Source organism: Symbiobacterium ostreiconchae (assembly GCF_055396975.1).
Genome location: NZ_AP042454.1, coordinates 2,734,101 through 2,790,918, shown reverse-complemented (window position 1 = coordinate 2,790,918; position 56,818 = coordinate 2,734,101). Strand labels below are relative to the sequence as shown.

53 protein-coding genes and 1 pseudogene (2 of these 54 only partly in view) are annotated in these 56,818 nt (G+C 70.2%); 15 read left to right on the top strand and 39 right to left on the bottom strand.

All coding sequences use genetic code 11. From position 1 onward, the window contains the following. The 10 genes from ACZ5UM_RS13510 to thpR all read right to left on the bottom strand — a co-directional run. A protein-coding gene (locus ACZ5UM_RS13510) for a carboxylesterase family protein (protein ID WP_464844821.1) crosses the window boundary here: on the bottom strand, positions 1-346 show its 5' portion. It extends 5 nt beyond the left edge of the window; the window shows 346 of its 351 coding nt (coding positions 1-346); it begins with the start codon at positions 344-346; the stop codon falls past the left edge of the window. 106 nt (positions 347-452) lie between these two features. Further along, positions 453-1,556, bottom strand: a complete 1,104-nt coding sequence (fni, locus tag ACZ5UM_RS13505; RefSeq protein ID WP_464844820.1) for a type 2 isopentenyl-diphosphate Delta-isomerase — start codon at positions 1,554-1,556, stop codon at positions 453-455. Positions 1,557-1,582: 26 nt separating this feature from the next. Beyond that, positions 1,583-3,859 (bottom strand): type IA DNA topoisomerase, encoded by a 2,277-nt coding sequence (locus tag ACZ5UM_RS13500; protein ID WP_464844819.1) that lies wholly within the window; start codon positions 3,857-3,859, stop codon positions 1,583-1,585. 139 nt (positions 3,860-3,998) lie between these two features. After that, complete coding sequence (rpsA, locus tag ACZ5UM_RS13495) at positions 3,999-5,279, bottom strand: 30S ribosomal protein S1 (RefSeq protein ID WP_464844818.1); 1,281 nt, start codon at positions 5,277-5,279, stop codon at positions 3,999-4,001. 105 nt (positions 5,280-5,384) lie between these two features. Next, a complete protein-coding gene (locus ACZ5UM_RS13490; protein WP_464844817.1) occupies positions 5,385-6,029 on the bottom strand; it encodes a lysophospholipid acyltransferase family protein in 645 nt (214 codons plus the stop codon). A gap of 2 nt (positions 6,030-6,031) precedes the next feature. Then, positions 6,032-6,712 (bottom strand): (d)CMP kinase, encoded by a 681-nt coding sequence (gene cmk / locus ACZ5UM_RS13485; protein ID WP_464848381.1) that lies wholly within the window; start codon positions 6,710-6,712, stop codon positions 6,032-6,034. Positions 6,713-6,907: 195 nt separating this feature from the next. Further along, positions 6,908-7,171, bottom strand: a complete 264-nt coding sequence (locus ACZ5UM_RS13480; protein ID WP_464844816.1) for a hypothetical protein — start codon at positions 7,169-7,171, stop codon at positions 6,908-6,910. A 64-nt stretch (positions 7,172-7,235) separates the two neighbouring features. After that, a complete protein-coding gene (locus ACZ5UM_RS13475; protein ID WP_464844815.1) occupies positions 7,236-8,075 on the bottom strand; it encodes a regulatory protein RecX in 840 nt (279 codons plus the stop codon). After that, positions 8,068-9,120 carry a recombinase RecA gene (gene recA / locus ACZ5UM_RS13470; protein WP_464844814.1) on the bottom strand — a complete coding sequence of 351 codons (1,053 nt, stop codon included), beginning with the start codon at positions 9,118-9,120 and terminating at the stop codon, positions 8,068-8,070. The genes ACZ5UM_RS13475 and recA overlap by 8 nt, the downstream gene beginning before the upstream one ends. Positions 9,121-9,206: 86 nt before the next feature. Next, entirely contained in the window at positions 9,207-9,788 is a 582-nt protein-coding gene (gene thpR / locus ACZ5UM_RS13465) for an RNA 2',3'-cyclic phosphodiesterase (RefSeq protein WP_464844813.1), read from the bottom strand. A gap of 187 nt (positions 9,789-9,975) precedes the next feature. On the opposite strand from thpR, the gene ACZ5UM_RS13460 reads away from it, so the two are divergent. Together ACZ5UM_RS13460 and ACZ5UM_RS13455 are read left to right on the top strand one after the other, a co-directional pair. Next, positions 9,976-10,410 (top strand): hypothetical protein, encoded by a 435-nt coding sequence (locus ACZ5UM_RS13460; protein ID WP_464844812.1) that lies wholly within the window; start codon positions 9,976-9,978, stop codon positions 10,408-10,410. Beyond that, positions 10,410-10,847, top strand: coding sequence for a hypothetical protein (locus ACZ5UM_RS13455; RefSeq protein ID WP_464844811.1), 438 nt, complete (start codon positions 10,410-10,412; stop codon positions 10,845-10,847). Before ACZ5UM_RS13460 ends, ACZ5UM_RS13455 begins: the two co-directional genes overlap by 1 nt. A 56-nt stretch (positions 10,848-10,903) precedes the next feature. Here the strand turns inward: ACZ5UM_RS13455 and ACZ5UM_RS13450 are convergent, their stop codons facing one another. Genes ACZ5UM_RS13450 through mbhE form a run of 7 tightly spaced genes read right to left on the bottom strand, consistent with a single transcriptional unit; the run spans position 10,904 to position 16,705 of the window. Continuing rightward, a complete protein-coding gene (locus ACZ5UM_RS13450; protein ID WP_464844810.1) occupies positions 10,904-11,173 on the bottom strand; it encodes a cation:proton antiporter in 270 nt (89 codons plus the stop codon). Continuing rightward, complete coding sequence (locus tag ACZ5UM_RS13445; RefSeq protein WP_464848380.1) at positions 11,166-11,516, bottom strand: MrpF/PhaF family protein; 351 nt, start codon at positions 11,514-11,516, stop codon at positions 11,166-11,168. The genes ACZ5UM_RS13450 and ACZ5UM_RS13445 overlap by 8 nt, the downstream gene beginning before the upstream one ends. After that, entirely contained in the window at positions 11,516-12,028 is a 513-nt protein-coding gene (locus ACZ5UM_RS13440; protein WP_464844809.1) for a Na+/H+ antiporter subunit E, read from the bottom strand. Before ACZ5UM_RS13440 ends, ACZ5UM_RS13445 begins: the two co-directional genes overlap by 1 nt. A gap of 5 nt (positions 12,029-12,033) precedes the next feature. After that, on the bottom strand, positions 12,034-13,518 hold the full coding sequence (locus tag ACZ5UM_RS13435; protein ID WP_011195787.1) for a proton-conducting transporter transmembrane domain-containing protein: 1,485 nt from the start codon (positions 13,516-13,518) through the stop codon (positions 12,034-12,036). Continuing rightward, complete coding sequence (locus tag ACZ5UM_RS13430; RefSeq protein WP_464844808.1) at positions 13,511-13,894, bottom strand: sodium:proton antiporter; 384 nt, start codon at positions 13,892-13,894, stop codon at positions 13,511-13,513. Before ACZ5UM_RS13430 ends, ACZ5UM_RS13435 begins: the two co-directional genes overlap by 8 nt. Before the next feature lie 3 nt (positions 13,895-13,897). Next, a complete protein-coding gene (locus ACZ5UM_RS13425) occupies positions 13,898-14,392 on the bottom strand; it encodes an MnhB domain-containing protein (protein WP_273377369.1) in 495 nt (164 codons plus the stop codon). After that, a complete protein-coding gene (gene mbhE / locus ACZ5UM_RS13420; protein WP_464844807.1) occupies positions 14,393-16,705 on the bottom strand; it encodes a hydrogen gas-evolving membrane-bound hydrogenase subunit E in 2,313 nt (770 codons plus the stop codon). 384 nt (positions 16,706-17,089) lie between these two features. Between mbhE and ACZ5UM_RS13415 the strand changes: the two genes are divergently transcribed. Then, positions 17,090-17,614: a helix-turn-helix domain-containing protein gene (locus ACZ5UM_RS13415; protein ID WP_464844806.1), complete on the top strand. Its 525-nt coding sequence runs from the start codon at positions 17,090-17,092 to the stop codon at positions 17,612-17,614. 1,098 nt (positions 17,615-18,712) lie between these two features. Here the strand turns inward: ACZ5UM_RS13415 and ACZ5UM_RS13410 are convergent. The 6 genes from ACZ5UM_RS13410 to ACZ5UM_RS13385 form a co-directional block, all read right to left on the bottom strand. After that, positions 18,713-19,006 carry a YciI family protein gene (locus ACZ5UM_RS13410; RefSeq protein ID WP_464844805.1) on the bottom strand — a complete coding sequence of 98 codons (294 nt, stop codon included), beginning with the start codon at positions 19,004-19,006 and terminating at the stop codon, positions 18,713-18,715. 104 nt (positions 19,007-19,110) lie between these two features. Then, complete coding sequence (locus ACZ5UM_RS13405) at positions 19,111-20,691, bottom strand: DEAD/DEAH box helicase (protein ID WP_464844804.1); 1,581 nt, start codon at positions 20,689-20,691, stop codon at positions 19,111-19,113. Positions 20,692-20,906: 215 nt separating this feature from the next. Then, the gene (locus ACZ5UM_RS13400; protein ID WP_464844803.1) at positions 20,907-21,326 is read right to left on the bottom strand and encodes a methylglyoxal synthase; all 420 of its coding nucleotides are present in this window, start codon (positions 21,324-21,326) and stop codon (positions 20,907-20,909) included. A gap of 63 nt (positions 21,327-21,389) precedes the next feature. After that, positions 21,390-22,400 (bottom strand): type I glyceraldehyde-3-phosphate dehydrogenase, encoded by a 1,011-nt coding sequence (gene gap, locus ACZ5UM_RS13395; RefSeq protein WP_464844802.1) that lies wholly within the window; start codon positions 22,398-22,400, stop codon positions 21,390-21,392. Positions 22,401-22,430: 30 nt separating this feature from the next. Next, on the bottom strand, positions 22,431-23,642 hold the full coding sequence (locus ACZ5UM_RS13390; protein WP_464844801.1) for an ROK family transcriptional regulator: 1,212 nt from the start codon (positions 23,640-23,642) through the stop codon (positions 22,431-22,433). A 175-nt stretch (positions 23,643-23,817) separates the two neighbouring features. Beyond that, a complete protein-coding gene (locus tag ACZ5UM_RS13385; protein ID WP_464844800.1) occupies positions 23,818-25,110 on the bottom strand; it encodes a competence/damage-inducible protein A in 1,293 nt (430 codons plus the stop codon). Positions 25,111-25,247: 137 nt separating this feature from the next. Between ACZ5UM_RS13385 and ACZ5UM_RS13380 the strand changes: the two genes are divergently transcribed. Genes ACZ5UM_RS13380 through ACZ5UM_RS13365 form a run of 4 tightly spaced genes read left to right on the top strand, consistent with a single transcriptional unit; the run spans position 25,248 to position 30,273 of the window. Then, complete coding sequence (locus tag ACZ5UM_RS13380) at positions 25,248-26,963, top strand: spore germination protein (RefSeq protein ID WP_464844799.1); 1,716 nt, start codon at positions 25,248-25,250, stop codon at positions 26,961-26,963. Next, complete coding sequence (locus tag ACZ5UM_RS13375) at positions 26,960-28,120, top strand: Ger(x)C family spore germination protein (RefSeq protein WP_464844798.1); 1,161 nt, start codon at positions 26,960-26,962, stop codon at positions 28,118-28,120. The genes ACZ5UM_RS13380 and ACZ5UM_RS13375 overlap by 4 nt, the downstream gene beginning before the upstream one ends. A 12-nt stretch (positions 28,121-28,132) precedes the next feature. Beyond that, positions 28,133-29,242: a GerAB/ArcD/ProY family transporter gene (locus ACZ5UM_RS13370; RefSeq protein ID WP_464844797.1), complete on the top strand. Its 1,110-nt coding sequence runs from the start codon at positions 28,133-28,135 to the stop codon at positions 29,240-29,242. 32 nt (positions 29,243-29,274) lie between these two features. Continuing rightward, on the top strand, positions 29,275-30,273 hold the full coding sequence (locus tag ACZ5UM_RS13365) for a hypothetical protein (RefSeq protein ID WP_464844796.1): 999 nt from the start codon (positions 29,275-29,277) through the stop codon (positions 30,271-30,273). A 51-nt stretch (positions 30,274-30,324) separates the two neighbouring features. On the opposite strand, the gene ACZ5UM_RS13360 is transcribed toward ACZ5UM_RS13365, so the two are convergent. Both ACZ5UM_RS13360 and ACZ5UM_RS13355 read right to left on the bottom strand, forming a co-directional pair. Then, on the bottom strand, positions 30,325-31,869 hold the full coding sequence (locus ACZ5UM_RS13360) for an AAA family ATPase (RefSeq protein ID WP_464844795.1): 1,545 nt from the start codon (positions 31,867-31,869) through the stop codon (positions 30,325-30,327). Next, entirely contained in the window at positions 31,866-32,417 is a 552-nt protein-coding gene (locus tag ACZ5UM_RS13355) for a hypothetical protein (RefSeq protein ID WP_464844794.1), read from the bottom strand. The genes ACZ5UM_RS13360 and ACZ5UM_RS13355 overlap by 4 nt, the downstream gene beginning before the upstream one ends. A gap of 406 nt (positions 32,418-32,823) precedes the next feature. On the opposite strand from ACZ5UM_RS13355, the gene ACZ5UM_RS13350 reads away from it, so the two are divergent. Beyond that, positions 32,824-33,912 carry a GTP pyrophosphokinase gene (locus ACZ5UM_RS13350; protein ID WP_464844793.1) on the top strand — a complete coding sequence of 363 codons (1,089 nt, stop codon included), beginning with the start codon at positions 32,824-32,826 and terminating at the stop codon, positions 33,910-33,912. Positions 33,913-33,993: 81 nt separating this feature from the next. Here the strand turns inward: ACZ5UM_RS13350 and ACZ5UM_RS13345 are convergent, their stop codons facing one another. From ACZ5UM_RS13345 to ACZ5UM_RS13300, 10 genes are all read right to left on the bottom strand, one after another. Further along, complete coding sequence (locus ACZ5UM_RS13345; protein ID WP_464844792.1) at positions 33,994-35,157, bottom strand: M28 family metallopeptidase; 1,164 nt, start codon at positions 35,155-35,157, stop codon at positions 33,994-33,996. Between the two features lie 143 nt (positions 35,158-35,300). Beyond that, positions 35,301-35,768, bottom strand: a complete 468-nt coding sequence (gene ybaK, locus ACZ5UM_RS13340; protein WP_464844791.1) for a Cys-tRNA(Pro) deacylase — start codon at positions 35,766-35,768, stop codon at positions 35,301-35,303. 69 nt (positions 35,769-35,837) lie between these two features. Further along, complete coding sequence (rimO, locus tag ACZ5UM_RS13335; RefSeq protein ID WP_464844790.1) at positions 35,838-37,295, bottom strand: 30S ribosomal protein S12 methylthiotransferase RimO; 1,458 nt, start codon at positions 37,293-37,295, stop codon at positions 35,838-35,840. 340 nt (positions 37,296-37,635) lie between these two features. Further along, entirely contained in the window at positions 37,636-38,172 is a 537-nt protein-coding gene (locus ACZ5UM_RS13330) for a histidine phosphatase family protein (RefSeq protein WP_464844789.1), read from the bottom strand. 14 nt (positions 38,173-38,186) lie between these two features. Continuing rightward, positions 38,187-38,654 (bottom strand): NUDIX domain-containing protein, encoded by a 468-nt coding sequence (locus tag ACZ5UM_RS13325; protein WP_464844788.1) that lies wholly within the window; start codon positions 38,652-38,654, stop codon positions 38,187-38,189. Positions 38,655-38,749: 95 nt separating this feature from the next. Next, entirely contained in the window at positions 38,750-40,369 is a 1,620-nt protein-coding gene (locus tag ACZ5UM_RS13320; protein ID WP_464844787.1) for a hypothetical protein, read from the bottom strand. Between the two features lie 118 nt (positions 40,370-40,487). Then, complete coding sequence (locus ACZ5UM_RS13315) at positions 40,488-42,053, bottom strand: hypothetical protein (protein WP_464844786.1); 1,566 nt, start codon at positions 42,051-42,053, stop codon at positions 40,488-40,490. After that, positions 42,050-43,411: an ABC transporter ATP-binding protein gene (locus ACZ5UM_RS13310; RefSeq protein WP_464844785.1), complete on the bottom strand. Its 1,362-nt coding sequence runs from the start codon at positions 43,409-43,411 to the stop codon at positions 42,050-42,052. The genes ACZ5UM_RS13315 and ACZ5UM_RS13310 overlap by 4 nt, the downstream gene beginning before the upstream one ends. Positions 43,412-43,464: 53 nt before the next feature. Continuing rightward, on the bottom strand, positions 43,465-44,406 hold the full coding sequence (locus ACZ5UM_RS13305; RefSeq protein WP_464844784.1) for a M56 family metallopeptidase: 942 nt from the start codon (positions 44,404-44,406) through the stop codon (positions 43,465-43,467). Next, positions 44,406-44,798, bottom strand: a complete 393-nt coding sequence (locus ACZ5UM_RS13300) for a BlaI/MecI/CopY family transcriptional regulator (protein WP_464844783.1) — start codon at positions 44,796-44,798, stop codon at positions 44,406-44,408. Before ACZ5UM_RS13300 ends, ACZ5UM_RS13305 begins: the two co-directional genes overlap by 1 nt. A 206-nt stretch (positions 44,799-45,004) precedes the next feature. On the opposite strand from ACZ5UM_RS13300, the gene ACZ5UM_RS13295 reads away from it, so the two are divergent. From ACZ5UM_RS13295 to ACZ5UM_RS13285, 3 genes are all read left to right on the top strand, one after another. Then, a complete protein-coding gene (locus ACZ5UM_RS13295; protein ID WP_464844781.1) occupies positions 45,005-45,565 on the top strand; it encodes a UbiX family flavin prenyltransferase in 561 nt (186 codons plus the stop codon). A 135-nt stretch (positions 45,566-45,700) separates the two neighbouring features. Beyond that, on the top strand, positions 45,701-46,045 hold the full coding sequence (locus ACZ5UM_RS13290; RefSeq protein ID WP_464844780.1) for an ArsR/SmtB family transcription factor: 345 nt from the start codon (positions 45,701-45,703) through the stop codon (positions 46,043-46,045). A 5-nt stretch (positions 46,046-46,050) separates the two neighbouring features. Beyond that, positions 46,051-48,198 carry a heavy metal translocating P-type ATPase gene (locus tag ACZ5UM_RS13285; RefSeq protein ID WP_464844778.1) on the top strand — a complete coding sequence of 716 codons (2,148 nt, stop codon included), beginning with the start codon at positions 46,051-46,053 and terminating at the stop codon, positions 48,196-48,198. 277 nt (positions 48,199-48,475) lie between these two features. On the opposite strand, the gene bshA is transcribed toward ACZ5UM_RS13285, so the two are convergent. After that, positions 48,476-49,594 (bottom strand): N-acetyl-alpha-D-glucosaminyl L-malate synthase BshA, encoded by a 1,119-nt coding sequence (gene bshA / locus ACZ5UM_RS13280; RefSeq protein ID WP_464844777.1) that lies wholly within the window; start codon positions 49,592-49,594, stop codon positions 48,476-48,478. Positions 49,595-49,701: 107 nt separating this feature from the next. Here bshA and ACZ5UM_RS13275 point away from each other — a divergent pair, with 107 nt between their 5' ends. From ACZ5UM_RS13275 to ACZ5UM_RS13260, 4 genes and pseudogenes are all read left to right on the top strand, one after another. Then, positions 49,702-51,978, top strand: a complete 2,277-nt coding sequence (locus ACZ5UM_RS13275) for a DEAD/DEAH box helicase (RefSeq protein ID WP_464844775.1) — start codon at positions 49,702-49,704, stop codon at positions 51,976-51,978. Positions 51,979-52,134: 156 nt separating this feature from the next. Beyond that, positions 52,135-52,311 (top strand): annotated as a pseudogene (locus tag ACZ5UM_RS13270) (SelT/SelW/SelH family protein); the annotation flags it as partial. Between the two features lie 18 nt (positions 52,312-52,329). Beyond that, positions 52,330-53,616: a ribonuclease H-like domain-containing protein gene (locus tag ACZ5UM_RS13265; RefSeq protein ID WP_464844774.1), complete on the top strand. Its 1,287-nt coding sequence runs from the start codon at positions 52,330-52,332 to the stop codon at positions 53,614-53,616. A 42-nt stretch (positions 53,617-53,658) separates the two neighbouring features. Then, complete coding sequence (locus tag ACZ5UM_RS13260; protein WP_464844773.1) at positions 53,659-54,399, top strand: polysaccharide deacetylase family protein; 741 nt, start codon at positions 53,659-53,661, stop codon at positions 54,397-54,399. Between the two features lie 2 nt (positions 54,400-54,401). Here the strand turns inward: ACZ5UM_RS13260 and ACZ5UM_RS13255 are convergent, their stop codons facing one another. From ACZ5UM_RS13255 to ACZ5UM_RS13245, 3 genes are all read right to left on the bottom strand, one after another. Then, complete coding sequence (locus ACZ5UM_RS13255) at positions 54,402-54,743, bottom strand: hypothetical protein (protein ID WP_464844771.1); 342 nt, start codon at positions 54,741-54,743, stop codon at positions 54,402-54,404. Positions 54,744-54,867: 124 nt separating this feature from the next. Then, positions 54,868-55,983, bottom strand: coding sequence for a radical SAM protein (locus ACZ5UM_RS13250; protein WP_464844769.1), 1,116 nt, complete (start codon positions 55,981-55,983; stop codon positions 54,868-54,870). Positions 55,984-56,152: 169 nt separating this feature from the next. After that, positions 56,153-56,818: the 3' portion of an ABC transporter ATP-binding protein gene (locus ACZ5UM_RS13245; protein WP_464844768.1), read on the bottom strand. Its footprint extends 54 nt past the window's final position; only the last 666 of its 720 coding nucleotides appear in the window; the start codon falls outside the window, past its right edge; its stop codon occupies positions 56,153-56,155.

Here is a 56,818-nt window from a genome sequence, read left to right as displayed (position 1 = left end):
CCCTTTCCCCGCCACGGCGGTGCTGCAGGAACCACTGGTACAGCTCGGGATCGGCGTAGGTCGGCGTCCAGGCGTCGTGGGCGACCCCGGGGTAGACCGTGAACCGGACTTCCGCGCCCACCGCCTGCAGGGCGGCGACCATCTGCGCCGACATGGCGACAGGCACCTTGTCGTCCAGCTCCCCGTGGAAGACCCAGAAGGGCAGCCGGGCGTGCTCCGGCCGCACGACCAGCGGATTGCCCCAGCCGCATACCGGCGCGGCGGCCGCGAAGCGGTGCGGGGTCGCCAGGGCCAGGGCGGCCGCGCCATAAACCAGGAGCGGCACGGGCAGGACCAGCCACCGCAAGCGGAGACGGCCCCGCTACCCCTTCCTTTCCTGCAGACCGTTCCGCTCGGCATCCGGGCGTTCCATCGGAATTTTCCCTCCCTGAGAGAAGACGCCGGGGGAGGGCTTACGGTTCCGACCGGCTGGCCAGCGCGGCCAGGTCCACACCCCGCAGGCGGCACCACTCGCCCGCGAAGCCCGTCACGACCACGGGCACATGGTGCATCGCCGCCACGCTGCGCGCGCCCGCCAGCAGCATCGCGGTCCGCAGATCGGCCAGCAGCTGCCTGAGGTACGCCCTGACCCCTTCTGCGCCCTCCCGCCGCTGCCGCAGCAGGACCGGCCCGGCCACCGCCACGGCCCGCGCCCCCAGCGCCAGCGCCTTGGCCGCCTCCGAGCCGTAACGGATGCCGCCGCTGGCCACCAGGTCCAGGCCCGGCAGCCCGAGCGCCGCCACCTCGGCCAGCGCGCAGACGGTGGGGATGCCCCAGTGCTCCAGCCCGGGGTCCGCCTCGGCGATGGCGGCCCTGCGGTCCTCAATCCAGGCGAAGTTCGTCCCGCTGCGCCCGGAGACGTCGATCGCGCGCACCCCGGCCTGGTGCAGCAGGAGGGCCGTCTCGCGCGACAAGCCGAAGCCGCACTCCTTGACGATCACCGGCACCGGCAGTTCCTCGGCGATGCGGGCGATGGCCTCCAGCCGCCCGCGGAAGTCCCGGTCGCCCTCGGGCATGCGCAGTTCCTGCGGGGCGTTGAGGTGGAGCTGAAGCAGGTCCGCCTCCACCATCTCCACCGCGGCCCGTGCCTGCTCCACCGTGGCGTCGCTTCCCAGGTTGGCCAGGATGATGCCTCTTGGATTGACCCTGCGCACCACCCGGTAGCTCTCCACCACATCGGGATCCCGCAGGCCGGCCGTCTGCGAGCCCACGGCCAGGGCGACCCCCAGGTCGGCCGCGGCCTCGGCGAGGTCGCGGTTGATCGCTGTCACGCCCGCCGCGCCGCCGGTCATCGCGTTGATCAGCACCGGCTGCTGCAGGGCGACGCCGGCGACCGAGGTGCGGAGATCGATCTCGTCCAGCGCCAGCTCCGGGAGGCTCTGATTCACCAGGTGCACGTCCTCCCATCCCGCGCCGGCCCGGTGCGGACCGGCGGCCGCAGCCTGCTCGTGCCAGGCGGCGGCCAGGGTCACGTGGTCCAGCTTGCGCTGCTGTCTCGTGTGCTGCTGCTCGCTCATCTCAGCTCCTCCAGCCATGCACTTGCTCAGGAAGGGTCGGCCGAACCGGCGCGCCGTCCGGAACCGGAACGGCGCCTTGCCGGGTCCGCTGCTCCTGCCCGGGCTGCGTTCCCCTGTCCGGCCCCCGCCGCGGCGCGGGAGCCGCTGCGCGGGGAGCGGCTTCGCGCGGGCGGGAACTCGAAGCCCACCTGGCCGTCTGCCTTCAGTACCAGGAAGGCGGAGAAGGCGCGGCCGGTGCGCGGGGAGACGAAGCCCGTGATCAGGGGCGTCCTGCCCCGGGCGAGGAGCGCCTCGGCGGCGCCGGCGTCGATGACCTTGCCGCAGAGGTAGCCCGGCACCCGCAGCGTGCACCCGTCCGTCGCGCACGTCCACCCCCGGCTTCCCCGGACCACCGCGCCGCCGCACCGGGGACAGGGGGTGGCCAGCTTCGCCGGCGGCTGACGTCCTTCCGGACCGTCCTGCGCGCCGGCCGCCGCCCCGCCCTCCGCAGCCCGAATCCGCTCGACCAGCCGGGCGGTGAGCGCGCGGATCTCCTGCATGAACCGCGCGTCGTCGTAGTCGCCCGCCTGAATCCCGGCGATGCGGTGCTCCCACTCGCCCGTGAGCTCCGGGCTCAGCAGCACCTCGACCCCCGCCCTCTCGGCCAGTTCCACCAGCCGCCGGCCCTTCGGCGTGGGCACCAGGCTCTTCTTCTCCGTCCTAATGTACCCCATCTCCTTGAGCCGCTCGATGATCGCCGCCCGGGTGGCCGGCGTCCCCAGCCCGTGGCCCTTCATGGCCTCCTTCAGCGCCTCGTCCGTGATCTCCCGCCCCGCGCTCTCCATGGCGGAGAGCAGCGTGGCCTCGGTGAAGCGCCTGGGCGGACGGGTCGCCTTCTCCAGGCTCTCCACCGACCGGACGGCAACCGCTTCGCCGGCCTGAAGCGGCGGCAGCGGCTGCCGGGGCTCCTCCTCGTCCTGTTCCTTCCGCCGCGGCCGGGCAGGCTCGGGCTCCACCTGCCGCCAGCCGGGCTCCACCAGCTGCCTGCCCCGGGTGCGAAACCGGTCCGGCAGTTCACCGGCGCAGGTGATGACCTCCTGTTCGAGGAAGCGGGCGTCGGGGTAAAACTGCGCGAGAAAACGGCGGACGATGAGATCGTAGATCTTCGCCGGGACACCCGTCAGGCTCCGCGGGACCTCCGTGGTGGGGATGATCGCATGGTGATCGGTGACCTTCGCGTCATCCACCACCCGCCGGTTGCCCCAGGTCACCCGGCCCGGATCGGCCCCGGCCGCCAGCGTTCCCAGGGCGGGCACGGCCGAGAGCGCCCGCACGAGCATCGGCAGCTGCGGCACCAGCGCCCGGGAGAGGTAGCGGGAGTCGGTGCGGGGGTAGGTGATGTGTCTGGCCTCGTAGAGCGACTGCGCGGCCTTCAGGGTGGCCGCCGCCGTCAGCCCGTAGCGGCGGTTGGCCTCCCGCTGCAGGCTGGTCAGGTCGAAGAGCTGCGGCGGCCGCTCCACCACCGGCTGTTCCTGCACCGATTCCACCCGCCCGGTCCGGCCGCGCACGCGCTGCGCCACCGCTTCCGCCGCGGCTGCGCCGGCCAGCCGGTCGCCCTCGGGGCCGAACCACTTGCCCGTGTACTCCCGACCGTCCGCCGTCCGGAACGCGGCGGTGACCTCCCAGTACGGCTCGGGGCGGAACGCCTCGATCTCCCGCTCCCGCCGCACCACCATCGCCAGCGTGGGGGTCTGCACGCGGCCCGCCGAGAGCAGTTCGCCCCACTTCACCGTGAACGCCCGCGTGGCGTTGATGCCCACCAGCCAGTCGCCCTCGGCCCGGCACCGGGCCGACCGGTAGAGCCGGTCGTAGTGGGACTGGGGCTTCATGTCGGCGAAGGCCGCCCGGATGGCCGCCGGGGTGAGGGCAGAGACCCAGAGCCGCTTCACGGGCTTCTCGAGCCCCGCAGCCTGGCAGATGTACCGGAAGATCAGCTCACCCTCCCGCCCTGCGTCGCAGGCGTTGACCAGGTAAGGCGCCTGCTTTCCCAGGCGGGCCAGCGTGCGGAACTGGGAGCGGGTTTTCGGGAGCACCTCCAGGCCGAACGCCTCCGGCATGATGGGCAGCGTCTCCAACGCCCACCGCTTCCACCGCGGGTCGTAGGCCTCTGGGGGCTGCAGCTCCACCAGGTGGCCGATCGCCCAGGACAGCAGGTACTCCGCCGATTCCAGGTAGCCTTCCCGCCGGGCAAAGCCGCCCAGGGCCTGGGCGATGGCCATGGCCGCCGACGGCTTCTCCGCGATGATCAGGGGCTTGCCCGCCATACCTCTCCTCCTCGGAATACATGTTCGGCCCGGGTTCGGCGTTTTCCTTCCTCGGCAGACAAATCCTGCCAGACTTCCGAGCAGCGGCAATAGAGAAGTCCGGCCCCCTGCAGGGAGCCGGACGAAAAGGCACGGCAAGCTATTCGGACTGGGGTTCCTCGGCCGCCCCGGACGCTTCCTCAGCCGGTGCCTGGGCCTGCGCGTCGGGCTCGGAGACCTCGGTAGCCTCGGACGCCGCCTCGGCCTCCCCGCCTTCGGCCGCGACGGGGTCCTTGTACGGGGTGGTCACCTGAGCGGCAATCGCCTCGGCCGCCAGCTCCTCCACCGCGGCCCGCAGCGAGAGGCTGATCCGGCGGTTCTGCGCATCGACGCTGATGACCTTGACCTTCACCACGTCTCCGATGGAGACGACCTCGCCCGGGTTGTTGATGCGCCGGTCGGCCATCTGGCTGATGTGGATCAGGCCGTCGACGCCGGGCTCAAGCTCCACGAAGGCGCCGAAGGTGGTCAGGCGGGCGACGGTGCCCTCGACGATGGCGCCCTCCGGGTACTTCTCTTCCACCGTATCCCACGGATCGGGAAGCACCTGCTTCAGACCCAGGGAGACCTTGCCCTTCTCGCGGTCCAGGCGCAGCACCTTGACCTTGATCTGCTCGCCTTCCTTGACGACCTGCGACGGGTGCTTGATGCGGCCGTAGGACATCTCGGAGATGTGCAGCAGCCCGTCGACCCCGCCGAGGTCGATGAAGGCGCCGAAGTCCGTGATGGACTTGACCTTACCCTCCAGCACGTCGCCCTCCTGGACGGTCGCCCAGAAGCGCTCCCGCGCGGCCGCGCGCTCCTGCTCCAGCACCTGCTTGCGGGAGAGGATGACGCGCCCCTTGTAAGGATCCAGTTCCACGATTTTGACGCGGATCCTCTGGCCCACAAACTTGGAGAGATCGGCAACGTAGCCCCGGTCCACCTGCGAAGCGGGCAGGAAGGCACGCAGTCCCAGGTCGACCACGAGGCCTCCCTTGACGGCCTCGGTGACCTCGGCCTCGATGACCTCGCCGGCCTCAAATTTCCGCTCGATCTCAGCCCAGGCCAGCTGCTCATCGGCACGGCGCTTGCTGATGCGCAGGCCGCCCTCGCCCTTGGCATCGACGCTGAGGACCACCACCTGCACTTCGTCACCAACCTTGAGCCCGGCCTCCTCGGCACTGCGGAGCGGACGGTGGGAAAGCTCGTTCAGCGGGATGATTCCCTCCGACTTGTAGCCGACGTCGACCATGATCGAATCCTCGCTGACGCGCACGACCTGCCCCTTCACGATGTCGCCGGGCTTGGGTACCCTGAGGGCAGCCTCCAGCTCAGCGCGGGCTTCGATGTCCTCCATGGTCTCGACTTTCTCCCTACCCTGGTTGTCAAACTCCTGCACGATCGTAGACCTCCTCGATGGCTCGGACCAGGTGCGGCACCGGCGCGACCGACGCGAACCATACATTACCAGATTCTCATGAAGAAACCAGCCCCGGGCGGCGGATTACCAGAAAGAAAGTGCTTGACCGGCCGGCGGTCCTTCGTCCGCGCGCCGCGCTTGGGGCGGCGCATCCACCAGCTCGGCGATCGCCTCCGCAATGGCCTGGCTGGCCGCCTCCAGTGTCGGCCCGTTCAGCCTCTGGCCCCGGAAGCGCTCCAGATCCACCGGCGGTCCGAAGCGAACCCGAATAGGACGAAACGGTTTATAGCTGCCGGTGATGCCGACGGGGATCACCGGTACGCCGGACTTGAGGGCGATATACGCCGTTCCAGGCTCGGGCTTCTGCAGTTCCCCGGTCCGGGAGCGGGTGCCCTCGGGAAATATGCCAAAGCAGCAGCCGGCCTCCAGCAGGGAAAGGGCGTGCTTCAGGGCCGCCCTGTCCGCGCTTCCCCGCTTCACGGGAAATGCGCCCAGTCCCCGGATGATGAAGCCGAGCAGCTGCGAACGGAACAGCTCCTCTTTCGCCATGAAGCAGACCGGTCGTGGACAGGCCAGGCCGATGATGATGGGGTCCTGTGCGTTGATATGGTTGCCGCAGAGAATGACGCCGCCGCTGCGGGGAATATGCTCCTGGCCCTCCGCCCGGATGCGGTAGAGCAGGCGGTAGCCGGTGCCCAGGACGACCCTTGCAAAGCCGTAGAGCCACATGGCTAAATCCTCCGGCAGTGCTGCAGAATTTCCTCGACGACCTCGTCGACGCGCTTGCCGGTCGTGTCGATGACGATCGACTCCGGCAGCCGCACCAGCGAGTGGACACCCTTGTTCATATCCTGCGCATCTCGCCGCGCGATCTCCGCCTCGACCTCCGCCAGCTCGGCGGGATGGCCTTCCGCCCGCAGCTGGGCCAAGCGGCGCCGGGCCCGCTCCTGCAGGGTGGCGGTGATGAAGAACTTCCGGTCGGCGTCGGGCAGCACATACGAGCCGATATCGCGGCCGTCCATCACCACGCCCCCGGTCCGTGCCAGGGCCCGCTGGGCCTCAATCAGCCGCTGCCGGAGCCGCGGCACCGCCGACACCTGCGAGACGATCGCCGACACGGCCGGCGTGCGGATCTCGGCGGTGACGTCCTCGCCGTCCAGCAGCACCCGGTTGCCGCCGTCCGACGCCCGCTCCAGCTGGACGTCGGTCGTCTCGGCCATGGCGGCCAGGGCGGCAGCGTCCGTCTCCGGAATTCCCAGGCGCAGGGCCTTCAGGGCGAGAGCCCGGTACATCGCACCTGTGTCGATATAGAGATACCCGAGCCGATTCGCGACGATCCGCGCCAGGGTGCTCTTCCCGGCCCCGGCCGGGCCGTCCATGGCGATCACGAGTTCTCGGGTCCCGTCACGCAACGCCAAAGTTCACACTCCAACTCGTCGATATGCCATGCCCATCGTGCAGAACGGGCTCGAACCCTTACGGTATGCAGTTGTACATCGCGCCCGAGACTTCCTTCCCTAAGATTAGCAGACTGGAAATGCCACGTCAAACTGGCAAATTGCGAGATACGTGCAAAAGAGAGCGCAGCCGCGCTCCCTCCACCGTGCCTATTGGGCGCTGGTCGACCTCCCCAGGCTGCGGCTCCAGTCGGTCACCTCGTGCACCGGCGTGCCTTCCAGCGCCGCCAGCAGGCCCAGGCGGCCCATGCCCAGCGTCTGCGCCAGGGCCAGGACCACCAGCCCGAGCACCACCAGCCGCATGAGCACCCGCTCCACCTCATCGGCCAGGCGGCGGTGCCGCGCCTGGAAGGCCTCCACCGCTTCGCGGTCCCGCGCTTCCCGCCAGTCGGGGCGGGCGTCCGGCCGCTCCACTGCGGTCACCTCCTGCGGCGTGATCCCCTTTCATGGTCGTTATTTTATGTGGAGGTGACCGATGTTATACATTTTCGTCTTCCCCGTACGGCGCCGGATCCTCCCGCAGCGGTTGCCTGCGGCCCAGGGAAGTCCGCCGCTGCAGGCTGCCGCGCCCGGGGACAGGCGGCTCCGGCAGGCGGGCGATGAGCGGCTCCAGGGCCTCCCGGACCGTCTCCGGCCCGAACCCCCGGCGCGCGAGGTAGCCCGCCAGGCGCCGGGCCGCGGTGGCGCGGTCGACGCCGTTCATGCGGCGCAGCCGGCTCTCCGCCACGGCCCGGGCGTGCTCCACGGCCTCGTGGCTGCCCCGTGCGGCCTCCACCACCTCGGCCGCGACCTGCCGGTCCACGCCCTTCCGGAGGAGGTCGGCCAGAAGCCGCCGGCTGCCGTGGTCCGGACGGCTGCGCACGTAGCTCTCGGCGTACGCCCGGTCGTCCAGCCAGCCGGCCGCGGCGAGCCGCTCCACGGCGCGCTCGACGGTCTCCGGCGGATACCGGCGGCCGAGGCGCCGCGCCACCTCCAGGCGGGTGCGGGGCGCAGCCGCCAGCAGCCGCAGGCCGGCCTCCCACGCCTGCCGGTCCAGGTCGGCCGCGTAGGCCGCGGCCAGCGTCTCCCCGTCCACCTCCTGCCCCACCTTCAGGCCGCACCGGAGAACGGTCTCGACGTGCAGCCCCAGGACGAACTCGCCGTCCACGAACACCGAGCGCCGGTCCGGGTCCCGCTGCCCGGCCAGGGCGGTGATGCGCCCGGAGACCGCCTGCAGGGCCTCCGGGTCGACCTGCCGCTGCGACGCCCTGCGCGCGCGGCGGCCCCCGCCGGCGCGCGAGCCGCCGGAGCCGGTCCGGCCAGGCCGCCCGCTAGGCATCGGCGTCGGCGACTCCATCGTCCGCGGACTTCAGCGGCAAGGGGCCCACGTGCAGCCGTTCCTTGATCTTCTGTTCGATCTCGGCAGCCACCTCCGGGTGCTGCCGCAGCCAGTCCCGCGCGTTCTCCTTGCCCTGGCCGATCCGCACGTCTCCGTAGGAGTACCAGGCGCCGCTCTTGACGATGACCGGCGGGTTCAGCTCCACGCCGATGTCGATCAGGCTGCCTTCTTTCGAGATGCCCTGCCCGTAGAGGATATCGAACTCGGCCTGCTTGAAGGGAGGCGCCACCTTGTTCTTCACGACCTTGACCCGGGTGCGGGAGCCGACCACCTCCTGGCCGTTCTTCAGCGTCTCGGCCTTGCGCACCTCCAGGCGGACCGACGAGTAGAACTTCAGGGCGCGGCCGCCCGGCGTCGTCTCGGGGTTCCCGAACATCACGCCGACCTTCTCGCGGATCTGGTTGATGAAGATGACCACGGCCCTCGACTTGGAGATGGCGCCGGTCAGCTTGCGCAGCGCCTGGGACATCAGCCGGGCCTGCAGGCCGACGAAGGAGTCGCCCATCTCGCCCTCGATCTCGGCCTTGGGCACCAGCGCCGCGACCGAGTCGACCACCACGACGTCCACGGCGCCCGAACGCACCAGGGTCTCGGTGATCTCCAGCGCCTGCTCGCCCGTGTCCGGCTGGGAGATGAGCAGGTTTTCGATGTCGACCCCGAGGGCCTGGGCGTAGACCGGGTCCAGCGCGTGCTCCGCGTCCACGAACGCCGCCACGCCGCCCATCTTCTGGGCCTCGGCGATGACGTGCAGCGCGACCGTCGTCTTGCCCGACGACTCCGGCCCGTAGATCTCCGTGATCCGGCCGCGCGGCAGGCCGCCGACCCCCAGGGCCGCATCCAGCGCCACCGAACCGGTCGGAATCACCTCGACGTTCAGCCTGGCCATCTGCTCGCCAAGCCGCATGATCGAACCCTTGCCAAACTGCTTCTCGATCTGCGCGAGCGCCATGTCTATGGCCTTCTGCTTTCCCGGATCCAACGGCATAAGCCCCGCATCCTCCCAGCCAGTATTTTCCAGACCCTTCAGCCCCAGTATAGGCCAGCCGCCGCCGCCTGACAAGCCCGAAGGGGCTATTCGGCGCGCATCAGTTCGGCCGTCTCGACCACGGTGTAGCGGGGGCCGGCCGGCAGCAGCTCGCTGCGCATCAGGACCACCTGCTCCACCTGCCACTCTCCGTAGGCCACCGGCGGGCGGGTCAGCAACTCCCGCAGCGGCGCTGCCACATCCGCCCCGTCCCGCACACGCCCCAGGGTCAGGTGCGGGTGAAAGGGCCGGAGCTCCCGCGCGAACCCGACGCCGGCCAGTTCATCCTCCAGCCGCCGGGCCAGGGCGACGAGCTGCTCCCGTCCCTCGCCGGTGCCCGCCCACAGCACCCGGGGGTTCCGCAGGCCGGGGAAAGCGCCCAGCCCGGCTACGGCCAGCCGGAACGGGGCCGTTCCGGCGGCTGCGCGGCGCAGGGCCCCTGCGGCCTTCTCCACCTCTTCCTGCCCGAGTTCGCCGAAGAAGCGGAGCGTGAAATGAAACTGGTCCGCGCGCACCCACTTCACCGCCCGGGCCTCGGCGCCCAGGGCCCGCCGGAGTTCGTCGCGCGCGGATTCCAGCGCCCGGCGGACCGCCGGCGACGAAACCTCAACCGCCGCAAAACAGCGCAAGCTGGTCACCTGCCTCACCCGCAAGTTCGACGCCCGCCATCCCGATTCCTTCAGGTTGAATGCGAAATCCGGAACATCCGTTCGAACGCCGGCAAGGGTGGGGTCACATCGATAGTATGGCGTTGAACTTTACCGCCGGATATCCCGTGTTGATCTACGAGACCCAACACACGGGGGGAGTGGCGGAATGCAGACGCCGCTGAGGCCACTGGGGATCAGCCCGTCCGCCCTGGAGGCCGAGCTGGAGGCACGCCGCACCAGCCACCGGGCACAGGTGGACATCCTGAAGGCCCGCCTCGCGGACGTGGCGGCCCGCGGGGCGCAGCTTCGGCAGCGCCGGGCGGAACTGGCAGCCGAGCGGGAGCGGCTGGAACAGGAGATCCAGCAGATTCTGGAGGAGTTCGACCGGGCCGAAAGCGAGTTCGAAGTCCGCCGCCGGGAGGTCGCCGAGCGCCACCGCCGCGAGCTGGCCGACCGGGAGGCGGAACTGGATGCCGTCCGGCGGGAGCGGGACAACTGGATCGCCCTGGAGCGGCAGATCGCGGAGGGGATCCTGGCCGCGGTCCAGCCCTTCCTCCAGCTGCAGGCGTACCTGCGGGAGCAGGAAGGGGGTCGGGGCTGATGCGAGAGCCCACCGACCGCCCGCTGCGCCGGCAGCTGCTGGGCATCCCCCCGCAGGAGGCGGAGCGGCAGCTGCGGGAGCAGGCTGAACGCTTCGCGCTGGAGCTCAGGCACCTCCGGGAGGCCATCGAGCAGGCGAAGGCAGAGGAGGCCAGCCTGACGGCCGATTGCGAGGCCCTGGAGGCCCAGGTGCAGGAGGCCGCCAGAAAGCTGGCGCGGCTGCAGAAGGGGCTCGAGCGCAGCCGCGCCATGGCGCCGATTCAGGCCCTGGTGCTCGCGCGGGAGATCGCCGACCTGGAGGACGAGCACGCGGCCCGGCTGGCAGAGCTGGCGGCCGAACAGGAGCGGCTCCGGACCGAGATCGCCGAGCGGCGCGCGTCCCTGCAGCAGTGGGTGACGGCGCTGCTGCGTTCCGTGGCGGAGCGGGGCGCGGAATAGGGCGGAAAAAACGACCGCCGCACGGATGCGGCGGTCTTCCCGTTTTCAGGCCGGCTTCACTCGTGTTCCTTCTCCACGCCCATGTCCTCCTGCAGGTCATCCCGGACCGTCACCGGCGCCAGGCGCACCCCCGTGCGGTGCGCCCCGCGGGCGATGACGAACGATGCCGCCGAAGTCGTCCAGAAGACGAACGGAACGACCAGCAGCAGCTTCAGCGTGAGCCCGTGTGTGAAAGAGAAGTAGAGGGTGCCGGCCAGGACCATCATCACCGTGGCGAAGGTGATGGCCATGGTGACCGCGTGCAGGCGGTTGTACACATCAGGCATCCGGACGAGCCCCAGCGTCCCCAGCACCGCCGCCGCGGTCCCCAGCAGGAGCAACACGCTGATGAGAATCTCCATGGCCAATGACCCCCCCCCTCTGAAGGTACTTGCCCAGCGCAACGGTCGAGACGTAGTTGATGGCGGCGAGGACCACGGCATACGCCAGGTACTGCGGGTCGTTCAGCAGGATCGCACCGACGATCAACGCCTGGATGAGCACCGTGCCGAAGGCATCGATCGCCGCGATCCGGTCCGCGACGGTAGGCCCGGCGAACGTGCGGTAGGCGGCGAAACCCAGGGAGACGACCATGCCCACCAGGCTGATCCAGAGGACGGCCTGCAGCATCACTGCAACACCTCCATGATCAGCTCCTCAATGCGCCGGATCGGGGCAAGCGCCGCCTCGGCATCGGAGGCATCGATGACGTGCAGATAGAGCACGTCCCACTCATCGGACACCTCGACGGTGTAAGAGCCGGGGGTCACGGTGATCAGGTTGGCCAGCAGGGCTACCTGCCCGGGCTGCCGGACCCGCAGGGGGAACTTCAGCACGCCGGGCGTGATCGTGCTCAGGTCCCGGCGCAGCATCAGGCGCGCCATCTCGGCGTTGCCCCGCAGCCAGTGCCGCGTGTAGTACAGGAACAGGTGGGCGGCGCTCACCAGCCAGCGGAAGATGCCGCCTGGCCGCCTCACGTAGGGGTTGATGAGCCCGTGGACCGGCGCCGGGAAGATCAGCAGGATCACCAGGCCCACGACCAGCCCGCCGACGAAGCTGCCGAGGGTGTAGGACTCCTGCAGGATCATCCAGAGAAACGCGAACAGCACTACGAGGATTCCGGTGCGAACTCGGGCGTCCACGGCGCTCACCTCCCCAGGACGGCTTCAACGTAGATGTTGGGATGCATAAGCTGGTCTGCCGTCGCCAGCGCGAACTCCATCATGTAGCCGCCGCCCAGGCCCATCGCGACGGAAAGCGCCAGCAGGATCACGGCGGGGGTCAGGGCCGCGAAGTAGTCCCGCCTGGTGCGCTGGATCCGCTGACCGGAGGGCCGTCCCCAGTAGGCCTTGCGGAAGATCTTGATCATGGAGAACAGGGTGAAGAACGAGACCAGCAGCGACACCGCTGCGATGCCCCAGGCCCCCTTCTCCACCGCCGCCCGGAGCAGGGCGAACTTGGCGAAGAAGCCCGAGAAGGGCGGCACGCCGGCCAGCGAGATGGCGGTGGCGAAGAACGTGTAGGCCAGTCCGGGGTAGGAGGCCAGCAGGCCGGAGTAGTGCTTGAAGTCCGTCTGACCCGTGATCCGGCTGGTCGCCCCGGAGAGCAGGAACAGGCCGGACTTGACGATGATGTGGTGTGCGATGTAGAACACCGCTCCGGCAAGCCCCAGGACCGTATACAGGCCCAGGCCCATGATCATGTATCCGATCTGGCTGATGATGTGGTAGCTCAGGATGGCCTTGAAGTCGTACTGGGAGATCGCGCCCATCACGCCGAGGAACATCGTGAGGCCGCCGATGACCAGCAGCAGCGAGTGGGTCAGGCCGCTGTCGTGGATGAAGATCAGGGTGAACACCCGGATGAGGCCGTACACCCCCACCTTGGTCAGCATCGACGCGAACAGCGGGGCGATGCCGTTGGGCACGTAGTAGTACGAGCGGGGCAGCCACCAGTAGAAGGGAAAGAGCGCGCCCTTCGCGGCGAACACGACCAGGAACAGCATCCCCGACAGGGTGATGTAGGGGTTGCCGGGCTCGGACGCCGCCTTGGCGGCGATGTCCGCCATGTTCAGCGACGAGGTGACGCCGTAGAGCAGGGCCACGCCGAACAGGAAGAGGCTCGAGGCCACCGTGTTCAGCAGCAGGTACTTCAGGCCCTCCCGCACCTGCGGGCCCGTGCTCCCCAGAGCCATCAGGAAATAGGACGAGATCAGCATCACCTCGAAGGCGACGTACAGGTTGAAGATGTCGCCGGTGGCGAAGCTGAGGTTGACGCCGGCCATCATGAAGAAGAGCACAGGGTAGAAGAAGGTCCGTTCACTGTCCGGGTTCATGTCCCGGAAAATGTAGAGGATGGACGTAAAGAGCACGACGGCCGCGAGGATCATCATCATCCCGCTGAACAGGTCCGCCGTCAGCGTGATGCCGAAGGGCACCGGCCACCCGCCGGCCGTCTGGACCTGAATGCCGGAGGTCCAGATGGTGTACGTAAGCAGAACCGAGAGCACAATCCCCGCAATCGACGACAGGAGGGCTACCGCCCGCTGGAGGGCCACCCGCCTGTGCAGGAGCAGCTGGACAATGCCGGTGCCGAAGCAGAGCAGTGCGGGGTAGGCGACGAGGTTACTCATGCTCCACCCCCCGCAGCAGCAGCAGATCGTCGGTATCGCACTCCTGGACCGTCCGGTACGACAGGACGAAGGCGAAGGCGGTCGTCGCCAGGCCGATGACGATCGACGTCAGGATCAGGGCCTGCGGCACGGGGTCGACATACGAGATGCCGTCCACGATAATGCCGCCGCTGCCCTCCGCCGCGACCTGCACTTCGCTTCCGCCCAGGAAGGGCGCACGCCCCGTCTTCAGCCGGCCGGAGGTGAGGAGCATGAAGTTGGTGGCGTAGTTGATCAGCATGGTTCCCAGCACGATCCGGATCATGTTCCGCTCCAGGAGCAGGTAGGTGCCCACACCCAGGAGCAGGCCGATGACCAGTGCAGCAAGCAGTTCCACCGGCTACGACACCTCCCTGTCAGGGCTGGGGGCTGCGCCTTCCGCCGCGGATGGGCGGCGGCGTACCGGATCCGTGGCGATGCTGAGCAGGACGGTCTTCATCGTGCCCACGACCACGAGAAAGACGCCGATGTCAAAGAGCACCGCCGTGGACCAGTGCAGCTCGCCCAGAAGGGGCAGCACGATCACCCCTGCGCTGTGCTCCATGAAGGCATGTCCCGCCAGGGCCGGACCCAGCACGGTCGCGAACGAGATCAGCAGGCCGCCGCCCAGCAGGTACTGGGGAGGGAGCGGAAAGATGGCCTGCGCGGCGTCCGTGCCGAACGCCACCCCCTGCATGGCGATTGCCGCCGCGATCAGGAGACCGGCGATGAAGCCGCCGCCCGGCTCGTGGTGGCCCCGCAGCAGGATCCAGACGGCGAGGAGCTTCAGGCCGTACAGCGACGTGTGGACGACAACCCGGACGATCGGGTTCTGTTCGATCTGCGCGCGGACCATCTAGCTCCTCCCCCCTTTCGCCTGGTGGTCCTTCCGCAGCCGGATCAGCATGTACACCGCGAGTCCGGCCACGGTGAGCACCGTGATCTCCCCCATCGTGTCAAACCCGCGGAAATCCACGAGGATCACGTTGACGACGTTGTTCCCGCCGCCCAATCGGTAGCTGTTCTCCACCAGCCACTCCGCCACCCTTGGCGGGAACAGGCGGGCCCCGTTGGCGAGAAGCGTGACCACCGTGCCCAGCGCGCCGACGCCGATCGCCACCAGCAGGTTGGTGTTCAGCCTGCCCGGCCTGCGCGGGTGGACCGTGATCTGCCGCAGGTGCGGGAAGACCAGCAGGAAGAGCACGGTGGTGATCACCTCGACGACTGCCTGCGTGAGGGCCAGGTCCGGCGCCCGGAGGAGGGCGAAGAGCAGCGACAGCGGCAGGCCCACCAGCGAAATGGCCATGACGGCCGCCAGGCGGCTGGTGACGCGGGCGGTGGCGACCGCACCGGCGACGATGATCGCCATCAGCAGAAGCTCCCAGGGCCCGACGGGCGACAGCGTGAGCTGCGGGATTCCGGCGCGCCGGACCAGCATGGTCCCGAAGAAGAGCAGCACCAGGGCGCCCAGGGTGTATGCGAGGTAGTCGCGCAGGTAACCGGTCATCTGCCGGTTGGTGATCCACTTCGCCGCCTTCTCCACCACCTGGTTCTTCCACCAGAGGAGGTCGTACAGGGCGTTCAGATGGTACCGCTGCGGGGTGAACCGCCGGAAGACGGCCAGGACGCGGGGCAGCCCCGCGTAGGCGAGCACGCCGCCGCCCAGGGCGATGGCCGTCATCAGCAGGGCGGGGGTGAAGCCGTGCCAGAGCGCGATGTGCGGCAGGTCCGCCGGCCCCTGCAGCACCGCCGCCACGGCGGGGGTGACAATCGCCGACTCGACGAGCCCCGGGAAGATGCCGACGGCGACGATGATGACCGCCAGGAGCAGCGGAGGCACCAGGATGGACGGCGACCCTTCCTCCGGCACGTCCGGGGTCTCGTGGGGCTCGCCGAACCAGATCTTGTGCCCGAGGATGAGGCAGTAGAGGGTCGTGAGCAGGGAGGCGCCCGTCGCGACCAGCGCCCCCGCCGCGCCCATGGAAGAGCCGTGGACCGCGGTCAGGAACATCTCCTTGGAGAGGAAGCCGTTGAGCAGCGGTACCCCGGCCATGGAGGCGGCGCCCACCATCGCCAGTCCCGCGGACACGGGCATGGCCCTCCGCAGCCCCGAGAGGAGCGGGATCTCACGGGTGCCGGTCTGGTGGTCGACGATGCCGACGACCATGAACAGAAGCGCCTTGAACGTGGAGTGGTTGAGCAGGTGAAACGCGGCCGCCTGGGTGGCTTCCGGGGTCCCCAGGCCGAACAGCCACATGATGAGACCCAGCTGCGAGATGGTGGACAGCGCGAGGACGGCCTTCAGGTCGGTCTTCTGCACGGCGAGGAAGGATCCCACCACCATCGTCACCATGCCGACCGCGGCCACGACGGGCACCCAGAGCGGGTGCGTGTGGAAGATCGGCCAGAGGCGGCCGATCAGGTAGAGCCCGGCCTTGACCATGGTGGCCGAGTGCAGGTAGGCAGAGACCGGCGTGGGGGCCGCCATCGCGTCGGGAAGCCAGATATGGAAGGGAAACTGAGCAGACTTGGTGAAGGCGCCGATCAGCAGCAGGACCAGCGCCACGGTGACCAGCGGGTGCCCCAGCAGCTCGGCCTGTTTCTCGAGCAGCGCCGACAGCTCAAAGGTGCCGCCCACCGTGCCGAGAATCGCCAGGCCGCCCAGCATGCAGAGGCCGCCCCCGAAGGTGATCAGGATCGCCTTCAGGGCGCCGTACTGGGCGTCGTCGCGGGTGTTCCAGAAGCCGATCAGCAGGAAGGAGCTGATCGAGGTCAACTCCCAGAACACGTACATGAGCATCAGGTTGCCGGCGTACACCACGCCGAGCATCGCACCCATGAAGAGCAGCAGGTAGGCGTAGAACTTGCCCAGGTCCTCGCGGGAGCCCAGGTAGGGAATGCTATAGAGGACGACGAGCGTGCCGATCCCGGCGATGAGCAGGGCAAACAGCCGGCCCCACCCGTCAACGTGTATGGAGAGGTCGATCCCCAGGTGCGGCACCCACGGGATGACCACCGACACATTCGGGGTCAGGACGACGAGGATGAAGGTCGCAGCCGCCGCAGCCACTGCCGCCACGCCGAGCCGCCAGCGAAGCCAGCGGTAGAGCGCGGGCATGAAGAAGGCAGCGACCAGTGGAAGCGCGATCGATACCAGGGCTTGCGCCAAAGCAACACCTCCCTGAGTTGTGCTGAGTTTCTGCGCAAGGGAGTCACCCGGGTCCGGCGCAGAGGGGTGCAGCGTGCGGAACCGTGACGGCGATCGGGCAGCGCGTTCGCCGAGTCACATCTATGCGCAAAGAAAAAGATCCAGGTCCCGCTGGAAAGGGGCTCTGGAGCCTGAACGGGTGGAGTCGCTGCCTTCCATCCCCTCGCTTCGCCGTGGTCTACTTCTGGTACCTCACCCAATAACGATACCAAAAGGCTAAGTCTGTGTCCAGCATGTCGTCCAAAAACGTTAACCTGGATTTTTGCCCCCGAAAAGCAAGCCAGGAAGGACTTTTCGCCGGGATTACGAACCCTTAATCAACAGCCGTTGCTAGGGGGATGCAGGGTGATTTTCGTCCGAGAGCTCTCACCCGAAGAGCGCGCGGAACTGGAGCGAACCGCCCGCCGCCGTCACCGCGTGGTGAGCAGCCGGCGTGCCGCCATCGTCCTCGCCTCCGCGCAGGGCCTGACGGCGCCGCAGATCGCCCAGCGCTACCGCTGTTCGGTCGATCATGTGCGGCATGTCATTCACAACTTCAACGAGCACGGTCTCGACTCGCTGCAGCCCGCATACTGCGGCGGCCGCCCACGGGTCTTCGACGCCGCACAGCGGGACCGGATCGTCAGCCTGGCCCTCACACCGCCGCAGACAGCCGGATTCCCATGGCCCTGCTGGTCGCTCTCCCGGCTTCAGGAGGCGCTCATCCGGCTGCACGTCGTCGAGGGGATCAGCAAGGAGACCATCCGGCTCGTGCTGGAGGAGGCCGGCGTGCGCTGCCGCCGCGGACGGCCCTGGACCCGGGCCCGCCGCCGTGCGGCGGAAAGCGGGGCACAGTCCCCTGCTCCGGATCCGGGAACGGTCCGCCACTGACGCGCGGGATCACCAGCTACCCCGCACCACCGGGGCATGCTGGTGATCCTTTTCGTCTGCCCGCCCGGCCTGGCAGGGGCACACCAGCCTCTCCAGGCCGTACTCCGCCCGCGCGGCGCAGCGCGGGTTCCCGCAGCGCCGGTCCCAGGCGACGGTTCCCCGGGGCGGGGGCGGGAAACGGGCTGCCCTGGGGCGGTGCGGAGCGTCGCTTTTGGTGCCCTGGCCGCCGGCGTGCGTGCGGACCGGCCGCCCTTCGGCCGATCGCACGCCTGGATCGGTCCCCGGGTCCGGTGCGCCCGGCGCCGCCGCAGCCAGGCCAAGCGCGGCTGCGGCGAGAACCAGGCTTTGGAGAAACGTCCTGCGGCTCATCCGCTGGTCGTCAGAGCGGGTGTGTTCGTACATCATCCGGTGGAGTACCCCCGCAATGGCTGTGGGATGTGAGTGGTGGGCTGTGGGAAGTGGCGTTGAGCGGTGAGTGGTGGGCAGTGGGTAGTGGGATCTGGCGGTGAGCTGTGCGCGGTGGGTCGTGGGTAGTGCGATCTGGTGGTGAGCTGTGCGCGGTGGGTCGTGGGTGGTGCGATCTGGCGGTGAGCTGTGCGCGGTGGGTCGTGGGTGGTGCGATCTGGCGGCGAGCTGTGCGCGGTGGGCAGAGGGAAGCGGCGGTACGCAGGTGCAGCCGCCAGGCGCAGGCGGGACCCAGCCGGTCCGGAGAGCTGACAGAGGACAAGCGGGGAGAACGACCGCGCGTGCGCCATCAGGTTCGGATCCTGCGCGGGGAGCGGGACACCCTGCGAGAAGGCGCAGCCCGCTTTGCGCAGAAGGACGGGCGGGTAGCCGCCAGGAACGTAGCGCCTGACCAACTGCGTGGTGCTGTGGAGCGTGGGCTGCAGGTGGCGGGAACGGGGCGTCCGCTGCCGGCTGGGCACTGACCGGCTGCATGCCGCCACGGCGCCCCCGCCGCCCACCTCCCACGGCTCACCGCTCACAGTTCTCCTAGTCTCTCCCCGCAGGGCGGTGCGCATGAAAGACAAGGCGCCGGGGGTTTCCCGCCGCCCGCCCTGCGCAAGCCGCCGCTGATCCTCCGGGGGGCCGGCGCGCTCAGTCGCCCTCCAGCGGCCGGCCCTCGCCGCCGGTGATGATCCACTCCCGGACCTCGGCGTCCTCCATCCCGGAGGAGACGAGGGGATCGGCGGCCGCCACCGCCTCCGCCTCCGCCAGCGACGCCGCCCGGATGATGGTCATGCCGCCGGTCCTGTCGGCAAAGGGGCCGCACAGCACCAGCCGCCCCTGATCCGCAAGGCGCTTCAGGTGCGCCCGGTGGGCCTGCATCAACTCGTCGGTGATGACGCACCCCGGTCTGCGGGTCAGCCGGATCATGTAGCACGTCTCCACGTCCATCCCTCCCCCGCCATCGTAGCCACGATCCGGTGGCGGCGAACAGGGACAAAACGGCCCCCGACCGTCCGAAAACGGTCAGGGGCCGCAGACTGTCCTCGCTAGCGCGGCTTCGCCGGTTCGATGTTCACCTGGTACCCGCGGATGGTCGCCCCCTGCATGGCCTGCATCACCTGGCCGGCGACGTCCTTCGGGACCTCCACGAAGGTGAACCGGTCGTAGATGTTGATCAGGCCGATCGACGAACCGGGGATGTTGGCCTCCTGCGCGATGGTGCGCACGATGTCGGCCGGCTGGATCATCTGGGCGCGCCCGACGTTCAGGAAGAACCGGACCATCCCGGCCTCCGCGCCGGTGTCGCCGAACTCGGTCTGCACCGGCTGCGCAGGCTTGCCCTCGCCCGACACCAGCTTCAGTGCGGCGGCCACGAGGTCGCTGGGATCGTACTCCGCCAGCAGGTCCTCGGCCAGCTGCTTGAACTCGCCCAGCTTATCCTCCTCCAGGATCTTCAGCAGCCGCTCCTTCAGCTGCTCCCGCTGCGCCTCGGCCACGTCGCTCAGCGACGGCACCGGCCGGCGCTGCAGGCGGGTCTTGATCACCCGCTCGATCAGCCTGAGCTGCGGGAACTCGCGCGGCGTCACCAGCGTGATCGCCGTGCCGGTGCGTCCGGCCCGGCCCGTGCGGCCAATGCGGTGGACATAGCTCTCCGGGTCCTGGGGGATGTCATAGTTGAACACGTGGGTCACATCGGAGATGTCCAGCCCGCGGGCCGCGACGTCGGTCGCGACCAGCAGCTCGACGTGCCCTTCCTTGAACCGGCTCATCACCCGGTTCCGCTGCGCCTGGTTCATGTCGCCGTGGATGCCCTCGGCCTGGTAGCCCCGCGCCTGCAGGGCCTCCACCAGCTCGTCGACGCCCTTCTTCGTGCGGCAGAAACAGATGCCCCGCTCCACGTTCTCGATGTCGAGGATGCGCGTGAGGGCCTCGGTCTTGAAAGATGGGCGCACCTCGCAGAAGTACTGGTCGATCTGCGGAACGGTGAGCTGCTGCGGCGTCACCGAGATCATGATCGGCTCGCGCATGTAGCGCCCGGCCAGCCGCCGGATCTCGGGCGGCATGGTGGCGGAGAAGAGCAGCGTCTGCCGTTCCTCCGGCGTGGCCTGCAGGATCTTCTCGATGTCGTCGATGAAGCCCATGTCCAGCATCTCGTCCGCCTCGTCCAGGACGACGATGCGCACCCGGGAAAGGTCCAGGGTGCCCCGCCCCAGGTGGTCGAGAATGCGGCCGGGCGTGCCGATCACCACGTCGACCCCGAACCGGAGCGACCGGATCTGCCGCTCGATGGACTGGCCGCCGTAGATGGCGATGGTCTTCACGCGCGCGTGCCGGCCGATCTTGGTGATCTCCTCGGCCACCTGAATGGCCAGCTCGCGGGTTGGCGTGAGCACCAGGGCCTGCACGACCCGCTGCCCGGGAACCAGCCGTTCGACGATGGGCACGCCGAAGGCGGCGGTCTTGCCCGTCCCGGTCTGCGCCTGCCCGATGACGTCCTTGCCCTGCAGCAGGGACGGGATCGCCTGCGCCTGAATGGGCGAAGGCTCTTCGAATCCCATGTCGTCCAGTGCCTTCAGCACTTTCTCCGACAGGTGAAGATCGCGAAAGGTCAACTTCGTTTCCGTCATCACAAATCTCTCCTCAATTCCCCGGGCCCGTACACAATGTTCGTTTCATTTTACCGCATTCTCCCACAGTCGTGAAGGGCCAAGTTCAGTTGCTCACATTCGGGGAGCGCTGTCTTGTTGACGCCGCCGGCCCCCGCACAGATACGCCCCCAGGCGGCGGAGGGGCCCGAAGGCCCCTCCACGGCATCTTTCCCTGTTTGGCGTCCGCACAATCGTCACGAGGAGGCCCCCGCGCCATCCCCCGCATCCGGCTGCGGCGGCGCGCTCTTCAGCCGCAGCAGATCGTCGGCGAACATGCGGGCCGAGCCCAGGTTGGTGGCCACCGGGATGTCCCGCACGTCACAGAGCCGCAGGAGCCCCTGCACGTCGGGCTCATGGGGCATGGGCGTAAGCGGGTCCCGCAGGAAGATCACCATGTCGATCTCGCCGGTGGCCACGCGGGAGCCGATCTGCTGGTCGCCGTCCAGCGGCCCGGAAAGGAAGCAGTGAACCGGCAGGCCGGTCTCCTCCCGGATCATCCGCCCGGTCGTGCCCGTGGCGAACAGCTCGTGCCCCTCGAAAGCCGACTTGTTCTCCCTCACGAACTTCAGCATGTCCTGCTTGCGGTTGTCGTGTGCGATCAGGGCGATGCGCAAGGTCCCCCTCCTCTCCGACGCGGACTCCGCCCCCCACCACGGCGATGGGGGGCGGCGACGATGTTACAGGCCCTTTGCGGCGATGTACGCAGCCAGGTCGACCATGCGGTTGGAGTAGCCCCACTCGTTGTCGTACCACGCCACCACCTTGACGAGGTTCCCTTCCAGCACCAGCGTGGACGGGGCGTCGACGATGGAGGAGTGCGGATTGCCCTTGAAGTCCGTGGAGACCAGCGGCGCCTCCTCGTAGGCGAGAACGCCCTTCATGGGCCCCTCGGCCGCAGCCTTCAGCGCAGCGTTGACCTCCTCGGCCGTGGTCGGGGTGGCCAGCTCCGCCGTGAAGTCCACCACCGAGACGACCGGGGTGGGCACCCGCATGGCAAAGCCGGTCAGCTTGCCCTTGAGCTCCGGGATGACCAGTGCAACCGCCTTGGCCGCGCCCGTGCTGGTGGGGATGATGGACAGGGCGGCGGCCCGGGCCCGGCGCAGGTCCTTGTGCGGGAAGTCGAGGATGACCTGGTCGTTGGTGTAGGCATGGATGGTGTTCATCATGCCCTTCACGACGCCGAACTTGTCGTGAAGCACCTTGACCACCGGCGCCAGGCAGTTGGTGGTGCAGGAGGCGTTGGAGATGACGTGGTGCTTCGCCGGGTCGTACTTGTCGTGGTTCACGCCCATCACGATGGTGATGTCCTCGTTCTTCGCCGGCGCGGAGATGATCACCTTCTTGGCGCCGCCGGAGGTGATGTGCACCTCGGCCTGCTCCTTATCCCGGAAGCGGCCCGTGCACTCCATGACGATGTCGACGCCGTGCTCCTTCCACGGAATCTGCGCGGGGTCCTTCTGGGAGTAGACCCGGATCTCCTTGCCGTTTACGATCAGGGAATTCTCGGTGGCGGAGACCTCAGCGTCCAGGATGCCGTAGTTGGAGTCATACTTCAGCAGGTGCGCCGAGGTGGCCGGCGGCGTGAGATCGTTGATGGCCACGACCTCCACGTCGGGGCGGTTCAGCGCGATGCGGAGCACCCGCCGGCCGATGGAACCAAAACCGTTAATGCCGATGCGAAGCGTCATACCCGTCTCCTCCTTCATGGTCTGGTCTCCCTATTTCAACGTCGGCGTGCGGAACAGCTCTTCGATGACCAGCGCGGCCCCGCCGAGCGGGCCCGCGTCCTCGCCCAGGGTGGTACGTACGATCTTCACCTTGTCACGCAGGGCAGGCAGCGTGCGCTCCAGGGCGGCCTCCCGCAGCGGCTCGATCAGGAAGTCGCCGGCTCGGCTGGTGCCGCCGCCGATGATCACCATCGCGGGATTGAGCAGGTTGATCATGGACCCGATGCCGATCCCCAGGTACCGGCCGGCCTCGGATAGTATCTCCTGCGCGACGCGGTCGCCCGCGTAGGCGGCCTCGATCACCGTGGTGGCGATGACCCTCGAGGGATCGCCCTGGGCCAGCTCCCGGATCAGCGTCTCCTCGCCCTGCGCCAGCCGCTGCGCCGCCCGCCGGGCGATCGCCACCGCGCTGCCCACGGTCTCCAGGCAGCCGTCGCTGCCGCACCGGCACCGGAGCCCCCGCTCCTTCACGATGATGTGGCCGATCTCGCCAGCCCCCTTGTGGGCGCCGCCGTACAGCTTGCCGTCGATGATGATGCCCGCGCCCAGCCCGATGCCTACCCGGATGAACGCGAGGTTGTCCACGCCCTGGGCCGCGCCGAAGGAACGCTCACCCCAGGCCATGGCCCGGGCGTCGTTCTCAATCCACACCGGCAGGCCCGTGCGCTCCTCCAGCATCTGCACCACGGGCAGGTCGCGCACCTTGTAGTGGGGCGAGTAGCGCCAGATGCCCTCCTCGGTGTCGATGACCCCGGTGATGCCGATCCCGATGCCGGCGACGGGCGTCGACGGGGTGATCTCCCCCGCCCGGGCCAGAAGCTGCCGGATCGCACGCTCCAGCTGCCCGATCTCGACCATGGGGTCGTGCGACTCCACCCGCTGCTTCACGCGATGCACCACGTTCCCCGCCAGGTCGGACAGCACCGCCCGCACGTGGCCCGCGCCCAGTTCGGCACCGACGACCCACCGGGCCCGGGGGTTGAACCGGAGCAGAATCGGCGGCCGGCCGCCCGACGACTCCCCGGTGCCGATCTCCTCCACCCAGCCCTCTTCCAGCAGTTCTGCGACCACGGCGGAGACGGTCGGCCGGGTGAGCCCCGTGCGCTCAGCCAGATCCGCCCGCGACAGGGCGCCGGCGGACCGAACCAGGCGCAGTACCCGCTGCTTGTTGATGGCCCGAATCAGTTCCGGCCCAACCAGCACGGCACGTCATCCTTTCGTAAAGCCGGTTAACGAAGTCGGCTCAGAGAGAGCCGCTTTCCAGCGGCTTCTGTCTCCATTTTGCCGCAATCTGCCGGTTGTGTCAAGCTCCTTCACAAAAGGGCGTTAACAAAGAGCGGGGCGGGGCGCAGCGCCGCGGGCCGCCCCGCCCCGCGCCTCATCCCAGATCGCCCAGCAGGTAGCGCCGCACCATCGCCAGCGCGTGCACTGCGGCGCGCTCGCGGATCCCCTCCCGGTCGCCGTGCAGCCGCACGGTCTCCGACCAGACGCCGGCAGGCAAGGCCGCGCCCCCGGCCGCACCGCCGTCCCGGCCCCGTCCGGCGAGCGCGAAGCAGACGGTGCCCACCGGCTTCGCCGGCGTTCCCCCGTCGGGGCCGGCAATGCCGGAGATCGCCACGGCCACGTCCGCGCCCGCCTGCTGCAGCGCCCCTTCCGCCATGGCCCGGGCGACGGGCTCGCTCACGGCGCCGTGCGCGTCCAGAAGATGCGCCGGAACGCCGAGGAAGCGCATCTTCGCCTCGTTGGCGTACGTGACGAACCCCATGCCGAAGTACCGCGACGAGCCGGGCACATCCGTGATGTACCGGGCCACCAGCCCGCCGGTGCACGATTCGGCGGTGCTCAGCGTCATCCCCCGCTCTGCCAGCAGACGGCCCACCACATGCGGCAGGGTCTCCTCGTCCACGCCGTACAGGAAGCGGCCGAAACGGGCCCGGATCTCCGCCTCCACCGGGGCGATCCGGGCGTATCCCTCCGCCTCCTCCGCCGCGCGGGTCGCCAGCCGCAGGTGGACCTCCCCGGTCTTGGCGTAGGGCGCGAGGGTCGGGTCGGTCTGGCTCTGAAGCAGGTCCTTCAGCCCGTCGGCCAGGGCCGACTCGCCGATGCCCACGAACCGCAGGGTGCGGGTGATCAGCCGGAGCGGCCGGCTGCCGCTGCGGCCGGTGAGGTAGGGCACCACGTGCGCGGCGAACATCGGGCGCATCTCTCCGGGCGGGCCGGGCAGCAGGATGATCGCCTTGTTCCCCTCCACCGGGATGATCAGCCCCGGCGCCGTGCCCCGGTCATTCGGCAGCACCGTCGCGCCCCGGGGCACCATGCACTGCCGCCGGTTGTTCTCCGTCATCTTCCGGCCGCGCGCGGCGAACCACGCCTCCAGCTCGTCCACCAGCCGCGGGTCCAGCGCCAGCGGCCGCCCGGCCACCTCGGCCGCGACCTCCCGCGTGAGGTCGTCGTCGGTGGGACCCAGCCCGCCGCAGGCGATGACCACATCCGCCCGGCGGATGGCCTGCTCGAAGACCGCCCGCAGGCGTGCGGCGTTGTCGCCCACGACCACCTGGTGGTAGACGTCGACGCCCAGCCGGGCCAGCTCCCGGCTCAGGAACTGGGCGTTGGTGTTCAGGATCTCGCCCAGGAGCAGTTCCGTGCCCACAAAGACCAGCTCAGCGTTCACCGATGATCCTCCTCCGCCCGGGAGGTTTCGCCGGGCCACGGCCCCACTCCTGCGGCCTGCGCGCGGCGAAGCGCCGGGCATGGCGACCCTCCGGGCAGGTGCATACTAAGCGCACCGCCGGGCAAGGGGGGGTGCAGGTGCGCTACGGTGTGTCGACCCGCAGCGGCAGTACACCACACCGTCTCAGGCGGCGCCGTCTGGCCCGGCAGGCGCAGAGGCTGTCGGCCTGGTTCCAGGCCCTGGGTCTGACCCAGGAAGCCGCGCTCGCCGGCCGGATGCCCGCGTCGCCCCGCGCGGAGGCGCAGCTGTTCGAGCTCGTTCAGCAGAAACCCCAGCTTCCCCTGCCGGCCGACCTCGGCCAGGTGGAGGCGATGCTGAACCTCTACTTCGGTCACTGCCAGGATCTGACCTTCCGCCGGCTCGTCGTGAGCCCCGGAGCCATAAGCGGGATGGTCGTCTACCTCACGTCTGTCGTGGACGACCAGCTGCTGGAACGCAGCCTGGATGCGCTGCAGAACCCGGACGGGCCGGCGCCGCCCCGCGGCACGGCAGACGATGCCCTGCGGTGGATCGAGAGAAGCCAGGTGACGGTCCCCGACACCAGTGAGGTCCTGCGCGTCCACCAGGCCGCGCTGGGCATCGCCGCGGGGAAGGCCGTGCTGTTCCTCCAGGGGGCCACCCGCGCACTCGCTTTCGACGTGGCCGGCGGTCCGGAGCGGGCCATCAGTGAATCCAAGACCCAGCGGGTGGTGCGCGGCCCCCGGGAGGGGTTCGTCGAGTCCCTGAACGTCAACATCACCCTGATCCGCCGCCGGATTCGCGACCCCCGGCTCCGCATCGACATGGTCACCGTGGGAGAGCTCACCCGCACGCGGGTGGCCGTGGCCTACCTGGCTACCATCTGCAAGCAGCCGCTGGTCGACGAGGCGCTGCGGCGCATCAGCCGGGTGAAGGTCGACGGGGTGTTGGACAGCGGTCAGCTCATGGAGTTCATCGAGGACACGCCCTGGACCATCTTCCCGCTCATCCGGGCGACCGAACGGCCGGACGCCGTCGCCGGCGGGCTCCTGGAGGGCCGCCTGGCGATCCTCGTCGACGGCAGCCCGTGGGTGCTCCTCGCGCCGTCGACCTTCAGTGATCTCATCCACTCCCCCGAGGACTATTATGAGCGCTTCCTGGCCGTGGCCCTGGTACGGGGGCTCCGCTTCTTCTTCGCGATCGTTGCGCTTTTCGCGCCCTCGCTCTACGTGGCCCTGACCACTTTCCACCGGGAGATGATCCCGACCAACCTGCTGCTCTCGATCATGGCCGCCCGCGAGGGCGTGCCGTTTCCCGCCGTGCTGGAGGCGATGCTCATGGAACTGGGCTTCGAGATCATCCGGGAGGCTGGCGTGCGGATGCCCTCGCAGCTGGGGCAGTCGGTCTCCATCGTCGGCGCCCTGATTCTCGGGGAGTCCGCGGTGCAGGCCGGCATCGTGTCCGCCCCCGTGATCATCACGGTGGCGGTGACCGCGCTGGCGATCCTCATGCTGCCGGACTTCTCCACCACGGTGGCGCTGCGGGTGCTCCGGTTCCCCCTCCTGCTGCTGGCAGGCACCTTCGGCGCTTACGGCCTCGCACTCGGCGCGGCGGCGCTTCTCATCCACCTGCTCAGCCTGCGCTCCTTCGGCACGCCGTACCTGGCGCCCTTCGGGCCGCTGATCCCCGCCGACCTGGGCGACACCTTCGTCCGGTTCCCGCACTGGTTGGCGCGAACGCGCCCGGCCGCGGTGGAGCAGCTGAACGCCCGGAGGTCGGCAGCGGGGCAGAGGCCCCAGCCGCAGCCCGGATCCGGCCGGGAAGGGCACCCATGAGGCGCGCGGCTGCGCTCCTGCTGCTCCTGCCGCTTCTGACGGGGTGCTGGAGCCGGATGGAGCTCAACGACCTGGCCCTGGTGATCGCAGTCGGCATAGATCTGGTGGACGAAGGCGTGTACGAGTTCACCCTCGGGGTGGCCGGCCCCGGCGCTGCAGGAGGCGGCAAGGGCCAGCAGGGGGATTCGACGATGCCGGGCAGGATCGTCGTCTCCCAGCGCGGGCGCAGCTTCGCGGCCGTCATACGGGAGATCGAACTCCGCCTCCCCCGGCGGATCAACCTGACCCACACCCTCGTGGTGGTCGTCGGCGAACGGTTGGCGGAACACGGGCTGGGAAACACCCTGGACTTCATCCTGCGTATGCCGGAGTTCCGGCTTCAGGGGCTGATCCTCCTGGTGCGGGGCGGTCCCGTCAGGGCCGTCCTGGAAACGGATCCGCTCATGGAGACGCTGCAGAGCAAGGCCCTGATGGAGATCGCCCAGGCACAGATCGGCCTGGAGATGCGGCTGTGGGAGTTCTTCTCCGCCCGGGCCACGTCCTACCAGGCACCCCTGCTGCCGGTGGTGGAGTTGCTGGAGAACACGGACACCGGTTCCGTCCCGGAGCCATATGTCGTTCGGCTGGGCGGAGCGGCCGTCCTCCGCGGCGACCGGGTGGTGGAATATCTGGACGCCAAGGAAGTACGGGCGATCAAGTGGCTGCGGGGCCGCGGGCGTGACGGAGTGCTGACCGTGCCCTGTGGCGACGAGCCCGGGCAACAGGACGTGTCGTTCCGCATCGTGCGGGCCCGGCAGCGAATCCGCATGCACATGCAGGGCAGCACGCCCGCCTTCTCCGTCCACCTTCAGGGCGCGCTGCGGGTTTCGGAAATGGAGTGCTTCCGCCCCATCCAGGAGCCGGAAGTCCACGAACAGCTGGTGCGGCGCGCCGAGGCTGAGCTGCGGGATCTGGTCACGCATGTGATCGAGAAGCTGCAGGCCGCCGAGGCCGACCCCCTGTTCTTCGGCGAACATATGCGGGCCTTGCATCCCCACATGTGGCACACCATCGGGGAGGAACGGTGGGGCGAGACCTGGCGTGAGGTCCCCGTCCGCGTATCCGTCGACCTGCGCCTGCAGACGACCGGACTCATGGGCAACCCGCTGCGCAGCTGAGGAGGGGTTCACGTGGGACAACCCGCCCGCATCAGCCGTCAACAGTTGACCGTCCTCGTGTTCACGCTGCACTTCGCAGCAGCGGTGATGGTCCTGCCCGCCAGCCTGGCCAAGGCAGGGAAAAGCGGCGGCTGGTTTGCGCCGCTGATTTCCTACCTCGTGGCGGCCCTCCCGGTGGCGCTGCTGCTCGGGCTTCTCCTGCGCCGCCATCCGGGCCAGGGCTTCGGGCAGGTTTCCTGCCAGGTGCTGGGCCCTCTCCCCGGGCGCGCGCTCGCTGCGGTCCTGGGGCTGTTCAGCCTGGGCCTGGCAGCCCTCTGCCTGCGCGACGTCGTGGAGGTCATCCCTGTCGCCATCCTGCCGTCGACGCCGCCCCTGGCCCTGGCCCTGCCGTTTGTGCTCGTGGCGGCGTACGGCGCCTACTGCGGCGCCGAGGTGCTCGCCCGGCTCTCCGTCCTGTTCATGACGGCCACCGCCGTGGTCGTCCTGCTCACGCTGGCCACGCTGACGCGCCTGGCCCACCCTTATCGGCTCCTGCCCCTGTGGGACCACACCCCGCTGCAGCTCTTCGCCGCGGCCTGGCCCTCCACCGGCTGGTTCGCCGAGTCGTGGACGTTCCTCTCCCTTGCGGCCCTGGTGGAGCAGCCTCGCTTCGCCGGAAGGGGGCTCGCCGTCGGTGCGCTGCTGGCTACGGTTCATCTCGTGTTCTTCACCGCGCTGGCGACCGCCGTGTTCGGCCACCAGCTGGTCGCCGACTTCACCTTTCCCGTCTACTCGCTCTTCCAGCAGATTACCCTCGGCGAGTTTGTCGAGCGGTTGGACGTGATTCTGATCTCCATCTGGCTGCTGGGCATGATAGTGAAGACTGCCGTACATCTGTGGCTGGCGGCCAGTGCGGCGGCCTCTGCCCTCCGCCTGGCCGGCGAACGGTCGCCCCTGATCGTCCTCGGCGCCGCCGCGGTCGTCTGGATGTCGCTCATCCCGAACCTGCCGTGGTTGTTCACCTTTTCCACCGTGCTGTGGACGCCGCTTTCTCTCAGCCTGGGGCTGGGGGTGCCTTTCCTGCTCCTGGCAGCCTCCTGGGTCAGGGCCAGGCGGCGCCGGCAGCCGAACATGCCAGCATAAGTCCGAATCTCAGCGACGGAGGAGGCGGTCACGTGCAGAACTCCACTCGTCAGCGGCCGGTGCGCCGCCTGGCCCGGACGTTTCACCGGGGTTCCGGCTCGCACGCCCCGGGGCCTGCCGGCGGCCCGCCCGGCGGCAACCCGCAGCAGGGCGTGAACCCGCGGACCGGCGGTCAGCAGGGCGGCAGCACGCAGGCCTCCGCCCCGCAGGACCCCGGCCTGCAGGGAGCCATGCCGCAGGGCCAGGGTCAGCCCGGCGGCCCGCCCCAGCCAAACCCGCCGCAGGCCCCCCAACCGTCGGGGAGCCCGCAGCAGGCGGACCCCCGGGCGGCCGGCCCGCAGGCCGGGAACAGCCAGGCGGTCGGCCCCCAGCCCCAGAACCTGCCGGGCAGCAACCAGCAGCCCTGGCTGCCCGGGCTCTACGGCGACACCGCCGCGTCCATGCTCACCGCGCTGCACGCCGCGAAGCAGGAACTGGCGGCGGAGCTGGAGGCGAACCTGAAGCAGCTCAAGGCCGTGCTGGAGGAGACCCAGCGGATCCAGAAGCAGATGGAGGCGGTGCTGAAGGAAGCGCGCGCCGAGATCAACCTGCGCCAGCGCACCACGGCACAGACGCAGCCGCAGCCCCGCCAGCAGCAGCATGCAGCCGCCGGTCCGGGTGCGCAGGGCAGCCCGGCGCAGGCGCAGCAGGGTTCCCAGGGCCTGCAGGGCGCCCAAGGGCCGCAGGGTGCTCAGGGTCCTCAGGGTGCCCAGAGCCCGCAGGGTTCCCGCGCTCCGCAGACTTCCCCGGCCCCGCAGAACGCTCAGCCTCCGCAGGGTGCCCCGGCCGCGCAGGGCGCTCAGGCCCTGCAGGCCCCTCCAGGCGGCCCCGGAGCCGGCCCACAGGACGCCGGGCAGCCGTGGAACGCCGGCCGGCCATCGCCGGGGATGGATGGCGCCCACCCGGAGAACGGCTCGCCGTTTCCTCCCCCCTGGGAGCCGCCGGACTTCCGGGAGGAAGGGGGCTGGACGCCCTGGCAGCCGCCCGTGTAGGACGGGCAGCCCGCGCGGGAAGCGGCGCCCCGCGGCGCCGCTTCCCCGTCTTCACGACACGTATTCCTGTACGGTTTCCGGCAGGAGGGGCCCCTGCACCGGCGGCAGGGGCGGGGCGTCGGCCAGCAGCCGCCGGATCTCCTCGCCCTCGATGACCTCCGCATCCACGAGGATGTTCGCCACCCTCTCCAGGACGCTCCGCCGCTCCGACAGGAACCAGATGACCAGCTCCCGCTGGTCGGCGATGATCTGCTGCACCATCGCCCCCTCCAGCCCCCGGTCCAGCGTCTGTGCGTCCACGATGCCCAGCGGGCTCAGCCCTGCGTGCACGATGTGCCGGGCCAGCCCCACCGCCTGTTCGAAGTCGTTGGCGGCGCCCGTCGACGCCTCCCCGAACACGAGCTCCTCCGCCAGGAAGCCCGCCAGGGCCACCTGGATGCGGGCCTCCAGCTGCGAGCGCGTGTAGAGGTACTGGTCGTCCGCCGGACTGGTGCGGACGTAGCCCAGCGCCCGCCCGCGCGGGGTCACGGTGACCGTCGCCACGGAGCCCGGATCCACCCACTCGCCCACCAGGGCGTGGCCGGCCTCGTGGACGGCGATCCGCCGCTTCTCCGCCGGGGTGGGCGTGCGGTCCACTTTCTCGCCGAGCATCACCTTGTCCACGGCTTCCACGAAGTGGCGGTGCCGCACCTCGGTGAGCCCTTCCCGGAGCGCCAGAATCGCGGCCTCGTTGGTCAGCGACTCCAGGTGCGCCCCGGAGAACCCGAAGGTCTGCCGGGCGATGGCCTCCAGATCGACGTCTTCGGCCAGCGGCTTCTTCCGGGTGTGCAGTTTCAGGATCGCCAGCCGGGCTTCCTTGTCCGGCAGGTCCACGTTCACCGTGCGGTCAAACCGGCCCGGGCGGAGCAGCGCAGGGTCCATCATGTCCACCCGGTTGGTGGCGCCCATGACCAGCACCTGGACCTCCTCGTCCACCGCGATGCCGTCCATCTCCGTGAGCAGCTGGTTCAGCGTCTGATCGTACTCCATGTGGGTGCTGTGGGAGCCCCGCCTGGCGCCCAGGACCTCCATCTCGTCGATGAAGATGATCGCCGAGCGTTTCCGCTCCTTCCGGGCGGCCTCCCTCGCCCTTCGGAACAGTTCACGCACGCGCTGCGCGCCCACGCCCGCGTACATCTCCACGAACTCGGAGCCCGCGGCGGCCAGGAACACGGAGTTCGTGTGGTGTGCGGCGGCCTTGGCCAGCAAGGTCTTGCCGGTGCCGGGCGGCCCGGTGAGCAGGATGCCCTTCAGGGGCCGGATGCCCATGCGGGCGATCTGCTCCCGGTTGGTGATGAACTCAATGGCCTCCAGCAGCTCCTTCTTGGCCGCGGCCTGCCCGCCGATGTCCTCAAACCGGACTTCGGGCACCGTGGTGGTGGCGGGGCTCCGCATCGCCGACCCGGAGGGGTTGCGGAGGCTGACCGACTGGTACATCAGCCAGGCCACGGCCGCCAGGAAGACCACCGGCAGCACGTTGACCCCGCTGATCCCCAGGTAGGCCAGCACCGCCGCGGCCGCGCCGAGGAGGATCTCCTTCACCGGAAAGCTCTTCACAGCCCCATCCCTCCTCCCGCGGGCACGGCCGGCGGCCACGCCGGGCGCTCCACGACCCGGTAGACACAGGCGTCCCCCAGGCGCACGGTCAGGTAGACCCGCCGGTCGTCCACCGACAGGTCCGTCTCGGCCCCGAAAGCTGCCGCCTCCGCGGCAATGCGGTCCGCCATGGCGGAAAAGGCGCCGGTGGCCACCGCCTCGTGCACGTACAGGTTCAGCCGCTCCGCCAGTTGCTGCAGCTCTGCGCTGGGCGTACCGGCCACGGTCAGCTTGTACGGGCTGTCCCTCAGGATCTGCCGCACCTGCCGGTCCACCTCGGTGTACACCTCCCGCAGGTTGGAACCGGGGGCAGGGCGGACCTCGATTTCCGGAACCGCCCCCACCTGAACCACCTGGTAGGAGGCCAGCCCCTCCAGACCGGAGAGGGCAGTCATCAGCGGCTGGTCGATCGTCTGGCTGCGCACCAGCCGGCCCGCGCCGAACAGCCCGGCGAGCGTGACGGCCAGAGTAACGAGCACCACCGGCCATCTGAGCCGCGGCAGATTCACAACGCATCCCCCCTACCCAAGCGCGGACAATGGCAGCCACGAAGACATCCTTCGTGGCCGTTCTCGTTTCTTGCGCAAAAGGTCTAATGGTAAAGAGCATCTTCAGTATAACATGCGGCGGCCCGCTGCCCGGCTGGTACATTCTGCGGTACCATGGCGCCGCTGGGTTTCAAAGCTGGAATGTTCTGCCTGCTGACTTTTTCATCACCTCGTCTCGGACTTGTCACACGGTTGTAACACAGGCGCGCTACACTGAAACTGTGTTGAACCCCCCTCTGTGTCAATTGCCCTCCTCATCTCCGGCGGTCCGATCGGACCGCCCCTTTTTTGTGCGCAGGACTTTCCCGCGTGCTTATTGAACTCAACCGTGGTGCACACCGGCTGTGCAGAGGAGGTGGTGCAGCTCATGAATGGCAAGCAGCGTGAATGGATTGAAACTTTTCGGTCGCAGCAGTCGCTGTATCAGGAGTTCGGGCAGTGCGTGCGGCAGATGCTGAGCCGTCTCCTGGCCGAGGCCAACATCCCCGTCAACAGCATCACCTACCGGGTCAAGAGCGTCGACGCGCTGGCGGAGAAGCTGACCCGCCCGGGCAAGGATTACGAGCACCTGACCGAGGTGACCGACCTGGTGGGCGTGCGCGTGGTCACCAACTTCGCCGACGACGTCGACCGCGTGGTGCGGGTCATCGACCGCCATCTGGACGTTGACCTGGACCACTCGGAGGACAAGCGCCCCCATGACCCGCACTGGTTCGGGTATTCGGCTGTCCACCGGGTCTGCTGCCTGCCCCCGGAGATGGTCGCGAAACCGGAGTACGCCCGGTTCGCCGGCCTGCGCTGCGAGATCCAGGTGCGGTCCATTCTCCAGCACGCCTGGGCCGAGATCGAGCACGACCTGGGCTACAAGGTCGCCGGCGGCATTCCCAGCAGCCTGCGGCGCCGCTTCTCCATGCTGGCCGGCCTGCTGGAGCTGGCAGACGACCAGTTCATGCGGCTGCGGGACGAGCTCAGCCTCTACTCGACGCGCGTGGTCGCCCAGATGCACGACAACCCCGAGGCCGTCGCGCTGGACCCGATCTCGCTGGAGACCTTCATCCGGCGCTCGCCGCTGATCCAGGCGCTGGACGAGGAGATCTCCCAGATGCGCGGCCGGCCCCTCATGGGCCCGACCAAGGCGGTCCTGGAGGCCCGGGTGGAGGAGCTGCAGCACCTGGGCATTGCGAACCTGAAGGACCTGGCCGACGCCCTCGAGCAGTCGGAGACGCTGGTGCGGTCGCTGGCGCGCCAGATCTACCGCGACGACCGGCGCCGCGGCCTGCCCATGTCCCGGGGCAGCTGCCTGAGCCTGCTGGTGCAGGTGCTGATCGGCCGGCTCGAGAGCCTGGAGGAGATCCGCGAGCTCCTGGACCGGTTCAACATCGGCGCCCCCGCGGCCCGGGACGAGCGGGCGCTGCTCCTGAAGTCCATGGCGCAGGGGATGCCGGCGAAGGTGTAGGTCCCGGCTCTCGATTTGGGAAAAAAACGGCGAGCGGCACTCCGCTCGCCGTCTCTGTTATTCCGTCCGGCGCCCCCGGAGTCACGCAGCGATGCGGGAGACCGCCAGCCGCTGGATGTACGCCTTCATGAAGGACTCGGTGAAGGCCAGCAGCTCCCGGTCCACCTTTTCCGGGGTGTCCGTGTACCAGTGGTAGTTGGGAAGGGAGCCGTCCTCCAGGAAGGCCAGGAAGCTGATGGCCTGGTAGCCGTGCGCGGCGGGAATCATGGCGTCGGTGGGCAGGAGCAGGTTGGGGCGGGCCTTCACCTGGCCCGGGTGCTCCGCCGCCATGGTGCGGGCGAGCTCCACCAGATCCTTCCCGAACCGGTGGTAGAGCGTCATCCCCTCCCCCTCCAGGTAGGTCAGGGTGCCGCCGCCCAGGTTGTCCAGGTTGATGAAGTAGGTCGTGTCCGGATCGTACCGGTGCGCCCGCAGGAACGCCTTCATGCCCCGGGTGCCCACCTCCTCCGCGCCGGTGAGCACGAAGTGGAACCGGACGCCGGGCAGCGGGTGCGCGGCGAAGTGCTCCGCGAGGGCCAGCGTGAGCGCAGCGCCTGTGGTGTTGTCGTTGGCGCCGTTGATGTACCCGCCGCTGAAGGCGCATGCCAGCAGGAAGGCGATGTGCAGGGCCAGCAGCGCACCGCCCAGGCCCAGGATCCACAGCGTCCACCCGGCGCCGGGCAGCACAGCCCGGAGCACCAGCCCGAGGAACATCAGCCCCAGCGAACCGTAGGCCGAGTTGAGGTAGGTCTGGACGTAAGGGGCCATGCGGGGGTGGAAAAGCCAGGTGGCATGCTGGGTGTCCAGATGGCCGGAGACCACCACCGTCAGGCGCTCGCCGCCCTGCTCCGGCGCCCGGGCGATCACGTTCTGCGAGGTCACCTTGGGGGTGTAGGCGTCCAGGTCCGGCCCCTTGCCGGACATCTCACCCATCAGCGGAATCAGCAGCAGCACGGCGAGCAAGAGTGCGATCCACGGCTGCCACCACACCGCGATCGCCCCTGCGGCCAGGTAGCCGGCCATGATGACGGCCGGGCCGATGTAGAGCGTGTCCCTGGGCGCCCGGAACCGCTGGATCTCCACGCTGTAGCCCATGTCCCTGAGCCAGCCCGCCGCCTCTTCGGCGGCCGCCGCCTCCTCCGCGCTGCCCACCGCCCGGTGGGGGTACCGGGTGAGCCGCTCCAGGTAGGTCCATGCCTTGCTCATGCTGCCATCTCCCTTCGCAGCCGTCACGATCCATACCGCCACTGCCAGATTGCTTCGGCGCGGCGCGAGGGCACTCCTCTTCGCCGACAGAAGCCCCCGGCGGCGGCGTCAGGGGAGGTGCCCGCGAAGGCCGGACCGGGAGCCTAGCGCACGAGATCCGCCAGCTTCGCCCCCGTGGCCCGGATCAGATCCGGCCCGCTCAGCACCAGCTGCAGCCCCCGCTGTCCGGCGCTCACCGCCAGCCGGTCGAGGATCCCGGCCGTCTCATCCAGGTAGTAAGGGTACTGCTTCTTCATCCCCAGAGGCGACACGCCGCCCCGCACGTACCCGGTCAGCGCCTGGATCTCCTTCACGGGGACCATCTCCACCTTCTTGTTGCCGCTCACGGCCGCCAGCCGCTTCAGGTCCAGTTCGCCGCTGCCGGGGATGGAGGCCACCAGCACGCCGGTCCGGTCACCCCGCACCACCAGGGTCTTGAAGACCTGCTCGGGCGGCAGGCCGATCTTGCGGGCCACGCTGACGGCATCCATCTCGTCCTCGCTCCACTCGTACGCGGCCAGTTCGTAGGGGATGTGCAGCTGATCGAGTATGCGGGCGGCGATGGTCTTCACGGCGCTCGTCTCCTTTCTCAGGATGTGGCAAGCCCGGCGCGGCAGCGCGCCGGGCACTTCTTTCTGCGGCTACTGATGGCGGGCGGGCTGGAAGACGGGCAGGATGAGATCCTGCTCCTGCGCGACCCCGTCGATGGTGAGCGGCTCGGTCGTCTCCCCCAGCAGGTCGTAGTCCTGCACCCCGGTGATGCGCACCTGCACCATGTCGCCGGGCCTCAGCTGCGCCCCGGCCGGTGCCCGGAACACCACGACCCCGTCGATGCCGGGCGACTGCCGGTAGCAGCGGCCCACGAACCAGCCCCGGCCCCGGGGCGAGCGGCCCTCCACCAGCACCTCCAGCTCCCGGCCGACCTGCATCTGGTTCCGCCTGCGGGCGATCTCCTGCTGCACCGCCATGGCCCGGTCACGCCGCTCCAGGCGCACCGCCACGGGCAGCTGCTCCATCTGCCCCGACTTGGTGCCCTCCTCCTGTGAGTACGCGAAGACCCCCACGTGGTCGAACTCGCACGCCCGGAGGAAGTCCAGCAGGATCCCGAAGTCCTCCTCGGTTTCCCCCGGATGGCCGGCGATAAAGGTGGAGCGGAGGCAGATGTCCGGAATCCGCTCCCGCAGCTTCTGCACCAGCCTGAGGTACCCCTCCGCGTTGGCCGGCCGGTTCATGATCCGCAGCAGCCGGTTGGAGCCGTGCTGCAGCGGCAGGTCGAGGTAGTTCAGCACCTTGGGCTCGGTGGCGATGACCTCGATGAGCTCATCGGTAATCCGGGTCGGATAGGAGTAATGGATGCGGATCCAGCGGATGCCGTCCACCGCCGCGAGCTTGCGCAGCAGCGCGGCGAGCATGGGCCTGCGGTAGAGGTCCATGCCGTAGTAGGTCGTGTCCTGGGAGATGACGACGAGTTCCCGCACGCCCATCCGGGCGAGCCGCTGCGCCTCGTCGACGACGGACTCCATGGGGCGCGACCGGTGCCGCCCGCGCATGAGCGGAATCGAGCAGAAGGCGCAGGCGCAGTCGCAGCCCTCGGCGATCTTGATGTAGGCGGTGTAGCCCGGCGTGGCCAGCACCCGCTCGAAGTTCCAGTCGGTGATGGAGTCGGGGTCGGAGATCTGCTGCACCCGCTGCCCCGCCAGGATGCCGGCCACCACCTCGCCGATGCGGGGGTAGTCGGCGGTGCCCACCAGCGCGTCGATCTCGGGGATCTCCCGGGCCAGCTCCTCGCCGTACCGGGGCACCATGCAGCCCGCGACGACCAGGGCCTGGCACTTGCCGTGGACCTTCTGCTGGGCGGCCTCCAGGATCGCGTCGATGGACTCCTGCTTGGCTTCCTCAATGAACCCACAGGTATTGACGACGAGGACGTCGGCCTCCTCGGCGCGGTTGGTGATCTTGTAGCCCGTGTTCTGCAGCAGGCCGATCATCGACTCGGTGTCCACCAGGTTCTTGGCGCAGCCGAGGGAGATGAAGCCGACCTTCACCGGTCGGCCGGCGATCTGGGCGCCGGGCAGGGCGGTCGTCGTGCGGTCGGTCAAGTCGTGTCGCCTCCTATGTGAAAGAGGCCGCCGGTAGGTTGCGGTGGCCTCGGGCATCGGTCGCCGTGACGTACCTAATTTTACAGAGCCGGGCGGGGGTTGTCTACCGCGCGAGCGGTGAGCGGTGAGCTGTGGGCGGTGGGTTGTGGGCGGCGGGACGAGGGTGCGCCAGCCTCCTGGCCGAAGGGGCAGCGGCGGCCGCCCTTGCGGCCCTCCTGTCGCTCCGGCACGAGTGTGCACCGAGGCGCGTGGCCCTGGTCTTCACCGGCGGAAACATCGCGCCGGAGGTGCTGGCCCGGGTGCTGCGGACGGATGGGACCGGTAGTCCCGCCCCTTCGCGCTAGCCCTCACCCTTGACCCGGATGGGCTCAACCCGCACGCAGACGGTCCCGGCGAAATACATGCGCACGCCCTCGCAGTAGCCGAACGCAGGCCCCCAGGCGGCGAAATCCTCGTCCGGCTTGCAGCCCACCGCGCTGGCCTCCACGACGCCGCCGTGGGAGATCACCAGCGCCCGGCCGCTTTCGGGCAGCCGGGCGGTGAGTTCCCGGTGAAACGCCGCCAGCCTGCGCACAAACCGCGCGACCGCCCCCTCCGGAAGACCTCGCGCCGCCGCTGCGATGCAGGCGACTCCCGCATCCCACGGCACCTCGTCCTCGAAGCCGGGGGCGAGACTCGACAGCCAGTCCACCTGTTCGTCGACCGCAAAGCCCATGGCGATGGCGGTCTCGTAGGCGCGGGGAAGGGCGCTGGTCACCACCAGGTCGAAGGGCCCCATGCCCTCGCCCACCGCCCGCGCCAGGTCGACCCCGGCCTGCGAGAGGTGCTGGCCGGGCTTGACGCGCAGGGTGTGCCGCCGGTGCTCGATGATCCGCAAGCCCGTCCCTCCCACTACGCTTCAGCCTCCCTCCCGGCATCGGCGGGGCCCGGATAGCTCACCTCATCGCCCCACCCGAGTACCGTCTCCCCGAAGGGCGGGACGCTGAGCAGCCCGGCCGTCCAGAGGAAGGCGCGGTCCCGCTCTGAAAGCTGGTCCAGCCGCATCCAGCACACGTCCACGAGGACCTGGGGCTGCCCGGCGCACTCCGGGTCGTGGCCCAGACTCGGTTCCTGGTCGCCGATGTCGATGAGGAACGTGTAATGCAGGTCGTCCGGGCCGTAGGTGACCACGCTGGTTTCCCGGATCACCTTACCCCGCACCCGGCACTCCTCCTCCAGTTCCCGGACAGCGGCATCCGCGGGAGATTCCCCCTCCGCAATCGCCCCGCCGGGGAGGCACCACCACGCCTTTCCCCCCTGCCGGTGCCGAACCATGAGGATCTCCCGGCCGCGGACCACGATCGCCTGCGCTCGGGACATGCCCGGACCTCCCTTCGCGTGTCGCCTGCTTCGCCCGGCCATCACCAGGCCTTTACCTCCAGGGTGGGCAGCGTCCCGGCGCCCCCCTGGACCCGTCACTGCACCTTCGGGAACAGGGTGAACCGCAGCTGCCCGGGGTCCTCGGGGACCCGGTAGACCGGCGCGCCTTTGCCCCGGTTCGCCTGCAGAAATGCCTTCACGTATTGGTACATGGCCTCCGAGTAGTCGTGCCCCGTGCCCCGGTCCAGGACGAAGGCGCCGTGGCCGCCGGCCTCGCCGTAGAGGGCGGTCAGGGCCTCGGCGCGCGGCAGGACCGCCTCCCCCCACAGCGCCGTGATGATCCGCCGCTCCTCGTCGCCGTAGGAGTCGCGGTAAGGCAGCGTGTTGTTGGGGTCGTCCTCGCCCATGAAGACCAGGCGGGCCACCCGGTTGTGCGCGGCCAGGTCGAACGGGCGGCCTGCGATGGCCTCGTAGTCGGCCGTGCCGATCGGGTACGGGAGCGGCTCGCCGCCGTGTTCGGCCATCGGCAGCAGCATGTTGTCCAGGGCCGCCCCGGCCACCACCGCCTTCACCCGCTCCGGCTGCAGCGCCGCGAACCGGTCAGCGAAGGTTCCCGAGGCCGAGAAGCCCACCACGAAAGCCTGCTCCTCCACCCCGAATCCGTAGGCGTTCAGGTAGCCCACGGCGTGCTCGATCATCGCCGCCACCTGCCGGTCCAGGCGGGTCAGGCTCTCCGGGCTGAACCCCGCCTGCCGGAACGGCCGCTCCAGCGACGCCGCCAGGCCGGGGTCCTGCAGCATCAGGTGAAGCCGCGCCGCGTCCCGGTCCAGGGCGTGGGTGAAGAAGGTGTTCTCCTCGCCGCCATACCGGTAGGTGATCACGGGGCGCGGGACCGCGGGCATGAGCAGCGGCGCCCACAGCTCCTCCGCCAGCCGCATGGAGAGCTGCTGCCCGCGCTCCACCTCGGCCCGGGTGCGGGCCAGGGTCTCCGCGACGCTGTTGCTGGGGCCGGTGTTGTTCATCTCCACGATCAGGTGCCGCGGCTGCCCCTCGTTGGCTTCCCGGTGCGCGTCGCCGGGCAGGACCAGGAAGTAGGGCCAGTGGAAGCCCCGCTCCGGCATGGCGGGCACCAGCACGATCTGCCGCCGGCCCGTGGGGACCAGCTCCGGCAGGCCGCCGGTCGTAAAGCCGACCCGCAGCACCTCGCCCGTGCGCGTGACCATCTTCAGGACGTACTCGGTACCCAGCGCGAGGACCGGCCGGCCCTCGGCCGTCGCCTGGTCGTCCGCGATGCGCAGCTCATCCCAGGCCAGCGTGAACTGACGGGAAACGTAGCGCTCGCCGGCCGACTCCAGCCCGATCGCCTCCACGTCCGCCGCCGCGACACCGAGGCTCGCCAGGTCGATGACAGGGCAGAAGGGATCCACCGGCGCCGCGAGGCGGACGGAAGCCGGCCGCGGCTGCACGGCTGCCGTGCGGGTCGCGGGATCCCACGCCACCGCCATGCCCATGGCCTGGGCGATGTCGGTGAGGCGCACGTAGGCCCGGTCCTCCAGCAGGAGGTTGTCGGCCTGCACCTCCCGGCCGCCCACGGTCACCGTGAAGCCGTTGCGGAGCACCCGGATTGTCTCCCACTTGCCGAAGGCCGCCCCGGCCGTTCCGCTCAGGAGGAGCAGGACGGCCACGGTCGCCCCGGCGCGCGCCAGTCCCTTCACGTCGGAGGCCCCCTTTCCTGCTGCGGGTGAACCGCACCGCACAGCCGTCGCCGCCAGCGCACCACACCCCTTTTCTGCGCCCCGGCCGCTGAACCCTGCCCCGGTCCGCACCGCAGCCCTACCCCAGGACCCCGCGCCGCCACAGCCGATCCACCCAGCGCCACCCGGCCAGGACCGCTCCGACGCCCGGCAGGGCCAGGGCGGCGATCCCGCGCGGGTCCGTGCGACAGAGCCAGATCCCCGCCGCGGCGATCAGCAGGAGACCGAGCAGGCCGACGACGCCGCCGGCGCGGGTGGGCACCTGCTCGAAGGCAGCCGCCAACTGCTCCGTGTCGGCGCGGAGCCCGCCTGCACGCGGGGCCGCATCGAAGGCGGCCGCGCCCACCAGCCAGGTCACCCCGACCAGGGCCAGCGCCCCGCTGACCGCGGCGAGCCCGGCGGCAACCGCGGGCCCGCGCCCGCCCGCAGCCGCCCAGGTGAAGGTTGTCAGCGCCGCCACCGGCACCACGGGCAGCGTGGCCAGCCACTTGCCCAGCAGCAGCTGGCCGGGGCTCACGCCCGCCAGCACCGGCAACGCCGCGCGCTCACCGTCGGACGAGAAGAGCGCGGCCGCCTGCTCGCCGTAGTTGAACAGGGCCGCGATGACGCCGATGCCGATGTACAGCGCGCCGGCGCGTGCCGGCGGCGCGTCCCCCAGTCCCGGCGCGAAGACGAACGCTGCTGCCGCCACCGCCGCGCAGATCCCCAGCCGGACCAGGCTGAACCAGTTGCGCATGGCGCCCAGCCACGCCTGGGCCTGCAGGGCGCCGGCGGGTCCGCCGGTCAGGGCCGGCCACCGCGAGCGCAGGGGCCGGCTCCGCCGGTCGAGGGCCTCCCGCACGGCGAGCCACGCCGCGCGGAACGCGTCCCGACCGGTTGGCCGCCCGCGCCGAGGCGCCGCGCCCGGCTCGCCAACCACGACGGCCAGCCCCGGCAGGGAAAGCAGGGCGATCAGCGCCAGTTCCCCCCAGGCCGCGCCGGCGTCCGGCGGCACGGCAGCCCAGCGCCCCGCGGCCACCTGCCCCAGCCCCACCGTAAACAGGTACAGGACGGACCAGACGAGGACGAGCACGAGGACCAGCGCCAGGGCCGGGATCAGCACCAGCACCCCGGGCCACCGGCGGGCGAGCCCCACCAGGGCGCCCACGGCCGTGAGGTGACCCAGGCCGCCCGCGGCCAGGGAAGCGGCAACCAGGGCCGCGAGCAGGAGGGCCGCACGCCCGGGGGGGAGACCCGCCCGGTCCAGGGCCAGAAACAACCCGCCGGCGATCAGCAACTGGGTCCACAGCCGGCCGGAAAGGGCGCCGACGACCTGGGCCAGCAGTAGCGCCCGGGACGGGGCGGGCGAGAGGCAGGCCAGCGTCACCAGCGGGCCGGTGAAAAGCCGCTCCCGTCCCCGCAGGAGCTCGGTAAGCAGCGCCACCAGCCAGCCCTCTCCGAGCGCCACCAGCACCGCCACACCCGGCGACAGGGTCAGATGGGCGGCCTCCAGCCGCCATACGGCCGCGCCGGCCATCCCGGCCTGCAGCAGGGCCCGCCACAGCCCGGATTTGATGCGGCTGAAGCGCCAGCCGTCGTTCAAAGCCGCCCGGAACGCGGCGCAGATCAGCGCCTTCAGGGGAACCGTGATGCGCAGGTCGCTCATGCCGTCACCCCCGCCCGCTCGGCCGTCAGCGCCAGGAACAGCTCCTCCAGGTCCGCATGCGGCAGCCCGGCCGCGGCCCGCAGCGCCGCCAGGTCGCCCACCGCCCGGATCTCGCCCTCGTGGATGACGGCGATCCGGTGGGCCAGCTCCGCCGCCACCTCCAGGATGTGCGTCGTCAGCAGCACCGCGCATCCCCTCTCCGCCGCGCGGCGGATGAAGTCCTTCACCTCCCGGCTCGCCCTCGGGTCGAGGCCGTTGGTCACCTCGTCGAGCAGCAACACCCGGGGCCGGTGCACCAGTGCGGCGGCAATGGCGATCTTGCGCTTCATGCCCAGGGAGAAGGACCGGATCTGGTAATCGCCCCACCGCTCAAGCCCCACCTGCGCCAGCAGTTCCCCGGCGCGAGCCCGGCCCTGCGCCTCCGGCAGGCCGTAGAGGCCGGCCATCAACCAGAGGAACTCCCGGGCCGTGAGGGATTCGTGCAGCAGCGGCACGTCGGGCACGTAGCCCAGCAGCCGCCGCACGGGGGCTCCCTCCGCCCACAGGTCCCGCCCTTCCACCAGCACCCGGCCGGCACTGGGCCGCATCAGGCCGGTGGCCATGCGGATCGTGGTGGACTTCCCGGCGCCGTTGGAGCCGAGGAAGGCGAGGATCTCGCCGTAGTGCACCGTCAGGTCGACGCCGCGCACGGCCGTGAAGCCGCCGAACCGCTTGACGAGACCCTGAAGCCGGAGTGCGGGCGCCCCGGACTCCGGGCGGGGCGCCGCAGCGGTCTGCACCGCCGCCCGGTCGACCAGAGCCGCGCCGCCACGCGCGGGGGGCCCGGCGGCGCCCTCCCCCGGCCCGCCCTCCTGCCGCCGGATGGCGGCCAGGAACCGCTCCGGTTCATCCAGGCTGAGCACGATGCGGGTGAACTGGCAGATCCCGTGGCCCGGGACCTTCATCGCGTACGGGCGGGCGAGGTGCAGGGCGACCAGCCGGCGGTGGTCGGCCACCAGGTAGAGCGTGTCGGTGCGGCTCCCGTACAGGACGCCGGCGTGGTCCGTGCCCCGCAGTTCCGGATTGGCCATCTGCGCCGACACCACGTCCGCCCGGTCCACGGCGAGCCGGTGCCGTCCCATGCGCAGCAGCAGGCGCCGGTCATCCAGCGTGTGGAACGTCCGCAGGCTGGCCGTGACCCACCAGTACACGACACCGGCGATGGAAAGGCCGCCCAGGCACACCCAGAGGCCCCAGGGCCGGGGCAGGAGAAACAGGGCCAGGACAAACGAGAGCAGATCCGCCAGGGCCAGCACGAACAGGCTGGCCAGCCTGTTCCGGAGCGCCTGCCCGGTGCGCGTATAGGTGAACCGCTCCACGGGGACCCCTCCTGTACTACGCTTGTAGTAATTTGGTCAAGCAGGTGCCCGCCTCAGAACAGGCGAGCCACCGCAGCAAACAGCAGCGTGTAGGCCAGCCCCATCGCCAGGTGCCCCCAGCGGGCCGACGCCGCCCAGCGGCTGCCGGGACGCGCGGCGCCGAGACCGAGGGGCGGCACGACGTGCGGAGCCGCGCCGTCTGCATCGGCCAGGTAGGCCAGCCGCTGCACAACGCCCGATGAGGCGGAAGCGGAGGCAAACGCGCCGCCCCGCAGCGGCCTGCCCGCGCCGTACCGGCCCAGCGCCCACCTGCCCAGGGCCAGCGCGTAGGCGCGCCGGTCGCCGGTCCAGTCCGCGGCCTGCCGGTCGGCGGCCATCTCCACTTCCAGGGCATACTGCTCGGCTGCCCGCCGGACCAGCGGGTGCCAGCCCAGCAGCGCCCGCACGATCCCACAGGCCCAGAGCCGCAGCGGATCCCGCCGTGCGATGTGGGCGAGCTCGTGGGCGACGATCGCCCGGAAGTCCGCCTCCGGCAGGGCGACGACCGACGGCGTGAGGACCAGGGCGGTCCGCAGGATGCCCACGGTCGCGGGATCCAGCCGGTCGGCGGGGTCGTAGAGAACCGCAAACGGCCGCCGCAGCCCGAACGCGCGGGCGAGGGAGCGGACCCGGTCCGCCACGCCGGCCGGCGCGGCAGTGAGGCGGCGGCGCAGTGCCCCGTACGCGCCGCAGTGCAGCGCGAGGGCGAGGGCCGCGGCCAGGGCCAGGACCAGCGCAGCCCACCGCCAAAGCGGCGAGAGCAGCAGCGTGACCACGGGGACCCCCAGCAGGACCGCGTGCCAGCCCAGCCGCACGGCCGGGTCGGCGTAGCGGCCGACGAAGCGGAGAGTGGTCTGTGTGTCGACCAGGAACAGCGTGATGAACCCCAGCCAGACCGCCAGCGGGACCAGGCACGCCGCGGCCGGCTCTGCCAGCAGCGCCGCCGGCTGCGCCATCAGCCCTCTCCCCCTTCCTCCAGCCGCTCCACCAGCCGCCTGAGTTCCGCCACGTCCTCCGGAGTCAGCCGCTCGCTGCCCAGGATGAAGCTGATCGCCGGGACCACCCGGCCCCCGAAGAACCGCCGGCTCCACTCCTGCAGCGTGGACTCCGCCATCGCCTCCCGCGGCAGCGCCGCCCGGTAGAGGTAGGCCCTGCCCTCCTTCCTGCGGGTCAGCAGCCCCTTGGCGGTCAGGCGGGTCATCACCGTCATCACGGTGGTGTAGGCGATCTCCCGGTCCCGCAGCAGCGCCTGGTGAACGTCCTCCACCTGGACCTCGCCCTTCTCCCAGACAAGGCGCATCACGTCCGCCTCCAGGGGGCCCAGGTCGAATCCGGTGGTGCCCGGCATGCGCATCCCCCCCTCTGTCTCCAGTATATACGACAGTGGTAGTAGTTCAACCGCTCACGCGATTCCGGGTTGGCATGATGCCCATTCCCTGCCCAGCTGCCCACAACGCACAAAATTGCGATCTTCAGCCGTTGAACAGGAGAACGCCGCCCGGGCACGAAGTTGAACCGCGGTTGGACAAGGTGCTGGATGGGAGAGTTGCGGATATGCGGATCGTCGTCGGAATGTCCGGCGCCAGCGGCGCGCTGATCGGCATCCGGCTGCTGGAAGCGCTCGCGCAGCAGCCCGGGTGCGAGACCCACCTGGTGATCACCGCCGGAGCAGAGCGCACCATCTTGGAGGAGACGGATTACACCGTGGACCAGGTGAAGCGACTGGCCGCGGTGGTGCACGACGTCCGGGACGTGGGCGCCAGCATCGCCAGCGGCAGCTTCCGGACGGCGGGCATGGTGGTCGCGCCGTGCAGCATGAAAACCCTGGCCGGCATCGTCACCGGCTACTCCGACAACCTGCTCCTCCGGGCCGCCGACGTGATGCTGAAGGAGCGGCGGCCGCTGATCCTGGTCACGCGCGAGGCCCCGCTCAGCGGCATCCACCTGGAGAACATGCTCAAGGCCCACGCCAACGGCTGCACGATCCTGCCGCCCGTGCCGGCGTTCTACAACCGCCCGCAGACCATCGAGGACGTGCTGGACCACGTGGTCGGCCGGATCCTGGGGATGTTCGGGCTGAAGCACGAGAGGTACCGCCCGTGGCACGGGGGGTAACCCGGAACCCCGGGTGTGGGGGCTGACCGCCCAGTGCGGCCGGCCCCTTTTTGCTGCCCGTGGTTGACACGGCATTACGTACGCCGTATTCTACAATTAGACAGATGTCTAATCGTCTTTGCGAGGTGAGGCAGCATGGCACCGCGCGGCGCTCACCCGGAACACGCCGACCAGGCCCGGCTCGACGCCCTGCGGGAACGGCTGCCGGAGGTCGCCGGGCTGTCGGAGCTCTTCCGCGTCCTGGCCGACGAAACCCGCACCAAGATCCTCTACCTGCTCGCCGCCGAGGAGCTCTGCGTCCACGACCTGGCGCAGATCCTCGACCTCACCCTGCCCACCGTTTCCCACCACCTCCGGCTGATGCGGCTGATGCGGCTCGTCAAGAGCCGGCGCGACGGCAAGCACGTCTACTACTCCCTCTCCGACGACCACGTGCTGCAGTTGATCCAGACCGCGCAGGAACACTATCAGGAGGAGTAATCCAGATGGCACACAAGGTCAGCTGCAGCCTCCAGGGGCTCGACTGCGCCAACTGCGCCGCCAGGATCCAGGATGCGCTCCACCGGAGCGGCATGCCCGAGGCTGTGGTCAGCTTCGCCACGGGCCAGCTTCTCGTCCCGGCCGACCAGCTCGACCGGGCCCGGGAGGTCATCCGGCAGGTGGAGCCCGGCGTCACGGTCCTGGCGCCGGCCGGGGAGGCCGCGCCCGCGCACGGCCAGGACGACGAGGCGCCGGGCTGGCGCCGCATCGGCGAGATGGCCGCGGCGGCGGCCTTGCTGGTGGCCGGCGCCGTATTCCACGACGCCCTTCACGCCGCCCCCTGGGCGGAGTACGCCCTCTTCCTCGCCGCCTACGTGCTGGTCGGGCGGGGCGTGCTGCTGGCCGCCCTGCGCAACATCCGGCAGGGGCAGGTCTTCGACGAGAACTTCCTCATGACCGTGGCCACGCTCGGGGCGTTCGCGATTCACGAGCTACCCGAGGCCGTGGCCGTCATGCTCTTCTACGCGGTGGGCGAGTACTTCCAGGACCGGGCGGTCGCGGGCTCCCGCCGCTCCATCCGGGCGCTGCTGGCCGTCCGCCCGGACCAGGCCCGCGTCCTGCGGGACGGCGAGCTGGTCCAGGTGGCGCCCGAGGCGGTCGCCGTCGGGGAGGAGATCGTCGTCCGGCCCGGGGAACGGATCCCGCTGGACGGGGTCGTGACCGAGGGCACGACCTACGTCGACACCTCGGCGCTCACCGGCGAGTCGGCGCCCCGGCATGCGGGGGAGGGCGACGCCGTGCTGGCGGGCACCGTGAACCTCCGGGGCCTCATCACCGTGCGGGTCACCCGGCCCTTCGGCGAGTCCTCCATCGCCCGGGTGCTCCAGCTGGTGGAGCAGTCCGCGGCGCGGAAGGCGCCCACCGAGCGGGCCATCACCGCGTTCGCCCGCTGGTACACGCCGGCGGTGGTCGCGCTCGCCGCCCTCGTGGCGCTGGTCCCGCCGCTGCTGCTGCCCGGGGCCGCGTTCGCCGAATGGCTCCACCGGGCGCTGGTGCTGCTGGTGATCTCCTGCCCCTGCGCCCTGGTCGTGTCGGTCCCGCTCACCTACTTCGGCGGCATCGGGGCCGCCTCCCGGGCTGGCGTGCTGGTGAAAGGCGGCAACTACCTGGACGCCCTGGCGAGGCTGGACACCGTGGTCTGGGACAAGACCGGCACGCTCACCGAGGGGCGGTTCGCGGTCGTGTCGGTGGCGGCCGCCGAGGGCATCGAGGCCGCCCACGTGCTGCACATGGCCGCACACGCCGAGGTGCACTCCTCGCACCCCATCGCCGCCGCGATCCTGGAGGCGCACGCGGAGGCGCACGCCCATCCCGTCGACGCCGGCGCGGTGACCGACTATGAGGAGGTCGCCGGGCACGGCGTGCGGGCCCGGATCGACGGCCGGCTGGTGCTGGCGGGTAACGAGCGGCTGCTGGCCCGGGAGGGCGTCACGCTCCCGGAGACCCACGCCGATGCGGCCTCCACCGTCGTCCACGTGGCGGTGGACGGCGCCTGGGCGGGCCGGATCGCCATTGCGGACCGGGCAAAGCCCACCGCCGCCGACGCGGTGGCGCGGCTGCGGGCGCTGGGCGTCCGTCGCCAGGTGATGCTCTCCGGCGACGACCACCGGGTGGCTGATACAGTGGCCCGGAGCCTGGGGCTGGATGAGGCGCGTGCCAACCTCCTTCCCGAGGACAAGGTGGCCGCCGTCGAGGAGATCGACGCCGCGCGCCGCAGCGCGGGCCGCTCCGGCACGCTGGCCTTCGTCGGCGACGGCATCAACGACGCGCCGGTGCTCTCGCGGGCAGACGTGGGCGTGGCCATGGGGGGCCTGGGCGCCGACGCGGCCATCGAGGCGGCGGACGTGGTCATCATGGACGACGACCCGGCCAAACTGGCCGTCGGCGTGGCCGTGGGGCGCAGGACGCGGCGGATCGTGGCCCAGAACATCGCCTTCGCCCTGGGCGTGAAGGCCCTGGTGATGCTGCTGGGCACGGTCGGCCTGGCCAACATGTGGGCCGCTGTCTTCGCCGACGTCGGCGTCTCCCTGCTGGCGGTGCTGAATGCCACCCGGGTCATGCGCGTCGGTGCGCGCGATCCCCGCGCGGCCTGACGCCCGGATCCCCTCCTTCGCATCCGGTGGAGCGGCGCCTGCATCCCTGCGGACAGGGGCACAGGCGCCGCTTCTGTGTGCAACACCGGGTAATTCCAGCCATGACCGCCCCCTCCGCCTGGCGGTCTAACCTATTAGAACGACGGAACCGCCGGGGCCGGGGGGCCGGCGGCGGCGCCCTGCCCCGGCTGGCGCTGCTGACCCGGTGGGGGCTGGGCGGGAAGGTCGGCCGGGCCCGGCGCGCGCGGGGCCGCCCGGCACCCCCGTCCACCGGGCTTCAGCCCGCGACCTCCCGGTACAGCGCCTCGTACTGCGGCACGACCCGCTCGGCGCAGAACTCGGTCCGCACCCGTTGCACCGCGGCCTCGCCCAGCCGCCGGCGCAGTTCCCCATCCTCCAGGATCTGCAGGGCCCGACGGGCCATGCCCTCCACGTCGCCCACCTGGCAGAGGAAACCGGTCTCCCCCTCCACCACGACCTCGGGCAGGCCCCCGGTGCGGCTCACAACCACAGGCACGCCGCAGGCCATCGCCTCCAGCGCGGCGAGACCGAACGACTCCTGCTCACTGGGGAGCAGGAACACGTCGGCTACCGAGAGCAGCGGCATGACCTCCTCCTGGTTCCCCAGGACCAGGATGCGCTCGCGCACCCCCAGCCGCTCCGCCAGCGTGAGCGTCGGCGCCATCTCGGGACCGTCGCCCACCAGGATCAGCCGGCTGGGCACCTCCCGCGCCACCCGGGCGAAGACCTCCACCACGTCCCAGGGGCGCTTCACCCGCCGGAAGTTGGACATGTGCAGGAGCAGCCGCTCCCCCTCGGGGGCCAGCCGCCGGCGGAGCCCGGGCGCTTCCTGCCGCCGCCACCGGGCGCAGTCCAGGAAGTTCGGAATGACCCGGACGGTCCGGTCGATGGGCAGCAGGGTCACCGTATCCGTCCGCAGCGACTCCGACACGGCCGTCACCGCGTCGGACCGGTTGATGGAGAACGCGATGATCTCCGTGAAGGAAGGGTCGGCGCCCATCAGCGTGATGTCGGTGCCGTGCAGGGTGGTCACCACCCGGGGACCCCCGGGGCCGATGATCTCCCGCGCCAGGTAAGCCGCCGTCGCGTGGGGCACGGCGTAATGGGCGTGGATGACGTCCAGCCCCTCCATCCGGTGCACCTCGACCAGCTTGTTGGCCAGGGCCAGCACGTAAGGGGGCTCCCCGAACAGGGGATACGTCGGGGTCTGCACCTGGTGAAAGCGGATGCGCTCCTCGAACTGGCTCAGGCGGAAGGGCACGGCCGAGGAGACCAGGTGGATCTCGTGCCCGCGCCGGGCCAGCTGCACCGCCAGCTCCGTGCCCACGATGCCGCTGCCGCCGACGCTGGGGTAACAGACTACGCCGATGCGCATGCGCCACGCCTCCGTTCGGCAGCACAAAGGGCTGCAGGGTTTGACACCCGGACCGCTGAATATGTAGGCGTCAGACGCCGCGGATTCCCGTCCGGGAGGTCATCTGCATGAATCTGGAACAGCTTCTTGACCAGCTCCGCAGCGATCCTGCCATCGGGCCGAACATCGTCCACTGGCAGACGCTGCCGCCAACGCCGGCCCGTTACGCCGACTGGCCGGCGGCGCTCGACCCGCGCCTCGTCGCCGTCCTGAAGGAGCGGGGAATCCACCGGCTGTACACGCACCAGGCGGAGGCCATCGAGGCGGCGCTGGCCGGCCAGAACACGGTGGTGGTCACGCCGACCGCCTCGGGCAAGTCCATGTGCTATAACCTGCCCGTGCTGCACACGATTCTGCACGAGCCCGCGGCCCGGGCGCTCTACCTTTTCCCCACCAAGGCCCTGGCCCAGGACCAGGTGGCCGAGGTGAAATCGCTGGCGGACCGGCTCGGCGCGGAGATCAAGTCCTACGTTTACGACGGCGACACGCCGCCCCAGGTGCGCCAGGTCTGCCGCCAGGCGGGCCACATCGTCATCACCAACCCCGACATGCTCCACACCGGGGTGCTGCCGCACCACACCAAGTGGGTGAAACTCTTCGAGAACCTGCGCTACGTCGTCATCGATGAGCTGCACCAGTACCGCGGCGTCTTCGGCTCCCACCTGGCCAACCTGCTGCGCCGCCTGCGCCGCATCTGTGATTTCTACGGCAGCCGCCCCGTCTTCCTCTGTTCCTCCGCCACCATCGCCAACCCGAAGGAACTGGCCGAGCGGCTCATCGAGCAGCCGGTCCGGCTCATCGACCGGAACGGCGCGCCCCGCGGCGAGAAGCACTTCGTCTTCCTCAACCCGCCCGTGGTGGGCCGCGACGGCGTCCGGGAGCCGGTCGTGAAGGCCTCGGCCCGGGTGGCGGGCAAGCTGCTGCAGAACGACATCCAGACCATCGTCTTCGCCCGCAGCCGGAACAACGTGGAGGTGCTCACCACGTACCTGAAGGAGCGGGTCGGGCCGAACAAGTCCCACCGGGTGATGGGCTACCGCGGCGGCTACCGGCCCCTGGAGCGCCGGCAGATCGAGGCCGGCCTCCGGGAGGGGAAGATCCTCGGCGTCGTCTCCACCAACGCCCTGGAGCTGGGCATCGACATCGGGCAGCTGGAGGCCTGTGTGATGACCGGCTACCCCGGCACGGTGGCGTCGGCCTGGCAGCAGGCGGGGCGGGCCGGGCGGCGGGCCTCCACGTCGCTGACGGTGCTGGTGGGCTCGGCCTCTCCCCTGGATCAGTACATCCTGGAGCACCCGGAGTTCTTCTTCGAGCGCGCGCCGGAGCAGGCCCTCATCAACCCCGACAACCTGCTGATCCTGGTCAGCCACCTGAAATGCGCCGCCTTCGAGCTGCCCTTCGTCGAAGGCGAGCGGTTCGGCGTGGACACCACCGGCGAGATCCTGGACTACCTGGAAGAGGAGGGCATCCTCCGCAAGGTCGGCGGAAAGTACCACTGGTCTGCGGAGAACTTCCCGGCCGAGAGTATCAGCCTGCGCAGCGTCGATGCGGAGAACGTCGTCATCATCGACCAGACCGAGCCCGGCAGGACCCGCGTCCTGGGGGAGATCGACCAGCTGGGCGCCATGACGATGGTCCACACCAACGCGATCTACCTGCACCAGGCGGAGCAGTACCACGTGGACAAGCTGGACTGGGACGAGAAGAAGGCCTACGTCCACAAGGTGGACGTGGAGTACTACACCGACGCCAACCTGGCCGTCACCCTGAAGCCGCTGGACGTGCTGAAGGAAAAGGAGGAGCTGGGGCTCCGCGTCCGCTTCGGCGAGGTGATGACGGCCGCCAAGGCCACCATCTTCAAGAAGATCCGGCTGCACACCCACGAGAATCTGGGCTGGGGCGAGATCCACCTGCCCGAGTACCAGATGCACACCGCGGCCTACTGGCTCTCGCTGCCCGAACCGATGTGCGAGGGCTTCACCCAGGACGAACTGCAGTCGGCGCTCGCGGGCCTGGGCCACCTGCTCCGGGGGCTGGCGCCGCTGTTCCTGATGTGCGACCCGGCCGACCTGCGGTCGGTGGTGCAGGTGCGCTCTCCCTTCGAGGAGGCGCCGACCATCTACCTCTACGATGCCTACCCGGCCGGGATCGGCCTGGGCGAGAAATGCTACGACCTGCACAGCGACCTGCTGGCCACGGCCTACGAGCGGGTGCGGGCCTGCGGCTGCGAGGTGGGCTGCCCCGGCTGCGTGGGCCCTGCAGCGGAGACCGGGAACCTCACCGGGGCCAAGGCTGGGGTCATCAAGATCCTGGAACGGGCCCTGGCGCACCGGAACCTGCAGTAGCCGAGCACACGTCGGTCCGGACCCGGCAGCGCACGGCCGGAGGAAAGCCCGAGCCGCGGGCGTCCACGATGCGGCAACCTGCACAGGAGGCGGCTTCCCATGACAGTGGAACGAGTAACCATCGAGTACTGTACGAAGTGACGCTTTGACGAGCGGGCCGCCAGGCTGGCGGCCGAGCTGCAGGCCGCGTTTCCGGCGGCCGCGGTCGAGCTCATCCCGTCCTCCGGCGGCGTGTTCGAGGTGGCCGCCGACGGCAGGCTTCTGTTCTCGAAGAAGCAGCTGCGCCGGTTCCCGGAACCGGGCGAGGTGCAGCAGTTGATCCGGTCACAGTAACACGGGAGGGAATGCAGCGTGAACCTGCGGGAGCGGCTGCGCCTGTTGAAGGCCGCCGGAGCCGCCCGGGCCGCCCGGGAGCAGGCGGCTGCCCCTGCCGCGCCGGCGGTGGCGCCGCCGCCCGCCGCGCCGCAGCCGGCGTCGCTGTGCGAGGGGCTGGAAGGGGAGCTGGTGGCCACGGAAGCCGGTCCCGCCTTCCGCCTGGAGCACCGCTACCCCCTCGCCTGGCGGCGCGGGCCGCTGCCCCTGGGGTGGGCGCTCCGGCTCCCCGCCGGAGTGTGGTCGCTGGTGGGAAGCGTGCCGCCGGCCTTCGACCCGCGCAGGGCGGTCTTCATCGACACCGAGACCACCGGGCTCGCCGGCGGCACCGGCACCTACGCCTTCCTGGTGGGGCTGGGCTTCTACGAGGGCGACGAGTTCGTCGTGCGGCAGTACTTCCTGCGGGACTACCCCGAGGAGGACGCCATGCTGACCGCCATCGCGACCGACCTGGCGCCGTTTGCGTACCTGGTCTCCTTCAACGGCAAGTCCTTTGACTGGCCGCTGCTGGAGACCCGGTTCCGCATGGCCCGGCGCCGGCCGCCGATGAGCGGCGCACCGCACCTGGACCTGCTCCACCCGGCCCGCCGGATCTGGCGCGCCCGGCTCGGCGGGTGCAGCCTGCAGGATCTGGAGCGGGCGATCCTGGGCGTCGTGCGGAAGGGCGACGTGCCGGGCTCCCGGATCCCCGCCCTGTACTTCGACTATCTGCGCTCCGGGGACGCCGCTCCGCTGGTCCAGGTGGTGGAGCACAACCGGCTGGACATCCTCTCGCTGGCCGTTCTGGCCGGCTGGATGGGCCAGATGGTGGCGGATCCGCTGGGCCCCACGCCGGACGGCGAACTGCTCTGCGGCGACGACCTCTTTCAGCTCGGCCGCCTCTTCGAAGACCGGGGGCGGCTGGGCGAGGCGCTCACCTGCTACGAGGGGGCGCGCCAGCGGGGCGTCTCCGCCGTCACCGAGACGGCCCTCTTCCGCCGCCTTTCCTTCGCCTACAAGCGGGCCCGCGCCCACCCGCAGGCCGTGGCCATCTGGGAGCAGATGATCGCCGGCGGCGGCCTCGCCCTCTTCCCCTACATCGAGCTGGCGAAGTACCACGAGCACGTCACCCGCCGCTACGACCTGGCAGAGAGCCTGACCGTGAGGGCGCTGGCGGTGGTCGAACGGCGCCGCAGCCTGGGCGGGGCGGGTGCGCAGCGCGAGTACCTGGAGGTGCAGCACCGGCTCCGGCGGCTTCGCCGCAAGTTGGGCAGCCAGTCCTCATAACGCAGAGCCCCCCGGACATACTCTTGTCCGGGGGGTTGTACCATGCTGTTGATCGACCGGGCATGGCTGGTGCGCAGAGGCGCCGTCGTGGCGTCGCTCTGCCTCGCGCTGTTTACCATCTCGCTGCTGCGGAGCGCTGCACTTCAACCGGCGTCGGCCACCCCGTGGCAGGCCGGCCGCCCGCTCACCCGGGCCGATTCTCCCGACGACCGGGTGGCCCTCACCTTCGATGTCACGTGGCAGAAGGAGGAGCTCAGCAAGATCCTGGACATCCTCGATCAGGCCGGGGTCAAGGCCACCTTCTTCGTGGGCGGCACGTTCCTGCAGCTGTACCCCGACATGGTGAAGGAGATCGCCCGCCGGGGCCACGAGGTGGGTACGCTCGGCCAGCAGATCCGCGACCTGTCGGGCCTGCCGGAGACCGAGATCATCTCCAATCTGCTGGGCAGCCAGTCGGCACTGGCGAAGATCCTGGGCGGGCCCGTGCGCTACTTCCGGCCGCCCAACGGCCGGGCCACGCCCGAGGTGCTGCACGCCGCAAACCAGGCCCGGCTGGTCACGGTTACCTACGCCCTGGACAGCCAGGATCACCTGGGCCTCCCGGCCGACCAGATCGTCCGCCGGGTGGTGCGGAAGGCCCAGCGGGGCGACATCATCCGGCTCACCGCCTCCGATTTCGCCCCTCAGACCGCGGAGGCCCTGCCCCGCATCCTCGAGGGGCTCCGGCGCCGGGGTTTCAAGCCGGTGCGGGTCTCGGACCTGGTGCCGCTGGACGACGGGTAGGCTCACTCCCGCTCGTCGGCCGGGGGCAGCATCTCCTCCTCCACGCCGATCGTGCGGCCCTCCACGTCGATGAAATCGCCGCGGTCGCCGGTGCGCCGGGGCTGCGGCCGCCGGCCGATGCTTCCCCCGAACCGGATGGTGCGGCCGAAGGCGTGCTCCTCCACGTGAATGCGGTCCCGGAACCAGGGCAGGCGCGCCAGCACCGGCGCGGCGAAGAAGGCGACCGCGCCCAGGCCCAGCACGGCCAGGACCGCCGCCAGGAGGAAGCCCAGCACCGGGAGCACGATGGTGACGAGCACGAAGATGCCGAGGGCCACAGCGATGACGGCTGGCAGCGTCCGCATCCCCATCCCCCTTCCTGGCGGGCTCGCACGAGGCGACCCTGCCATACTCAACATTCACCGTACACAAGACCGCGCCCTTCCGCAAGGGGCGCGGTCGCAGTGTGTCCGGGAAGGACCTCACGCATCAGCACAAGCCGGGCTGGTACGAGCAGCTGGGATCCTGCGCCAGGGGGAGGCCGTACACCTCGTACGCCCGGGCGCGGCAGCCGCCGCAGACCATCCGGTAGCCGCACTCGCCGCACTTCCCGCCGAGCAGGTCGCGGTCCCGCAGCTGCTGAAGCAGGGGGGCGGATTCCCAGATCGTCTGGAAGCTCTGCTGCAAGACGTTTCCGACGGAGAGGGGCAGGTGCCGGCAGGGCTGGACCTGGCCGTCGCAGGTGATGAAACACCCGTGGGTGCCCGCCGAACAGCCCTCGCCGGCCGTGGTGCGCGTCATCTCCCGCTGCCGCCGGACGGCCGCAGGACCGCCCTGCTCCCGCAGCACGCGCTGGTACTGGGGGGCGCAGGTGGCCTGGACCGCCGTCGTCGTCCGCTCGAAGCTCGCGAACAGCCAGCCCAGCAGCGCCTCCATCTCCTCCGGTGTCAGCTGCTCCTGCTTCGCCAGCCGCACGCCGCAGCCCGCGGGCATGAACGCGCAGAGATGGACGCCGGCCGCCCCCCGCTCCTCCGCCAGCCGGACCATGGCGGGAATCTGCTCCTTGTCGTGCGCGCCGACGGTGAACTTCAGGTACACCGGCAGGCCGGCTTCCTTGAGGTTTTCAATGCCCCGCCACGCCTGGTCCCACGCGCCAGGGATGCCCCGGAACTCGTCGTGGGTCTCCGCCGTCGCGCCGTCCAGCGCGACGGCCACGGCGACCACGCCGCTCTCCTTGAGGCGCCGGGCCGCCTCCGGCGTCACCAGGGTGGCGTTGGTCTCCAGCACGACCAGGGCCCCGCGCCGGTGCGCGTGCGCGGCGATGGTCCACAGGTCGGGCCGCACCAGCGGCTCACCCCCGCTGAAGATAAAGGTTGGCCTGCAGCAGCCCGCGATGTCGTCGATGATGCGGAGGATCTGCTCGGTGGAAAGATCGCTTCCGGTGAGCGCGGGATAGCTCACCTTCCGGCAGTGCCGGCATGCCAGGTTGCAGTCCTGCGTCAGCTCCCAGACGATGTGGCGCGGCATCGCGCCGGACTGCGGTTTCTCCTCGACCGCCAGCGGTGCCGTGCGGACATACGGGCCTTCACACCAGGCTCCTGTCATGCGGGCATCCCCCCAAACTGCCTATACAAACATTTTAATGTATGTACGGATGATCCGTACTCGCAAACGGTATCGTGTTTGCATAGGAAGAAGGGGCTATTGACGCCCCGGACGCCCCGCGGAGCCGGCCGTGACCGGCATCACGGCGGCTCCGGCACCCGGCCCGCGATCACGCCTGCAAGGGCTGGCCGCCGCCCAGGTAGGCCGCCCGCACCGCCGGATGGTTCTGCAGCTCCCGCGCCTGCCCGTGGAGCACCACCCGGCCCGTCTCCAGCACATAGGCCCGGTGGGCGATGGAGAGCGCCATGGCGGCGTTCTGCTCCACCAGCAGGATCGTCGTGCCGGCCTGGTTCAGCTCCGCGATGATCCCGAAGATCTCCTGCACCAGGCGGGGCGACAGGCCCATGGAGGGCTCGTCGAGCAGCAGCAGCCTGGGCCGGAGCATGAGGGCGCGCCCCAGGGCCAGCATCTGCTGCTCGCCGCCGGAGAGCGTGGCCGCCGACTGGCGCCTCCGCTCACGGAGCCGCGGGAACCGCTCGAAGACCGCCTCCAGGTCCTCCCGGAACCGCCTCGGATCGGCGATGTAGGCCCCGAGCTCCAGGTTCTCCTGCACCGTCATCTCCGTGAAAATCTTCCGGCCCTCCGGCACATGGCCGATGCCCAGGGCGACGATCCTGTGCGCGGGCGTGCGGGTGATCTCCTGCCCCCGGAACAGGATCCTGCCCGACCGGGCGCGCACCAGCCCCGAGATCGCCCGCAGCGTGGTGGACTTCCCCGCGCCGTTGGCGCCGATGAGGGTGACGATCTCCCCCTCCGCGACGTCCAGGGAGACGCC

Bases quoted from the DNA above. Each gene is read 5' to 3' on its own strand.
- fni (WP_464844820.1), bottom strand. From the start codon at position 1,556: ATGAGCGAGCAGCAGCACACGAGACAGCAGCGCAAGCTGGACCACGTG.
- ACZ5UM_RS13500 (WP_464844819.1), bottom strand. From the start codon at position 3,859: ATGGCGGGCAAGCCCCTGATCATCGCGGAGAAGCCGTCGGCGGCCATG.
- ACZ5UM_RS13490 (WP_464844817.1), bottom strand. From the start codon at position 6,029: ATGTGGCTCTACGGCTTTGCAAGGGTCGTCCTGGGCACCGGCTACCGC.
- ACZ5UM_RS13475 (WP_464844815.1), bottom strand. From the start codon at position 8,075: ATGCCTAGCGGGCGGCCTGGCCGGACCGGCTCCGGCGGCTCGCGCGCC.
- recA (WP_464844814.1), bottom strand. From the start codon at position 9,120: ATGCCGTTGGATCCGGGAAAGCAGAAGGCCATAGACATGGCGCTCGCG.
- ACZ5UM_RS13460 (WP_464844812.1), top strand. From the start codon at position 9,976: ATGCAGACGCCGCTGAGGCCACTGGGGATCAGCCCGTCCGCCCTGGAG.
- ACZ5UM_RS13455 (WP_464844811.1), top strand. From the start codon at position 10,410: ATGCGAGAGCCCACCGACCGCCCGCTGCGCCGGCAGCTGCTGGGCATC.
- ACZ5UM_RS13450 (WP_464844810.1), bottom strand. From the start codon at position 11,173: ATGCCTGATGTGTACAACCGCCTGCACGCGGTCACCATGGCCATCACC.
- ACZ5UM_RS13445 (WP_464848380.1), bottom strand. From the start codon at position 11,516: ATGCTGCAGGCCGTCCTCTGGATCAGCCTGGTGGGCATGGTCGTCTCC.
- ACZ5UM_RS13435 (WP_011195787.1), bottom strand. From the start codon at position 13,518: ATGAGTAACCTCGTCGCCTACCCCGCACTGCTCTGCTTCGGCACCGGC.
- ACZ5UM_RS13425 (WP_273377369.1), bottom strand. From the start codon at position 14,392: ATGGTCCGCGCGCAGATCGAACAGAACCCGATCGTCCGGGTTGTCGTC.
- ACZ5UM_RS13405 (WP_464844804.1), bottom strand. From the start codon at position 20,691: ATGACGGAAACGAAGTTGACCTTTCGCGATCTTCACCTGTCGGAGAAA.
- gap (WP_464844802.1), bottom strand. From the start codon at position 22,400: ATGACGCTTCGCATCGGCATTAACGGTTTTGGTTCCATCGGCCGGCGG.
- ACZ5UM_RS13375 (WP_464844798.1), top strand. From the start codon at position 26,960: ATGAGGCGCGCGGCTGCGCTCCTGCTGCTCCTGCCGCTTCTGACGGGG.
- ACZ5UM_RS13350 (WP_464844793.1), top strand. From the start codon at position 32,824: ATGAATGGCAAGCAGCGTGAATGGATTGAAACTTTTCGGTCGCAGCAG.
- ACZ5UM_RS13345 (WP_464844792.1), bottom strand. From the start codon at position 35,157: ATGAGCAAGGCATGGACCTACCTGGAGCGGCTCACCCGGTACCCCCAC.
- ACZ5UM_RS13325 (WP_464844788.1), bottom strand. From the start codon at position 38,654: ATGTCCCGAGCGCAGGCGATCGTGGTCCGCGGCCGGGAGATCCTCATG.
- ACZ5UM_RS13315 (WP_464844786.1), bottom strand. From the start codon at position 42,053: ATGAGCGACCTGCGCATCACGGTTCCCCTGAAGGCGCTGATCTGCGCC.
- ACZ5UM_RS13305 (WP_464844784.1), bottom strand. From the start codon at position 44,406: ATGGCGCAGCCGGCGGCGCTGCTGGCAGAGCCGGCCGCGGCGTGCCTG.
- ACZ5UM_RS13300 (WP_464844783.1), bottom strand. From the start codon at position 44,798: ATGCCGGGCACCACCGGATTCGACCTGGGCCCCCTGGAGGCGGACGTG.
- ACZ5UM_RS13295 (WP_464844781.1), top strand. From the start codon at position 45,005: ATGCGGATCGTCGTCGGAATGTCCGGCGCCAGCGGCGCGCTGATCGGC.
- ACZ5UM_RS13290 (WP_464844780.1), top strand. From the start codon at position 45,701: ATGGCACCGCGCGGCGCTCACCCGGAACACGCCGACCAGGCCCGGCTC.
- ACZ5UM_RS13285 (WP_464844778.1), top strand. From the start codon at position 46,051: ATGGCACACAAGGTCAGCTGCAGCCTCCAGGGGCTCGACTGCGCCAAC.
- bshA (WP_464844777.1), bottom strand. From the start codon at position 49,594: ATGCGCATCGGCGTAGTCTGTTACCCCAGCGTCGGCGGCAGCGGCATC.
- ACZ5UM_RS13275 (WP_464844775.1), top strand. From the start codon at position 49,702: ATGAATCTGGAACAGCTTCTTGACCAGCTCCGCAGCGATCCTGCCATC.
- ACZ5UM_RS13260 (WP_464844773.1), top strand. From the start codon at position 53,659: ATGCTGTTGATCGACCGGGCATGGCTGGTGCGCAGAGGCGCCGTCGTG.
- ACZ5UM_RS13255 (WP_464844771.1), bottom strand. From the start codon at position 54,743: ATGCGGACGCTGCCAGCCGTCATCGCTGTGGCCCTCGGCATCTTCGTG.
- ACZ5UM_RS13250 (WP_464844769.1), bottom strand. From the start codon at position 55,983: ATGACAGGAGCCTGGTGTGAAGGCCCGTATGTCCGCACGGCACCGCTG.